This is a genomic window from Pseudomonas sp. efr-133-TYG-23 (assembly GCF_030209215.1).
GTDB lineage: Bacteria > Pseudomonadota > Gammaproteobacteria > Pseudomonadales > Pseudomonadaceae > Aquipseudomonas > Aquipseudomonas rhodesiae.
The window spans coordinates 115344-172469 of sequence record NZ_JARVSL010000008.1; the positions used below are offsets into that span (position 1 = coordinate 115344).

General features: G+C 60.2%; 54 protein-coding genes (2 of these 54 running past the window's edge). 29 read left to right on the forward strand and 25 right to left on the reverse strand.

The window, feature by feature from the left end:
* The 3 genes in view from QRN41_RS04805 to QRN41_RS04815 are tightly spaced (at most 21 nt apart) and all read right to left on the reverse strand, a layout consistent with a single transcriptional unit that may run on beyond the window.
* On the reverse strand, nucleotides 1-398 hold the beginning of the coding sequence (locus tag QRN41_RS04805; RefSeq protein WP_169867794.1) for an acetyl-CoA C-acyltransferase. It extends 787 nt beyond the left edge of the window; the window shows 398 of its 1185 coding nt (coding positions 1-398); it begins with the start codon at nucleotides 396-398; its stop codon lies off the left edge, out of view.
* 12 nt (nucleotides 399-410) lie between these two features.
* Entirely contained in the window at nucleotides 411-1178 is a 768-nt protein-coding gene (locus tag QRN41_RS04810; RefSeq protein ID WP_034097934.1) for an SDR family NAD(P)-dependent oxidoreductase, read from the reverse strand.
* 21 nt (nucleotides 1179-1199) lie between these two features.
* Nucleotides 1200-2849: an AMP-binding protein gene (locus tag QRN41_RS04815; protein ID WP_285421230.1), complete on the reverse strand. Its 1650-nt coding sequence runs from the start codon at nucleotides 2847-2849 to the stop codon at nucleotides 1200-1202.
* 238 nt (nucleotides 2850-3087) lie between these two features.
* Between QRN41_RS04815 and QRN41_RS04820 the strand changes: the two genes are divergently transcribed.
* The 4 genes from QRN41_RS04820 (at nucleotide 3088) to QRN41_RS04835 (ending at nucleotide 8457) form a co-directional block, all read left to right on the forward strand.
* Nucleotides 3088-3999 carry a bestrophin family protein gene (locus tag QRN41_RS04820; RefSeq protein ID WP_285421231.1) on the forward strand — a complete coding sequence of 304 codons (912 nt, stop codon included), beginning with the start codon at nucleotides 3088-3090 and terminating at the stop codon, nucleotides 3997-3999.
* Between the two features lie 76 nt (nucleotides 4000-4075).
* Nucleotides 4076-5134, forward strand: coding sequence for a tetratricopeptide repeat protein (locus QRN41_RS04825; protein WP_285421232.1), 1059 nt, complete (start codon nucleotides 4076-4078; stop codon nucleotides 5132-5134).
* 144 nt (nucleotides 5135-5278) lie between these two features.
* Complete coding sequence (locus tag QRN41_RS04830; RefSeq protein WP_034097943.1) at nucleotides 5279-6781, forward strand: ATPase domain-containing protein; 1503 nt, start codon at nucleotides 5279-5281, stop codon at nucleotides 6779-6781.
* Nucleotides 6778-8457, forward strand: a complete 1680-nt coding sequence (locus QRN41_RS04835; RefSeq protein WP_285421233.1) for a response regulator — start codon at nucleotides 6778-6780, stop codon at nucleotides 8455-8457. Before QRN41_RS04830 ends, QRN41_RS04835 begins: the two co-directional genes overlap by 4 nt.
* Nucleotides 8458-8738: 281 nt before the next feature.
* Here the strand turns inward: QRN41_RS04835 and QRN41_RS04840 are convergent, their stop codons facing one another.
* From QRN41_RS04840 to QRN41_RS04860, 5 genes are all read right to left on the reverse strand, one after another.
* Nucleotides 8739-9116 carry a response regulator gene (locus QRN41_RS04840; protein WP_034097949.1) on the reverse strand — a complete coding sequence of 126 codons (378 nt, stop codon included), beginning with the start codon at nucleotides 9114-9116 and terminating at the stop codon, nucleotides 8739-8741.
* 79 nt (nucleotides 9117-9195) lie between these two features.
* Complete coding sequence (locus QRN41_RS04845; RefSeq protein WP_034138069.1) at nucleotides 9196-10389, reverse strand: hybrid sensor histidine kinase/response regulator; 1194 nt, start codon at nucleotides 10387-10389, stop codon at nucleotides 9196-9198.
* Nucleotides 10383-10982, reverse strand: a complete 600-nt coding sequence (locus QRN41_RS04850; protein ID WP_034113756.1) for a chemotaxis protein CheB — start codon at nucleotides 10980-10982, stop codon at nucleotides 10383-10385. The genes QRN41_RS04845 and QRN41_RS04850 overlap by 7 nt, the downstream gene beginning before the upstream one ends.
* Complete coding sequence (locus tag QRN41_RS04855; protein ID WP_371263992.1) at nucleotides 10979-11809, reverse strand: CheR family methyltransferase; 831 nt, start codon at nucleotides 11807-11809, stop codon at nucleotides 10979-10981. The genes QRN41_RS04850 and QRN41_RS04855 overlap by 4 nt, the downstream gene beginning before the upstream one ends.
* Nucleotides 11810-15307, reverse strand: a complete 3498-nt coding sequence (locus tag QRN41_RS04860) for a response regulator (protein WP_285421234.1) — start codon at nucleotides 15305-15307, stop codon at nucleotides 11810-11812.
* A 282-nt stretch (nucleotides 15308-15589) separates the two neighbouring features.
* On the opposite strand from QRN41_RS04860, the gene QRN41_RS04865 reads away from it, so the two are divergent.
* The 5 genes from QRN41_RS04865 to QRN41_RS04885 all read left to right on the forward strand — a co-directional run bounded on the left by QRN41_RS04865 (nucleotide 15590) and on the right by QRN41_RS04885 (nucleotide 24126).
* Nucleotides 15590-19192, forward strand: a complete 3603-nt coding sequence (locus QRN41_RS04865; RefSeq protein ID WP_285421235.1) for an Mcf1 protease effector domain-containing protein — start codon at nucleotides 15590-15592, stop codon at nucleotides 19190-19192.
* A 199-nt stretch (nucleotides 19193-19391) separates the two neighbouring features.
* On the forward strand, nucleotides 19392-19751 hold the full coding sequence (locus QRN41_RS04870) for a response regulator (protein ID WP_285421236.1): 360 nt from the start codon (nucleotides 19392-19394) through the stop codon (nucleotides 19749-19751).
* A gap of 248 nt (nucleotides 19752-19999) precedes the next feature.
* Nucleotides 20000-21400, forward strand: a complete 1401-nt coding sequence (locus QRN41_RS04875) for a DUF1254 domain-containing protein (RefSeq protein WP_285421237.1) — start codon at nucleotides 20000-20002, stop codon at nucleotides 21398-21400.
* 144 nt (nucleotides 21401-21544) lie between these two features.
* Entirely contained in the window at nucleotides 21545-23113 is a 1569-nt protein-coding gene (locus QRN41_RS04880; RefSeq protein ID WP_285421238.1) for a J domain-containing protein, read from the forward strand.
* A complete protein-coding gene (locus tag QRN41_RS04885) occupies nucleotides 23113-24126 on the forward strand; it encodes a DUF3829 domain-containing protein (RefSeq protein ID WP_285421239.1) in 1014 nt (337 codons plus the stop codon). Before QRN41_RS04880 ends, QRN41_RS04885 begins: the two co-directional genes overlap by 1 nt.
* Here QRN41_RS04885 and QRN41_RS04890 read toward each other — a convergent pair.
* A complete protein-coding gene (locus QRN41_RS04890) occupies nucleotides 24123-24794 on the reverse strand; it encodes a DUF3313 domain-containing protein (RefSeq protein ID WP_285421240.1) in 672 nt (223 codons plus the stop codon). The genes QRN41_RS04885 and QRN41_RS04890 overlap by 4 nt on opposite strands.
* A 190-nt stretch (nucleotides 24795-24984) precedes the next feature.
* Here QRN41_RS04890 and QRN41_RS04895 point away from each other — a divergent pair, with 190 nt between their 5' ends.
* Nucleotides 24985-25677, forward strand: a complete 693-nt coding sequence (locus QRN41_RS04895; RefSeq protein WP_285421241.1) for an aspartate/glutamate racemase family protein — start codon at nucleotides 24985-24987, stop codon at nucleotides 25675-25677.
* Here QRN41_RS04895 and QRN41_RS04900 read toward each other — a convergent pair.
* The 4 genes from QRN41_RS04900 to QRN41_RS04915 form a co-directional block, all read right to left on the reverse strand.
* A complete protein-coding gene (locus tag QRN41_RS04900) occupies nucleotides 25674-26186 on the reverse strand; it encodes a GNAT family N-acetyltransferase (protein WP_034097965.1) in 513 nt (170 codons plus the stop codon). The two genes, QRN41_RS04895 and QRN41_RS04900, sit on opposite strands and share 4 nt — an antisense overlap.
* A 60-nt stretch (nucleotides 26187-26246) precedes the next feature.
* Complete coding sequence (locus tag QRN41_RS04905) at nucleotides 26247-27314, reverse strand: DUF1176 domain-containing protein (protein ID WP_285421242.1); 1068 nt, start codon at nucleotides 27312-27314, stop codon at nucleotides 26247-26249.
* Nucleotides 27315-27369: 55 nt separating this feature from the next.
* Nucleotides 27370-28509 carry a glycerate kinase gene (locus tag QRN41_RS04910; RefSeq protein WP_285421243.1) on the reverse strand — a complete coding sequence of 380 codons (1140 nt, stop codon included), beginning with the start codon at nucleotides 28507-28509 and terminating at the stop codon, nucleotides 27370-27372.
* 91 nt (nucleotides 28510-28600) lie between these two features.
* A complete protein-coding gene (locus tag QRN41_RS04915) occupies nucleotides 28601-29707 on the reverse strand; it encodes a sugar diacid recognition domain-containing protein (protein ID WP_034138059.1) in 1107 nt (368 codons plus the stop codon).
* 160 nt (nucleotides 29708-29867) lie between these two features.
* On the opposite strand from QRN41_RS04915, the gene QRN41_RS04920 reads away from it, so the two are divergent.
* Nucleotides 29868-31178: an MFS transporter gene (locus QRN41_RS04920; RefSeq protein WP_167417142.1), complete on the forward strand. Its 1311-nt coding sequence runs from the start codon at nucleotides 29868-29870 to the stop codon at nucleotides 31176-31178.
* A 154-nt stretch (nucleotides 31179-31332) separates the two neighbouring features.
* On the forward strand, nucleotides 31333-32181 hold the full coding sequence (locus QRN41_RS04925) for a hypothetical protein (protein WP_167417141.1): 849 nt from the start codon (nucleotides 31333-31335) through the stop codon (nucleotides 32179-32181).
* Nucleotides 32182-32233: 52 nt separating this feature from the next.
* On the opposite strand, the gene QRN41_RS04930 is transcribed toward QRN41_RS04925, so the two are convergent.
* The gene (locus tag QRN41_RS04930; RefSeq protein ID WP_167417140.1) at nucleotides 32234-33151 is read right to left on the reverse strand and encodes a LysR family transcriptional regulator; all 918 of its coding nucleotides are present in this window, start codon (nucleotides 33149-33151) and stop codon (nucleotides 32234-32236) included.
* 100 nt (nucleotides 33152-33251) lie between these two features.
* Between QRN41_RS04930 and QRN41_RS04935 the strand changes: the two genes are divergently transcribed.
* The 3 genes from QRN41_RS04935 (at nucleotide 33252) to rarD (ending at nucleotide 36071) form a co-directional block, all read left to right on the forward strand.
* Complete coding sequence (locus tag QRN41_RS04935; RefSeq protein WP_285421244.1) at nucleotides 33252-33956, forward strand: SDR family oxidoreductase; 705 nt, start codon at nucleotides 33252-33254, stop codon at nucleotides 33954-33956.
* Between the two features lie 101 nt (nucleotides 33957-34057).
* Entirely contained in the window at nucleotides 34058-35065 is a 1008-nt protein-coding gene (locus QRN41_RS04940; protein ID WP_167417138.1) for an aldo/keto reductase, read from the forward strand.
* A 124-nt stretch (nucleotides 35066-35189) separates the two neighbouring features.
* Entirely contained in the window at nucleotides 35190-36071 is an 882-nt protein-coding gene (gene rarD, locus QRN41_RS04945; protein WP_285421245.1) for an EamA family transporter RarD, read from the forward strand.
* A 63-nt stretch (nucleotides 36072-36134) separates the two neighbouring features.
* On the opposite strand, the gene hppD is transcribed toward rarD, so the two are convergent.
* Nucleotides 36135-37211, reverse strand: coding sequence for a 4-hydroxyphenylpyruvate dioxygenase (hppD, locus tag QRN41_RS04950; protein WP_034097982.1), 1077 nt, complete (start codon nucleotides 37209-37211; stop codon nucleotides 36135-36137).
* Nucleotides 37212-37671: 460 nt separating this feature from the next.
* Here hppD and QRN41_RS04955 point away from each other — a divergent pair, with 460 nt between their 5' ends.
* A complete protein-coding gene (locus tag QRN41_RS04955) occupies nucleotides 37672-39213 on the forward strand; it encodes an EAL domain-containing protein (RefSeq protein ID WP_167417136.1) in 1542 nt (513 codons plus the stop codon).
* Between the two features lie 196 nt (nucleotides 39214-39409).
* Complete coding sequence (locus QRN41_RS04960; protein ID WP_034097985.1) at nucleotides 39410-39772, forward strand: histone-like nucleoid-structuring protein, MvaT/MvaU family; 363 nt, start codon at nucleotides 39410-39412, stop codon at nucleotides 39770-39772.
* Nucleotides 39773-39884: 112 nt separating this feature from the next.
* Here QRN41_RS04960 and QRN41_RS04965 read toward each other — a convergent pair whose 3' ends face one another.
* On the reverse strand, nucleotides 39885-40421 hold the full coding sequence (locus tag QRN41_RS04965; RefSeq protein WP_167417135.1) for a DUF4946 domain-containing protein: 537 nt from the start codon (nucleotides 40419-40421) through the stop codon (nucleotides 39885-39887).
* 195 nt (nucleotides 40422-40616) lie between these two features.
* On the opposite strand from QRN41_RS04965, the gene gloA reads away from it, so the two are divergent.
* On the forward strand, nucleotides 40617-41138 hold the full coding sequence (gene gloA / locus QRN41_RS04970; RefSeq protein WP_034097989.1) for a lactoylglutathione lyase: 522 nt from the start codon (nucleotides 40617-40619) through the stop codon (nucleotides 41136-41138).
* A 53-nt stretch (nucleotides 41139-41191) separates the two neighbouring features.
* Here the strand turns inward: gloA and ahpF are convergent, their stop codons facing one another.
* The 3 genes from ahpF to QRN41_RS04985 all read right to left on the reverse strand — a co-directional run bounded on the left by ahpF (nucleotide 41192) and on the right by QRN41_RS04985 (nucleotide 44519).
* Nucleotides 41192-42757: an alkyl hydroperoxide reductase subunit F gene (gene ahpF, locus QRN41_RS04975; protein ID WP_040268398.1), complete on the reverse strand. Its 1566-nt coding sequence runs from the start codon at nucleotides 42755-42757 to the stop codon at nucleotides 41192-41194.
* A gap of 132 nt (nucleotides 42758-42889) precedes the next feature.
* Nucleotides 42890-43453 (reverse strand): alkyl hydroperoxide reductase subunit C, encoded by a 564-nt coding sequence (gene ahpC, locus QRN41_RS04980; RefSeq protein WP_003191303.1) that lies wholly within the window; start codon nucleotides 43451-43453, stop codon nucleotides 42890-42892.
* Nucleotides 43454-43586: 133 nt separating this feature from the next.
* Nucleotides 43587-44519, reverse strand: a complete 933-nt coding sequence (locus tag QRN41_RS04985; RefSeq protein ID WP_285421246.1) for a site-specific integrase — start codon at nucleotides 44517-44519, stop codon at nucleotides 43587-43589.
* 170 nt (nucleotides 44520-44689) lie between these two features.
* Between QRN41_RS04985 and QRN41_RS04990 the strand changes: the two genes are divergently transcribed.
* Nucleotides 44690-45697, forward strand: coding sequence for a DNA-binding protein (locus QRN41_RS04990; RefSeq protein WP_285421247.1), 1008 nt, complete (start codon nucleotides 44690-44692; stop codon nucleotides 45695-45697).
* Here QRN41_RS04990 and gorA read toward each other — a convergent pair whose 3' ends face one another.
* Both gorA and galU read right to left on the reverse strand, forming a co-directional pair.
* On the reverse strand, nucleotides 45698-47056 hold the full coding sequence (gorA, locus tag QRN41_RS04995) for a glutathione-disulfide reductase (RefSeq protein WP_094065758.1): 1359 nt from the start codon (nucleotides 47054-47056) through the stop codon (nucleotides 45698-45700).
* Between the two features lie 105 nt (nucleotides 47057-47161).
* Nucleotides 47162-48001: a UTP--glucose-1-phosphate uridylyltransferase GalU gene (gene galU, locus QRN41_RS05000; RefSeq protein WP_003173830.1), complete on the reverse strand. Its 840-nt coding sequence runs from the start codon at nucleotides 47999-48001 to the stop codon at nucleotides 47162-47164.
* A gap of 308 nt (nucleotides 48002-48309) precedes the next feature.
* On the opposite strand from galU, the gene QRN41_RS05005 reads away from it, so the two are divergent.
* Both QRN41_RS05005 and QRN41_RS05010 read left to right on the forward strand, forming a co-directional pair.
* On the forward strand, nucleotides 48310-48495 hold the full coding sequence (locus QRN41_RS05005) for a hypothetical protein (RefSeq protein ID WP_016969599.1): 186 nt from the start codon (nucleotides 48310-48312) through the stop codon (nucleotides 48493-48495).
* Between the two features lie 143 nt (nucleotides 48496-48638).
* The gene (locus QRN41_RS05010; RefSeq protein ID WP_034098001.1) at nucleotides 48639-48920 is read left to right on the forward strand and encodes a hypothetical protein; all 282 of its coding nucleotides are present in this window, start codon (nucleotides 48639-48641) and stop codon (nucleotides 48918-48920) included.
* Nucleotides 48921-48930: 10 nt separating this feature from the next.
* Here QRN41_RS05010 and QRN41_RS05015 read toward each other — a convergent pair whose 3' ends face one another.
* The 4 genes from QRN41_RS05015 to QRN41_RS05030 form a co-directional block, all read right to left on the reverse strand.
* A complete protein-coding gene (locus QRN41_RS05015; protein ID WP_034098003.1) occupies nucleotides 48931-49161 on the reverse strand; it encodes a hypothetical protein in 231 nt (76 codons plus the stop codon).
* A 75-nt stretch (nucleotides 49162-49236) separates the two neighbouring features.
* Complete coding sequence (locus QRN41_RS05020; protein WP_167417133.1) at nucleotides 49237-50160, reverse strand: c-type cytochrome; 924 nt, start codon at nucleotides 50158-50160, stop codon at nucleotides 49237-49239.
* Complete coding sequence (locus QRN41_RS05025) at nucleotides 50157-50804, reverse strand: c-type cytochrome (protein WP_167417132.1); 648 nt, start codon at nucleotides 50802-50804, stop codon at nucleotides 50157-50159. The genes QRN41_RS05020 and QRN41_RS05025 overlap by 4 nt, the downstream gene beginning before the upstream one ends.
* A gap of 174 nt (nucleotides 50805-50978) precedes the next feature.
* Nucleotides 50979-51329 carry a hypothetical protein gene (locus tag QRN41_RS05030; protein ID WP_034098008.1) on the reverse strand — a complete coding sequence of 117 codons (351 nt, stop codon included), beginning with the start codon at nucleotides 51327-51329 and terminating at the stop codon, nucleotides 50979-50981.
* A 213-nt stretch (nucleotides 51330-51542) separates the two neighbouring features.
* On the opposite strand from QRN41_RS05030, the gene QRN41_RS05035 reads away from it, so the two are divergent.
* The 8 genes from QRN41_RS05035 to modC all read left to right on the forward strand — a co-directional run.
* Nucleotides 51543-51845: a DUF1883 domain-containing protein gene (locus tag QRN41_RS05035; RefSeq protein WP_003191319.1), complete on the forward strand. Its 303-nt coding sequence runs from the start codon at nucleotides 51543-51545 to the stop codon at nucleotides 51843-51845.
* Between the two features lie 24 nt (nucleotides 51846-51869).
* Nucleotides 51870-52037: a hypothetical protein gene (locus QRN41_RS05040; protein WP_094065762.1), complete on the forward strand. Its 168-nt coding sequence runs from the start codon at nucleotides 51870-51872 to the stop codon at nucleotides 52035-52037.
* Between the two features lie 4 nt (nucleotides 52038-52041).
* On the forward strand, nucleotides 52042-52707 hold the full coding sequence (gene alkB / locus QRN41_RS05045) for a DNA oxidative demethylase AlkB (RefSeq protein ID WP_040268404.1): 666 nt from the start codon (nucleotides 52042-52044) through the stop codon (nucleotides 52705-52707).
* A gap of 75 nt (nucleotides 52708-52782) precedes the next feature.
* Nucleotides 52783-53835, forward strand: coding sequence for a bifunctional DNA-binding transcriptional regulator/O6-methylguanine-DNA methyltransferase Ada (gene ada, locus QRN41_RS05050; RefSeq protein ID WP_167417131.1), 1053 nt, complete (start codon nucleotides 52783-52785; stop codon nucleotides 53833-53835).
* Between the two features lie 109 nt (nucleotides 53836-53944).
* Nucleotides 53945-55003: an NAD(P)H-dependent flavin oxidoreductase gene (locus tag QRN41_RS05055; protein ID WP_167417130.1), complete on the forward strand. Its 1059-nt coding sequence runs from the start codon at nucleotides 53945-53947 to the stop codon at nucleotides 55001-55003.
* 98 nt (nucleotides 55004-55101) lie between these two features.
* A complete protein-coding gene (modA, locus tag QRN41_RS05060) occupies nucleotides 55102-55854 on the forward strand; it encodes a molybdate ABC transporter substrate-binding protein (protein ID WP_034138041.1) in 753 nt (250 codons plus the stop codon).
* Nucleotides 55855-56535, forward strand: coding sequence for a molybdate ABC transporter permease subunit (gene modB / locus QRN41_RS05065; protein WP_034138040.1), 681 nt, complete (start codon nucleotides 55855-55857; stop codon nucleotides 56533-56535).
* A gap of 5 nt (nucleotides 56536-56540) precedes the next feature.
* A protein-coding gene (gene modC / locus QRN41_RS05070) for a molybdenum ABC transporter ATP-binding protein (RefSeq protein WP_167417129.1) crosses the window boundary here: on the forward strand, nucleotides 56541-57126 show its 5' portion. Its footprint extends 494 nt past the window's final position; 586 of the gene's 1080 nt are visible here — the first part of the coding sequence; it begins with the start codon at nucleotides 56541-56543; its stop codon lies off the right edge, out of view.

Below are 57126 nucleotides of genomic sequence, written 5' to 3' on the forward strand. Positions count from 1 at the left end.
TAACCGCTACGGGCGCGGTCCAACAGGTACGGCGCGTTGGACATGCTTTCCATGCCGCCGGCGATCGCCACGTCGACGCTGCCAGCCACCAGCGCGTCGTGAGCCTGGATGGTGGCTTGCATGCCCGAGCCGCACATCTTGTTGAGGGTGGTGCAGCGGGTGCCTTTGTCCAGCCCGGCGCCCAGCGCCGCCTGACGGGCCGGGGCCTGGCCGAGACCGGCGGGCAGCACGCAGCCAAACATCACTTCATCCACCGCATCAGCAGCGATGCCGGCGCGTTCGACCACGGCGCGAATCGCCGCAGACCCCAGCTGGGGCGCAGTCAGGCCCTTGAGATCGCCCTGGAATCCGCCCATGGGTGTACGTGCAGCGCTGACAATCACAATCGGATCGTTCATCGGTGGTCCTCCTTACTTGGCCGCCATGCGCAAGGCGCCGTCGAGACGGATCACCTCACCGTTGAGCATGCTGTTTTCAATAATGTGCCGTACCAGCGCGGCGTATTCGGCGGGTTTGCCCAGACGCGGCGGAAATGGCACGCCGGCGGCCAGGGACTCGCGCACCTCGGGGGTCATGCCCGCCATCATGGGGGTTTCGAAGATGCCGGGAGCGATGGTCATCACGCGGATGCCGAACCGCGCCAGTTCACGGGCGGCAGGTAATGTGAGGCTGGCAATCGCGCCTTTGGACGCGGCGTACGCGGCCTGGCCGATCTGCCCGTCGAACGCGGCCACCGAAGCCGTGTTGATGATCACGCCGCGCTCGCCCTCGGCGTTGGCCTCGGTTTCGGCGATGGCCGCCGCCGCCAAACGCAACAGGTTGAAGCTGCCGATCAGATTGACGTTGATGACCTGGGCGAAACTGGCCAGCCCATGAGGGCCGTTCTTGCCGAGGATCTTCTCGCCACGCACCACACCGGCGCAGTTGACCAACCCGTGCAGCCCGCCAAATGCCGCGACAGTGGCCTGTACCGCCGCTTCGGCCGCCGCCTCCTGGCTGATATCGGCCACGGCACTGCGGGCGTTGTCGCCCAGTTGCTGGGCTTTGGCCGCCACAGCGTCGGCGTTCAAATCCACCAGCATCACCTTGGCACCGGCGGCGACCAGCATCTCAGCGGTGGCCGCACCGAGGCCAGAAGCACCACCGCTGACCAGGAATACCTTGTTTTCAATCTGCATCATTGTGTCCTTAGAAAGGGATCAAGCCACCGCTGCTTGAGCTTTGGCGATTTCCTGATTACGCAAGATAAAACGCTGCAACTTGCCGCTTGGAGTCTTGGGCAAGTCGCTGACGAATTCGATTTCCCGAGGGTAGGCATGGGCCGCCAGACGCTGACGCACATGCAGGCGCAGTTCTTCGGCCAGTTCGGGCGTGGCGCGGTATTGCTCGTTGATCACCACAAAGGCCTTGACCAGCTCGGTGCGCTCCGGGTCAGGCTTGCCGACCACCGCCGCTTCGATCACCGCCGGGTGTTCGACCAGGGCGCTTTCCACGTCGAAGGGGCCCACGCGATAGCCGGAAGTGGTGATCACATCGTCACTGCGCCCGACAAAACTGATGCTGCCGTCGGGGTTCAATTCCACGGTGTCGCCGCTGAGGTAGTACTTGCCGACGAAAGCCTTGGTTTTCACCCCTTCATAGCCGGCAAACCAGCACATCGGCGACTGCTCGCGGTCGATGGCCAGGATGCCGGGCTGGCCGGCGGGCAATTCCTGGAAGGCCTCATCCAGCACTACGATGCGGTGCCCCGGCGAAGCGAAGCCGGCCGCGCCGACATGCACCGGATGGTCCAGGCCATGGTGATTGCACAGCACCATGCCCAATTCGGTCTGGCCGTAATGGTCGTGAATGGTCACCCCCAGGTTGTCGGCGAACCAGCGGATCACTTCGGGGTTCAGCGGCTCGCCGGCGCTGCTGACAACGCGCAATTTGCCCTTGATCGACTGGGCGAACTGACTGCCGCCGGCAATCAGCAAACGGTAAGCGGTGGGTGAACCGGTCAGGTTGGTGATCCCGTACTTGTTGATCACCCGGCAGGTACTCTCCAGGGTGAACGGGCCGTCGTAGAAGGTAATCGGGTGGCCCATGGACAGCGGCCCGGTGACGCCGAAATAGATGCCATAGGCCCAGCCTGGGTCGGCGACGTTCCAGAACGCGTCTTCGGGGCGCAGGTCCACGGCGTCTCGGGTGTAGCTCTGGAACGCAACGATGGCCTTGAGCGGCACCGACAGCGCTTTGGAGGGGCCGGTGGTGCCCGAGGTGAACATCAGCAGGAACGGTTCCTCGCCGTCCAGTAGCACCGGTTCGCACAGGTTGGAATGCTTGGGCAGTTCGGCCCAGAAACTGAAGTCGCCGCGCACGATGCCTTCGCCCTTGGGGCCGGCGACCGTCACCACCGTGGGGCAATCCTGCACCTCGACAAGCTTGGGCCGATTCACGGCGTCAGTGACCACCAACGCCGCGCCTGAGCTGTTCAAGCGGTGTTCGATGGCTTTGGGCCCGAATGCCGTGAACAACGGTTGATACACCGCGCCGATGCGCCAGGTGGCCAGCACCACCACCAGCAATTCCGCCGTGCGCGGCAGCAGGCCGGCGACTTTGTCGCCACGCCCCACGCCCTGGGCCAGCAGGAAATTGGCGAAGCGGGCCGCCTGGTCCTGCAACTCGGTAAAGGTCACGGTGGCGCTGCGCCCGTCCTTGCCTTCCCAGAACAGCGCAATGCGCCCCGGCAGCGCATAGCGGTCGCAACATTCAACGCAGGCATTGAGGCCCAGCAAGCTGCCGGCCAGGGTGGCGTCGACGGTGTGTTGGTAATCGAATTCGGTAGTGGCGGCCAAGTAATCGCGCATCGCTTCAAATCCTTGCGTATTGTTATTTTCAGGACGTTTTTCAGGACAAGAACCTGCGAAATAGTCGCTCCAGAGCGTTGCGGCAGCAATGGTCAAAGCCTTCAACTTGGCTGACTGGTTTGGCCAAGCCTTTATTGATCATAGACCCCGCCGATCATCCGGTTGGCCCTGGCGATTGGACGCCGCGCCCGGCAGCTTCTAACCTGATGGCCTGCGCCACCGAAGAAGTTCCCGCCTGATGATCGTGCGTCCCAAGCCCAACCTGCTGGGCATCCTGTTTTCTCTCAAAGGCTCGATTGCCAAGCGTATTGCCTTGCGCAGCCTGCTGGTGACGCTGCTGGCGTCGGTGATCGTCTTGGTGGAAACGCTGCACCCGGCCTATTTCTCCAAGGTCAACGCCACGCCCTTCACCTTGCTTGGGCTGTCGCTGTCGATCTTTATGAGCTTTCGCAACAACGCCTGCTATGACCGCTGGTGGGAAGGCCGCAAGCAATTGGGGCAGTTGATCATTGAAGTGCGCTCGCTGATCCGACAGACCCAGGCGCTGACCGATACGTCCGAGCGCGCGAGCCTGTTGCGCGCCGTGTGTGGCTTCTCCCACGGCTTGATCGCGCGTCTGCGCCAGGAAGACGAAGCCCTTGCGATCCAGCCTTGGGCGAAAGTGCAGGCCGACCATCCGAACCTGCCCGACCATCCGAACCTGCCCGACCAGGTCCTGCAGCAATTGGGTGCGCGCTTCAGTGAGCTGGCCGGACAGGGTGCAATCAGCGAATGGCGCTACACCCAATGGGAGACCCGCCTGGTCAGCCTGAGCCAGGTGCAGGCCGCGTGCGAACGTATCAAGCACACCCCGCTGCCCTTCCCTTACACCTTACTGCTGCACCGCACCATCTACCTGTTCTGCATCCTGCTGCCGTTCGCCATGGCCGAACCCTTGGGCTGGCTGACCCCGGTGTTCACTGCCATCGTCAGCTATACGTTCTTCGGCCTGGATGAAATCGGCGACGACCTGGAAGACCCCTTCGGCTTCGACGAAAACGACCTGCCCTGCAACGCCATCCTGCGCACCCTGGAGCGTGAGGTGCTGGCCGCTCTGGGGGCGACGCAACTGCCGCCGGCGTTGGAGCCGGTGGAGTACGTACTCACCTGATGCGGGTTTGACACCTGCCGTGGTCTGGTCGAAGCTTGCGCCTCTCAACGAACTGCTTACGCTTTCGGACACCTGCATGCCAAAGTCACGCCGCTACGCCCTCGTTGGCCTGTGCGCCCTGCTGTTTATCGTACTGATCACCTGGTATTTCACTCGCAGCACGCCGGTGGCGGTGCCGCCCGCGATTGCCCATGGTTACTCCAAGGCATTGAAGCAGGCGCACAATGGCGAACCGGGCGCGGCGCGCGTGCTGTATCAGCAATTGGCGCGGCCGGACCTGTCGCCCGAACGCCGCGCCGCCCTGCACGCGGAATTGCCCAACTACCCCAGCCCTCAAGCCTTGAAGCTGGCGGATAAAGACTTGGCCGACCCGTCGCCCCTGGTGCGCGAGGCGGCGATCCATAGCGTCGTCGGCCTGGTGCCTAGCGGCCAGCGCACGCTGTTGCTCGGCCCGGTGCTCGACGACCCCGAGCAACCCGTGCGTTTTGCCGCGGCCAATGCCCTGCTGGGCTTGTCGCCGGATACCCTGGGCCTGTACTTCGGCCCGTTGCAACAGGTGCTGGACGAGTACGTCAAACACCTCAAGGCCCAACCCGAAACCGCCGAAGGCTGGATTCAATTGGCGCGCCTGTACATTCACAGTGCCCTGCTACCCGAGGCGCAGGCCGCCTTGGAACAGGCCACGCGCTTGCAACCGGATAACTTGCCGGCGGTGGTGGCGCAAATCGAGCTGCTGGACAAACAAGGTAAAACCGACGAATCGCGGCAATTGCTGGCCCGGCAATTGGCGGCGCATCCCGAGTCGGCTTACCTGCAACATGCCCTGGGCCTGTGGCTACTGCACCACGGTGAGCGGACGTACGCGTTGCTTGGTCTGTCCAAAGCAGTGGAGTTGGAACCGGACAATCAGGATTACCGCTACGACCTGGCCACCACCCTGCACGCCCAGAAGGAATTGGAAGCCGCCCAGCGTCAGTTGGAAGAAATCGTCCAGCGCCACCCGGCCAACCGCAAGGCGCGGGTGCTGTTGATCAACTACTGGAAAGAAAGCGGCCAATTGCAGAATGTGCAGGTGCTGCTCGCCCAGCTCGAACAACAGAACCCCGACGATCCCGCGCTGCAACAAGGGCTGTAGGCGTCTACAACAAATTGGAAAAAAGCCGACGCCGCGCACAAACCCGGCGAAAACGTTGAACCCCCGCAATAGCCAACGGTCAAGTGCATATGGCGCGCCCGAACGGGCGTGCACCTCTCCTCGCTTGTGACCTGAGGGCACTTCTTGTCTACATCTAAAGCGCTGTTAACCGAAAAAGCGGCCACTGGCATCGAAGGTCTTGATGACATTCTTTCCGGTGGTTTGTCCCGCAGCCATTTGTTCCTGCTCGAAGGTGAGCCGGGGACCGGCAAAACTACCGTAGCCCTGCATTTCCTGCAGGCCGGCGCGAAAAACGGTGAAACATCGTTGTACATCACCCTGTCCGAAACCGAGCGCGAACTGCGCCAGGGTGCCAAGTCCCATGGCTGGGACCTGGATGACAATATCCACATCTTCGAACTGACCCCGCCCGAAAGCCTGCTGAACGCTGAACACCAGCAGAGCCTGCTGTATTCCTCCGACCTGGAACTGGGCGAAGCCACCCGGCAGATTTTCGAAGTGGTCGAGCGCGTAAAGCCGACCCGTGTGGTGGTCGACAGCCTGTCCGAGATTCGTCTGCTCGCGCAAAGCTCATTGCGCTATCGCCGACAGATCCTTGCCATCAAGCATTACTTCGTGCGCTACGACGCCACCGTTTTGCTGCTGGACGACCTGACCACCGAATCCCTCGACAAAACCGTACACAGCGTGGCCCATGGCGTGATTCGTCTGGAAGAACTGACCCCCAACTACGGCGCTGAACGCCGACGCGTTCGGGTGGTGAAGTACCGTGGACAGAAATACCGCGGCGGTTTCCACGATTTCACCATCATGGGCGACGGCATCCATGTGTTCCCGCGCCTGGTGGCGGCCGAACATCGTGGCGGCTACATCCGCCAGACCCTGAGCAGCGGCATTCGCGAACTGGATGCGCTGATGGGCGGCGGCGTCGAGACCGGCTCCAGTAGCCTGATCCTCGGCCCGGCCGGTACCGGTAAGTCGCTGATCTCGATGATCTTCGCCGCCGCCGCCGTGGCCCGTGGGGAAAAAGCCGCGTTGTTCATTTTCGATGAAGAACTGGGCCTGCTGTTCGAACGTATGAAAAACATGGGCATCGACCTCGCCGCCCTGCAAGCCACCGGCAACCTGCTGATCGAGCAGGTAGACGCCGCGGAACTGTCCCCCGGCGAGTTCTCCCACCGCGTGCGCCGCTGCGTGGACGAACGCGGGATCAAAACCGTGGTGATCGACAGCATTAACGGCTATCAGGCCGCCATGCCAGAAGAGAACGCGCTGATCCTGCATATGCATGAGCTGCTGCTGTACCTCAACCGCCGTGGCGCGGCAACCTTCATGACGGTGGCCCAGCACGGTCTCGTGGGTGACATGCAGGCGCCGGTGGACATCACTTACCTGGCCGACACTGTGATTCTGCTGCGTTATTTCGAAGCGCTGGGCAAGGTCCGTCGCGCCATCTCCATCATCAAGAAGCGCACAGGCACCCATGAATCGACGATTCGCGAATACCGCATCAGCAACCAGGGCATGACCGTGGGCCAACCACTGGATAATTTCCAAGGCGTGCTGCGCGGCATCCCCACTTACATGGGCGCCGGATCGCCGTTATTGAAGGAAGAGGGAGAGTGACAGACCTGTCTGCCGTCTCCGAGCGTGCCATTGTGCTGGCGCCCATGGGCCGCGACGGCACCTTGGCGCTGATGATGCTCAATGAGGCCGGCTACAGCGGCATCATTGCCAGCAACCTCAAGGCCCTGTGCGAAGCCCTGGAACAGGGCGCAGGTCTGTTGATCATCGCTGCCGAGGCTTTGCGCGGCATCGACCTGGAGCCGTTACTGGAGCGTCTGCACCAGCAGCCCGCCTGGTCGGACCTGCCCATCGTGCTGCTGACCCACCACGGCGGCGGCGAGCAGAACGGCTCATCCCACCTCAGCGGCTTGTTGGGCAACGTGACGTTCCTTGAGCGGCCGTTTCACCCGGTGACTTTGATCAGCCTGGTCAGCGCCGCCCTGCGCGGGCGACGCCGCCAATATGAAGCGCGGGACCGCTTGATCGACCTCAGCGAAAGCGAGCTGCGTTTGCAACGCACCCTGGAAACCCTTGAACAACAGGTCGAAGAGCGTACCGCCCAACTGCGCAACAACGAAGAAGCGCTGCGACAATCCCAGAAAATGGAGGCGGTCGGTCAATTGACCGGCGGCATCGCCCATGACTTCAACAACATGCTCACCGGCATCATCGGTAGCCTGGAGCTGCTGCGAAGGCGTGTGGCCCGTGGCAAGCTGGACGATCTGGACAGCCTTATCGACCTGGGCGTCACCTCCGCCAACCGCGCCGCCGGCCTCACCCACCGTTTGCTGGCGTTTTCTCGCCGTCAGTCCCTCGACTCCAAACCGGTACAAATCAACCAGTTGGTCACGTCCATGGGTGAGCTGCTGCAACGCAGCATCAATGAAAGTATCGGTCTAGACATGCGTCTGAGCGAGCAATTGTGGACCGCCGAGGCCGACCCCAATCAGTTGGAAAGCGCCCTGCTCAACCTGGTGATCAATGCACGGGATGCCATGCCCAACGGCGGCAGGCTTATCGTGGAAACCACCAACCGCCATCTCGACAGCGTGTTCACTGCCGCTTATGGCTCCCTCACACCGGGCGACTACGTAGAGTTGAGTGTCAGCGACACCGGTTGCGGCATTCCCGAAAGCGTTATGGGGCGCGTGTTCGACCCGTTTTTCACCACCAAGCCGATTGGCCAGGGCACCGGGCTGGGTCTGTCGATGATCTATGGCTTTGCCCGTCAGTCCCGTGGCCATGTGATCATCCATAGCGAAGTCGGCAAAGGCACCACAGTCAGCCTGTTCCTGCCACGTTTTGTCGGCGAAGTGATCGCCCAGCAAACGCTGAATCCTACCCTGCTGCCCTACGCCACTGACGGCGAAACCGTGCTAATCGTCGAGGACGATGCGGCGGTGCGCTTGCTGGTCAGCGCAGTGCTCAAGGAGCTGGGCTACGCGTACGTCGAGGCCGGCGACGGCAACACCGCCGTGCCGATTATCCAGTCCGATCAGCGTATCGACCTACTGATCAGCGATGTCGGGCTGCCAGGCATGAACGGTCGCCAATTGGCGGAAATTGGCCGGCAGCTCAGGCCGGACCTCAAAGTGCTGTTCATCACCGGTTATGCCGAGCATGCCGCAGTGCGCGGCGGCTTCCTGGACCCGGGGATGCAGTTGATCACCAAGCCGTTCACCTTCGACTTGTTGACGGCCAAAGTACGGGAAATGATTTGCGCACCCTCAGACTGAAGGTATTAGCGCTCTGGTAAGGCTGGGAAAAGCTATCGTTTCGGCAGAAAGCAGGACCGCTCAGCGGGTACGAAGAGCATGGGGGGAGGTAATCCCTTCCTCTGCCAGTGACTCGATCGCTTTACAGTCAACGGAAAACGCAAAAGTTCTCGGGCCCCGGTCATAGCTGGGCAGACCTCACGGGGCCGATCATGCAAGCCGCAGAGGTGCTTAGCCCAGTTAAATTCACCCACGGGAATTCAGGCTCAGCAAGAGCCTGAATTACGCCCAAGCGACTTTGCTCATGCCAACAAACGCTGGATATGCTCTTGCAGCGTATCCAGATCAAACGGCTTGGCCAAGATCGGCGCATTGCGCGTGATCGGGCTGTCGCAGTCGAGAATTTCCTGCGGGTAACCGCTGATGAAAATGACCTTAAGTTCCGGGCGCAACTTGATTGCAGGCTCGGCGATCTGCACGCCAGAGATGCCACCCGGCAATCGATAGTCAGTCACCATCAGGTCCAGATGGGGTTTGGTGGCGAGGATTTCAAAAGCCTGTTCGCCGTTGATCGCCTTCAATACCCGGTAACCCAGGCCCGCCAGGTATTCACCCAACACAAACATAATGGACTCGTCGTCTTCGACGATCAGTACGACATCTTGTGCATCTTCACTCATGGGAAGCCTTTGTCCGGTCAATTGCTGCAACTACGACCATGGGGTCACGTAGAAGGTTGCGTCGAGGTGACGATTGAGTTCACGCCGCCGGTTCAAGGGGCAAGCACACGCGAAACAGAGCGCCCTCGCCTATCCGACTCTCGACTTCAATGGTGCCGCCGTGGGCCGCGACGATCTGCTCGGAAATAAACAGCCCCAAGCCCAATCCGGCTGCAACCTGACTGGCCGATACACGCTCGAACTGTTGGAAAATGCGTTTCTGGTTTTCCTCGCTGATGCCGATACCACGGTCGCGCACTTCGACCCGCGCCTCACCGTGTTCGCTGTACACCCGCACGTCCACCGGGCTCTTGGCGCCGTAGCGCAGTGCGTTGGTCAGCAGGTTGGTCACCACCTGCTCGATCCGGAACTCGTCCCAATGCCCCACTACCGGGCCTTCGGCCGACAACTGCATGGACGACTCAGCGGCGGCGACTTGCGGAGCGAAGTTCTCCACCAAGTTGCTAACCAGTTGCGCCAGGTCGAAGCGCGCCGGGCGAATCGATAGTTTGCCGGTACGGATGCGCGACACATCGAGCATGTCTTCGATCAGACGGATCAGGCTGCGGATCTGGCGCTCATCGCGATCGACCATGGCGTGCATTTTTTCCAAGGTGAACGCTGCGGCGTTGTCTCGGGCCAGATGCATCTTGCGCAGTTGGGTTTCCAGAATCAGGCCGTTGAGGGGGGTGCGCACTTCATGGGCGACGATCGACATAAAGTCATCGCGCATGCGCACCGCCTGCTCCAGCTCGGCCTGAGTGGCCTGCAAGCGGTTGAGCAGCAGTTCCTGTTCGCGGCGGCTGCGCTCCAGCTCTTCGACCTGCAATTTCATCGCCTTGCTCTGGCGATACAGGTCGACAAACACATTGACCTTGCTCTTGACCGCATGGATATCCAGCGGCTTGTGCAAGAAATCCACCGCGCCACTTTCATAGCCCTTGAACGCGTAGTTGAGTTCCCGGCCAGCGGCGCTGACAAATACGATGGGGATGTTCTTGGTCTTCTCGGTGCCGCGCATCAGCTCGGCCAACTCAAAACCATTCATGCCGGGCATCTGCACATCGAGAATCGCCATGGCGAACTCATGCTCCAGCAACAGGGACAACGCTTCGTCGGCGCTCAATGCCTTGAAAACCTGGCGGTCCTCACGCTTGATCAGCGCTTCGAGGGCCAGCAGGTTTTCCGGCAGATCGTCGACGATCAGCAGTTTGGCCTGGACAGTACTTAACATGGGGAAGATTCCAGCAAAACCAGCAATGAGCCTATCCGGCTCAGAGTCAGAATATGGTCAGGTGTCTGCAACGCCAGGGCTGCACGGGGCATAACGTCCACGCGTGCTTCCGCTGGGTCCTGTACAACAGTGGTGCCGTGTTGCTGTTTTACGTAGGCCAGTCCCCGTGCGCCGTCCTGGTTGGCGCCGGTCAGCAGGATCGCCAGCAGCCCGGGGCCGTAAGCATCCGCCGCCGAGGTGAACAGAAAATCGATGGACGGACGCGAGTGATGTACCCGCTCTTCCTGGCTCAGGGACAGGCTGCGATCCTGCTCCACCGACAAGTGATAGCCGGGGCCGGCGAAGTACAAGGTACCGGGCTCGATGGATTGCTTGTCCTGGGCTTCGCGCACCGGGATGCGCAGGCGCCGGGCGAACACTTCGGCCAATTGGCTGCGGCGCTCATCCGGTAAGTGCAGCACCGCGATGATGGGCAAGCCAAAGCCATTAGGTAGTTCGCTGAAAATACCCAACAACGCTTCGACGCCGCCGGCGGACGCGCCGACGACGATGGCTTCAATCCCGCGAATCGGGCTGGCTGCAGCGTCGTTCATGATTTGCGGTAGATCCGTTCCTGCTTGACCAAGGGTTCGAAGTGTTTGTTATAGCCGGAGAAATCCAGGGTTTCCTTGCTGCCCAGCACCAGGAAGCCGCGATGGCATAGCGACTCATGAAACAATCCGAACGCTCGGTCTTGCAACTTTTTATTGAAATAAATCAATACGTTACGACAAGAAATTAATTGAGTTTCTGAGAAGACACTGTCGGTGGCCAGGCTGTGGTCGGCGAACGTCACGTTTTCCCGCAGTGTCTTGTCGAAGATCGCGTAATCGTATGCCGCCGTGTAGTAGTCGGCAAACGAACGTTGCCCGCCGGCCTGCTGATAATTGGTGGTGTAGGCCCGCACGTTCTCCAGGGAAAAAATGCCCTGTTTGGCTTTGTCCAAGGACGCTGGGTTGATATCGGTGGCGTAAATGATCGTACGCTCCAGCAAGCCCTCTTCGCGCAGCAGGATGGCCATGGAGTAGACCTCCTCCCCCGTGCTGCAACCGGCGATCCAGATCTTGATCGACGGGTAGGTCTTGAGCAGCGGCACTACTTCCTGGCGGATCGCCAGAAAGTGCGACGGGTCGCGGAACATCTCGCTTACCGGGATCGTCAGGAACTGTAATAACTGCATGAACGCCGCCGGGTCATGCAGCACCCGCTCCTGCAGCGCGGAAATGGTGGCGCAGTCGAACTGGCGCATGGCATGGGCCACGCGACGTTTGACCGACGCCCCGGAATAGTCGCGAAAGTCATAGCTGTACTTGAGGTAAATCGCCTCGATCAGCAGGCGCAGCTCAATATCGCTGCTTTTTTCCAAAAAACTTCGCTCCACTTAAATGCGTTCCATCTTCGGCAGCCATACGCGAATCAACGAGAACAGACGATCCAGGTCGATCGGTTTGGCCAGGTAATCATTGGAGCCGGCCGCAAGGCAGCGCTCCTGGTCGTCTTTCATGGCCTTGGCAGTCACAGCGATGATCGGCAGCTTTTTCCAGCGCGGGTCCTGGCGGATCAGCGCCGTGGCCTCGTAGCCGTCCATCTCCGGCATCATCACGTCCATCAGCACCAAGTCGATGTCCTCGACCTCATTGAGGCGGTCGATGGCTTCACGGCCGTTACGCCCGATCACCACGACCGCGCCTTTATGCTCCAGGGCGCTGGTCAGGGCAAAGATGTTGCGTACATCGTCGTCTACCAGCAGAATTTTGCGCCCTTCGAACACCTTGTCGCGGCTGCGAGCGGTCTTGAGCATCTTCTGGCGTTCATGGGACAGCTGGGATTCGACTTTGTGCAGAAAGAGTGTGACTTCGTCCAGCAGCCGCTCCGGCGAGCGGGCGCCCTTGATGATGATCGAGCGCGAGTATTTGCGCAGTTCGGCTTCTTCATCGCGGGTCAGGTTGCGCCCGGTGTAGACGATGACCGGCGGGAACGAGCAGATGTCCTCGGTGGCCATGCGTTTGAGCAGCTCGTTGCCGAGCATGTCCGGGAGCTTGAGGTCGATGATCATGCAGTCATAGACGTTGCTGCGCAGCAGTTCGAGGGCTTCCTGGGCAAAGCCTACGGCGGTGATCTCGATGTCATCGTCGCCGATCAGGCGGGCAATGCTGTCGCGTTGCAGGTCATCGTCCTCCACCAGCAGCACGCGTTTGACCTTTTGCGTCAGCTTGGCTTCCAGGCGCGCGAACACGTCCTTGAGTTCTTCACGGGTGGTGGGCTTGACTGCGTAGCCGATGGCGCCCATGTGCATGGCGGCCTCGACCCGGTCTTCCACGGAAATCACATGCACCGGGATGTGCCGGGTGCTGGCGTGTTCCTTCAGGCGTTGCAGCACGGTCAACCCGGAATGGTCCGGCAGGCGCATGTCGAGCAGGATCGCGTCGGGGATGTACTGCTCGGCCAAGTTGTAGCCTTCGTCGGCGCCGTGGGCGACCAGACATTGGTAGCCCAGTTCATGGGCCAGGTCGAACAGGATGCGCGCAAAGTTCGGCTCGTCTTCCACAACCAGGATGCAGCGCGTGGTGAACGGGGCCTTGTCGCGGTCGTCGGCAAAGCGCGGGATCTGCTCGGCATCGGCCACCGGCAAGGGCGAGACCTTGACCGGGACCGGCGCAGGTGCTGCAACCACCGGGCGCGGGGGTTCGATTGGCTGGGGCTGTTCCTCGTGCTCGACGTACTGTTCCGGCAATGTCAGGGTAAACACACTGCCCTTGCCCGGTTCGCTGGTGACGTGGATCGAACCACCGAGCAAGGTGGCCAGGTCGCGGGAAATCGACAGGCCCAGGCCCGTGCCGCCGTAACGGCGGTTGGTGGTGCCGTCGGCCTGGCGGAAGGCTTCGAAGATGCTCTCTTGCTGGTCCGGGGCGATGCCGATCCCGGAATCGCGCACCGTGAACACAATCCCGCCTTCGGCCGCGCCGGACACCGACAGGCTCACCTGGCCCTGCTCGGTAAACTTGATCGCGTTGGACAGCAGATTCTTGAGGATCTGCTCCAGGCGCTGGCGGTCGGTGAACAGCATGGCCGGCGCCCCCTCTTGCACCTCCACCTGGAAACCCAGCTTGCGATCGGACGCCAGCGGTTCGAACATCCCCCGCAGACCGTCCACCAGACGCGCCACGCTGGAATTTTCCGGGCGTACTTCGAGCTTGCCGGCTTCGACCTTGGAAATATCCAGGATGTCGTTGATCAGGTTGAGCAGATCGTTGCCCGCCGAGTAGATCGACTCGGCAAACTTGACCTGCTCGGCACTGAGGTTTTCCTGGGGGTTTTCCGCCAGCAATTTGGCCAGGATCAGTGAGCTATTGAGCGGCGTACGCAGCTCGTGGGACATGTTGGCGAGGAATTCGGACTTGTATTTGCTTGAACGCTGCAGCTCTTCGGCGCGGTCTTCCAGCTCCAGCTGGGCCTGGTTCAGCTCGATATTCTTGCGATCCATGGCGTCGCGCTGCTCGGCCAGGGTCTGGGTCTGCTCGGCCAACTGCTCGTTGGTCTGCTCCAGCTCTGCTTGTTGGGTCTCCAGATGAACCTGGGATTCCTTGAGGATGCGCGACTGTTCTTCGAGCTCCTCGTTGGCGGTCTTGAGTTCTTCCTGCTGCACTTGCAGCTCTTCGTTGAGCTGCTGAGTTTCGGCCAGCACTTCCTGCAAGCGTTGGCGATAGCGCGCGGCCTCGATGGACGTGCCGATATTGCCGGCGATCAGCTCCATCAATTCCGTATCGCGCTCCTGCAGCGGGCGCAGGAAACCCAATTCGATCACGCCGTTGACGCGATCATCGTCGCTGGTGGGCATCACCAGCACGCTGCGGGTGGCGCCTTCGCCCAGGCCCGAGCTGACTTTGAAGTAGTCCACCGGCACATCGTCCAGGCGGATCAGGCGGTCCAACTGCGCGGCCTGGCCGACAATACCTTCGTCGCTGTAGATCGCTTGCTCCTGCTGCTCCTGCTCGCGGGAGAAACCGTAGGTGGCGATGCGCTTGAGGCCGCCATGCTCTTCGCGCACATACAGTGCGCCGACCACCGAGCCCATGTATTGGGCAAAAAACTGCAGGATATTGCGCCCCAGCATGTTCAGGGTCAGCTGGCCCAGCACCTGCTCGGCCAGCTCGGTCTGGCCATTACGCAGCCACGCTTGCTGCTCCAAACGCCGAGCAATCTTCTGCTGTGACGCGAGGTTTGCGCTGTAACTCTCTGAAAGAGCTACCAGATTTTTACGCCCTACATAGGCAAGAAAACCGCTCAACCCCAGTACGAATACCAGGTACAGGCCAACGCTGATCACTGTGGTACGGGTCACGTCGGCATTGCGGGTGATCCGGAACTGCTGCTCCATCGCCACCGCTTCGTCGTACTCCTTGCGGATCTCATCGGTCAGGCGCTTGCCACGCCCGGCCTTGACGGCGCTGCGGTAGTCACCGCTCTGGCGCTGCATATCAATCATTGTCTGGGCGTACTTGTTCCACTCCAGTTGCAGCGCTTCCAGACGCTTGAGGCGATCGACCTGCTGCGGGTTGTCGGCGACCAGTTCTTGCAAATTGCGCAGGTCGGACATGATCCGTGGTTTGGCCACCTCGTAGGGATCGAGGAAGTGCTCGTCGCCGGTGATCAGGAAGCCGCGCATGCCGGTTTCCAGATCGACTGTCAGCTTTGACGTCTCATTGAGGTTATTGATGACCCGATCGGTGTGCTCCACCCACTGGATCACCGACAGCAAATAGGTGATCAGGCACACGAAAAACACCGCGCTGAGCACGCCCACACCCAGGGGCAATGCCACGTTTCGGCTCAGGAGGGTACGAAAGCTCTTTTCATCGACGGACGAAGCGGGAGTCATGGGCATGCCTTGGCCAAATACGGAAAAACGGGGAGTTTGCCCCAAACGTGGCAGTGAGGGCTATGTTTCTGACGCAACGAGCGGAACAAAACCTGGCGGTTAGCCACCTTTAGCGCCCTCGCCGCGCGTTGTTTGCCCTTATTTGTCTACATATAGGCTGACAACTTGGGCATGTGGCTCTGCGGAACGCTCTTGTTTGCAACGGACACCTAATGACAAGCCTCGGGTACAGGGATGTTCGTCAACAAGGCACTTCCAACCATGACCAACAGGTAGCCCGCGATGAATGCAGTCAACACCCCACGTTTGCCCACTCCCTCTGCCCTGGTGAGTCCACCATTGGCATCGGTTTCCCGATTACCGTCAGGCGCGAGCACGCCTCAAGCTCTTGCAAAGCCTGAACAGTCCTCCTCTTCCGGCACGCAGAGCCTGCAACAGGCCCTGGCCGACCAGCGTAACTGGGGCGAATTGGCGCAGGCGCTCTTCAGCCTGGCCAAGGAGCTGCCGGCAGACGCCGATGAACAGGCCGTGGCTGACGCGTTAAAAGCGCGGTCGATGCCGCGCCACCTGGCCTCTGGCACCGCCACTACCGTGAACCTTGACGCGTTTATCAGCGAACAACGCCTGGCGCAGCCTACCCGCCGCCACTACGTTGTGTACTTGGCCGAGGCAGTGGCCCAGCGGGCACTGCAGTCGCCCCTGGGCAATTTCGGCGGTGGGCTGTCCTGGCCGATCCCCTTGAGCGTTGCCGACCAGAGCAAAATCGGCACGCTGGTGGACAAAAATACCGCAGGTCTGCCCGGTCTGCCGCTGGAGGATGCGCGCAAAGGTGCCCTAGGCTATCTGCTCGAACAGACGCCGTTGTCCGATGCAGAGCTGCGAGACCCGCCCAACGCCCTGGCAAAACTGGTGGCATCCCCTCGCGCCCAGGCGCTTGGCCAGGCGATCCAGACCGAATTGGGCGGCGCTGACACCCCTGGCAGCGTCAATGACTACGTGCTCGCGGCCATCAACATGGGCCTGGACCTGGACTCGATGTTCGTCCCCCATCGCAACCATGTGGCCGGATTCGATCTGGCCAGTGAGCAGCACTGGGGCAAGGCGCCGTCCGATATCGTCAACCGGCTCAGCCTGCACTTGGTCAAGGAAGGTCGCGCCACCCACGCAACAGCGAGGTTCGCCGCGCACTTGCTACTGGCGCGGGTGGCGCCGCAACTGCTCGTCAAAGAGATACCGGCCGCGCTCACCTATGGCAGCCAGGCCTGGGCCAGTTTCTGCATCGCCGCAGCAGCGGTGGAGGCGCAAGCCCCGGGGACGGTAGCCAATATGACGTTTGCGCAAGTCATGCAGGCAGCAAAAGGGTCCGGCGCGGTGGCCCCCGAAGGTGCGCAGAGAGGGGCTTTAGTGGATTGGGCGGTGGTCAACGGTATGTTGCCCAAGCGTGAGAACGACAGTTACACCGCTGATGAGCTGGACAACGCGAGAAGCGCCTATAACGCCCAGCAATCCGAGCGACTCAACGCCTCGGCCCAACTGAGTAGCGAGCTGCCCAGCCGCGAACAGATCGCGTTGCAAAAGCTGCGCGAGACCTTTGGCGATAACGTACCGTTCGAAGAAAAACTGTTGAGCATAGACGATACCAGCACGCCCTATGAGGGGCCGCTCTATGACCCGAATCGACGACCGGCCGGGCGGTATTCGCTGCTCGACATCGCCATGATGGAGCTGCGCGATTACACTTGGAAAACCACCGACCCGCGCATTCCTATCGCAGCGGTCAACGCGCCGCTCGCGCTGGGCGTGAACAAGGCGTTCAACGAGCAATTCAAACAGACCATCGATTCACACAAGCAGGGCTTGGGGACGCTGGTCAAACAGCTTGTCTCCCAGTTGCCGCCCGCCGACCGCCAGAATCTGGAGCACGGCAAGCTGGAGTTCTTCCAGAAGAAAACCTATGAACTGGGATTGGATTTTACCTCCCGCACCCTGCACCACACGGATCAAAAACTGTTGATCAAGGCCACCGGCGCGGACGGTGTGACGGTGTATGAAGTGGATAGTAAGCGCGGCACGATCAATAAGGTGCCCGAGAGCGAACTGACCCGACGCCGGGAGCGCAACGCCAATCAAGAAGAAAAAATTGAGGCGTTCGTGCCCAAGAGCGTCGCAGCCGGCAATTTTGCGCTCAAGCCCGCGGATGGCACGCTGGCACCGGCCACCTTTACCTCGTCGCGCACTCAGTCGATTGGCGATGCGTTTGTGGAACACCTCGATATCGACAATGCACAGGTGGTCAAGCAAGCCAAGGGGGTCACCCCTCTGGACAAGCAAAACGAGGTGGAATGGAAACTGGCGGATTTCTTCTTGAACCTGGTGCCGCTCAGGTCCGCTATCGTCAACTTTCAGAATGGCAACTATGCCGATGGCGCCACGGACCTGGCACTGGATATGTTCAGTTTCGTGACCGCTGGAGTGGGAACGGCGGGCAAAGTGGCCAAGGCCGTCAAGAGTTCGGCGTCGACGACGGTCAAAGCCCTCAACACGGCGAAGGTGATCGGTGCCGCCGCCATCGGTGCCTTCAACCCCGTAAGCGGGGCCGGCGACTTACTGGTCGGGGCTGCACGGGTTACGCAGGCGGTAGGGCGAACGATTGCCAAAGGCACACGCGCCGTGGCTAACACAGGGGTTTCCCTGGTCACCCAAGGGGTCAATGCTCTGCGCGGCGCAACGGGCGCGTATGACTTAGTCCGGGCCAACAAAGGCTATGCCACGCTATCGGCGGGTACGTTCACCCTCGCGGACCGAACCGTGGAGACTACCGCAGTGCTGCACAACAACCAATGGCATGCCTACGACGTTGCCCGGCAACAGCCGTACGGCCCCGCCTTGGCGGACTTCAAACCTGCGGTGCCGCCAACCCGAGATATGCCGCTCCACGGCTTTTTCGACCGCATTTACAACCTGCTCCAGCCTGAAAACGCTCAAGGCACTGTCACCCGCCTGACCAAGGAGGAGCATAAGAACTTTACCGCCAAATATAACCACGGCATGCGTAAGGAAAACCGTGCAGCCTTTGACCAAGGTTTCGACTACGGCAATCCAAGTGATATCCCCGGTTATTCACCTAACCTGAACATTCCCGATCTGCAGCGCCTGTTGCAGTATTGTTTCTCTCCCGAAGACATAGGCACATTGGCCAAAGCCATCAAGCAAAAAGCTATCGCGGAATCTTTCCACCGCCTGGCGTACTTTGAAAAAGATATCGCCGCAGCAGGCGGGCATTTGCATCGGATGCCCCAGGACTTCTACCTCAGCCTGGTCAATATGGGCTCCGAGGGCGAATGTGCGGGCATTTCCAATGCCATGGCCCTTGCCATCGGCACCGGTAAAGAACACACGCTGCTGAGCAATTTCTACACCGCCGCCGCTAACCCGAACGTGCCAAGCAATGCCGCTTTTATCAGCAATATAGAGACCCTACAAAAGGTCACCGGCACGGAAACCCTTTATCACATGGGCCAGACGCCCCGGCGTGTGCCCTATACCACCATTATCTCGGAGTTGGCCAATGCCACCGAATCAACCACCCTTAGGGTCGCATCGGAACACCACGCGCTGCTCGCGGGTGTAAAGGTCGACGGTGCGAGCAAGCAATGGTTCTATTTCGATCCCAACTATGGGTACGTCACGTTTGATTCGCTGGATTCGATGAAGAATGGTCTGGAGCGCACGTTGAACAGGGGTATATCGCCCTATCGACTTGACGCCTATAAGCGCGATTCCGCTGTTCCCGAGTATCAGATAAGTCAATTCTCCCCCACAGACCTGACCCCAGACCGTACGGGTAATGTCGACGTATCGAGCCTCTCCACTGCGGTCCTATAAGCCGTGCCTGCGGCCCCGACGTTGCTGCACCCAGCGCGCCGGGGCCGACTTGCTGCCGCGCATCATCCGGGCAAGACATTCGCGCAGACTCCCGTCACAATAAGCGCGCCAGGGGAACTTGCTGCGATCGACACGACTCACTAGAGGATGGTCTTTGCATTCACACGACCTGCACCTCCAATTTTCGGGAAACCTCACTATGTCCGCAGCCTCCTCCACCATCCTAGTAGTCGAAGACGACCACATCGTGCGCATGTTGATCGTCGATGTCCTCGAAGAGTTGGAGTTCACGGTCATTGAGGCGGCTGACGCAGAGGAGGCACTGGGCATGGTCAATGATGAAAGCCAGCTGATTCAGCTGATGATGACCGATGTGGGCCTGCCGGATATGGACGGCAAAGAACTGGCAGCCAAAGTACGCGCACTGCGGCCCGGCTTGCCGATCCTGTTTGCCAGCGGCTATGCCGAAAACATCGACGCGCCGGCGGACATGCATGTGATTGGCAAACCGTTTTCCATCGATCAACTGCGTGACAAGGTCAAGTCCATCATCGGCTGACTGCCTCCGTTTCCTCGCCTGCGCCGTACCTTCAACGCCTGCCATTAGCTCTTATCGCGCAGGGCGATAGACGCGTAGACGCTATCCCATCGATCAATCGGTCGTACAGGACAAAAGACTTCCAGCGAAACTGGGTGCAAACTCTGCCGGCCAGCGATTACCTGCCGTACGCCACCGCGCACGAGGCCTACTTTCGATAAAAGCTGGAAACTCATGACATCACCCAGTTCCCTAAGAGACGCAACAACATGATCAGAAAACCGACGCGCCTGCTGTTAGCGAGCCTCTCGATCCTCCTGAGCAGCGGCGCCTGGGCCGATTTCACCGCCACCCCGAGCGAAGCGCGGGCCATCGCCAAGGAAGCCTACCTGTATGGTTTTCCGGTAGTGGAAATGTACAAAACGCTCTACACCCAAGCCGTCGACAAGGGCGGCGCCAACTTCAAGGCGCCGTTCAACCGCATCGGCAATACCGCCCAGGTGTTAACGCCCAAGGACACCGCATTCGTAAGCCCCAACGCCGACACGCCCTACTCATTCGTGTGGATGGATCTGCGCCGCGAACCGCTGGTGCTGACCCTGCCCAAGATCGAAGACAACCGTTACTACTCGGTGCAGTTGATCGACCTCTACACGCAGAACTTCGCCTACCTGGGCACACGCAGCACGGGTAACAACGGCGGCCACTACATGATCGCCGGGCCGGACTGGAAAGGTCAGCAGCCGGTGGACATCGATCGCGTGGTCTATAGCGAGAGCAATATCGCTTACGCGCTGTACCGCACGCAGTTGTTCGACGAGAAAGACCTGGGCAAGGTCAAGCAGATTCAGAGCGGCTATAAAGTCCAGCCGCTGAGCAGCTACGTCAAGCAAGCCGCGCCAGCCAATGTGCCAAAGGTCCAGTGGCCAAAACCCACCGCCACTATGAGCGACAGCCCGCAACTGTTCCGCTACCTGAATTTCATGCTGGCGTTCGCCGCCCTCCAGGACAGCGAGAAAGACCTGCTGGCGCGCTTTGCCAAGATTGGCGTCGCCCCGGGTGCGCCCTTCAAGTTCAACCAGCTCAGCGCCGAACAACGCAAGGCCCTGGAAGACGGGATTGCCGACGGCAAGGCCGAGTTTGCCGCGTTCAAAAAAGACAAGCTCGACACCCACCAAGTGTCTAACGGTGACCTGTACGGTAGTCGCGATCACCTCAACAACAACTACTTGTACCGCTACGCTGGTGCCAACATGGGCATCTTCGGCACCTCCAGTGACGAAACCGCCTACCTGAGTTATGTCGTCGACAGCGAAGGTAAACCGGCCAACGGTGCACGTCATAGCTACACACTGCATTTCAACAAGGACCAACTGCCACCGGCGGACGCGTTCTGGTCGCTGACCATGTACAGCGCCAAGACCCAGCAATTGGTCCCTAACCACAAGAAGCGCTACTTGATCAATTCGCGCATGTTGCCCAGTCTCAAGCGCGATGCCGATGGTGGCCTGACCCTGGCCTTGCAACATCACGAACCGCCCAAAGCCGAACAGAGCAATTGGTTGCCCGCTCCTCCCGGTCCTTTCTACGCCGTACTGCGGATTTACCTGCCCAAGCCTGAGGTAGGTAGTGGTCAATGGAAACTGCCGCCGTTGACACCGCTCAAGTAACACCGCGAGCTCGGCACCGGCGAGTCCGGACCGAGCGCGTCACTTTCCGATATCAGGCCGACAGTGCCAACCTGCACTGCCGCTGGTTTATTGGCTGCTAAAACGGGTAAGGTGCGCGCGATTCCCCACGGAGCTGCACCGCACATGATTTGCTGGGATGTCCTTGATCTGCCCCCGGATGCCGATAGCCGCACCATCAAGCGCACCTACGCGGCGCTGCTCAAGAAAACCCGGCCGGATGATGATCCCGAGGGTTTCCAGCGCCTGCGCGAAGCGTATGAAGCGGCCCTGAACGGGCAAGAATCGGTCATGGACGACGCGTCTGCCGCCGTTGCGGTCGAAATGGCTGCACCAGAACCGGTCGACGGCACCCTGCCCCAGCGCTATCAGCAGGCCTTGGCCCAAGGTAACGGCCTGGCATTCGAAGTGGCGCTGCTCGAACGCTGTATCAGCGACGACACCGTGAGTGATGAGGAGCGTCGCTGGGCGTTTGACACCTTCCACTGGCTCAGTGCCTGGCAGCGCCTGGAGCTGCCAGCGCAATGGCTGGATGCCCTGGCCTCTCAATGCAGGCAGGCGTTGCACAGCCAATTGGCGCTGGCACTTGCACAACGTAATGAAGCGGACTTCCTCAATGCGTACGCCCGGCGTGACGATCACGCCTGGTTGCGCCAGCCGGCGCACGCTCAATGGTTCAACCAGACACTTGCCACGTTGCTATGCGACGGCTACTTCTGGTTGCCTGCGTTGTTCGAGGCCGTCCGCGCCGGGCAGGGCTGGCCTCACGGTGGCGAAAACCCCTGCCCCGAGGATGAATGGCAGCACCTGTTGCGGCGTGAGCAAGGGCCGGCGTTCATTGCCCACCAGCGTGCGCTGGCTGTCGCGCCGCCGCACACTGCGCAACAGCGCGCCGCTCGTTTGCTGTTGGCGCCGATGACACTGGGGCAGCGACGTGCATTCGCCCAGCGCTTGAGCGAGGCCGACTGGGAGGCGTGCCGAGCGCTGGCCGCGCGCATTAAAGCCGATCATCCCGACGTTGCGCTGTCCCTGCCCGACGGTACGGCTTATTTCTGGCAGGAGTGGGAAGCTGCTGTCGACGCTTGGCCGCTGGCGCTGGCGACAGTGCTGGGCTGTGTGACAGGTGCACTGTTCCAGGCGCCGTGGTTTTCAGGAGTCCTGGTCAGCACACTGGGGCACGCGTTGGTATGGTCGATGGCCTATGTCGTGGGCGGCGCCCTGGCCTGGCAAGTGTGGCGTCCACTGGTACATCGGGTTCGCGTCCTGGATGAAAGCCTCGCCGTCAGACTACCGACGCGACTCTGCCCTACCCGCCTGCCGTTATTGCCGCTGCGCGATCTGTTGCCGGGGGCGATCATGAGCGTGGCCATCAGTGTTCAATTCGGCGCGGTTGCGGGCCTGATGATGGTGGCGACCCTGGTCGTGATCGGTGCGGGTAAGCGTCAAGCCCGCACGGGCTACAAAGAATGGTCCACCCGCCATCCGCGCAAGACCATCGGTGTATGGGGCCTTGTCACTTTGCTCCTGACAATGATGTTTGCAGCGCTCAAAAGCTTTGACAGTCATTATCAGGTGGGCCGCAATCAAGGCCTGCAACAGTGGACAGAGCGCGTGTGCAGCCGCATGCCGAGAACAGCACAACCCTGCCAGGCCCCCGCGACCCAGGCACAGTGGTACGGTCAGGAGGCTGAGTGATGAAGCCAATCATGTTGTACCCCGTCGGGGTGGTATTGATCCTGTGCCTGTTCAGCCTGGCCGGCGCCAGCAAACAACTGCAGATTGTGCAGTGGTGGCTCAACCAATTGGACAGCCCCCAGACTGCAACGGCCGGCGCGCTTGCACCGATCATCGATTGCGTTAACCGCGTGGACCGCGATACTCGGCTGGCCTACTACTTGCTGACTCAGGTCGACGCCTCAGTCCGGACGGCTGAGCGCTCCGGCGCCGCGAACTTGCCTCGGGAAGAATTTGGCGACAGCGCCGAGCCGCAAGCCCGCCTGATCCAAAAGCAGGTATGCACCCCTGCTATTACCCTCCAGCTGGAGCGCCAAGCCCCCGGCAGCCCATTGATCACGGCCACGCAGCAGTACTTGCAGACCCTTCGCAGAATCAGCGACGTCGGTACGCTGCTCAGCCCCAATCAAACCCCCGGCGCGAAAACGCCGCAGCAGCAATTATTTGGCAACGTCATGCTAGACCAGTTGAAAGCAGAACTAAGCCGTAACGGTGGCGGCTACCTGTCGGCATCCGCGGCTCTGCGTGACGATCTGACGCGTGAGGAGCTGCGTTTGCGCCCCCTACAGCTGGATTTACTGGAAGCACGTCTGGGCCGAGACCTGCATTGGCACCTGCTCAATTACATGATTGCGTCGCGCCAGGCGGTCGATCGGATCGACCAAGGGGTACGCGCTGCCGACCTGACCCCCCAAGCCCTGGCTGCGTTGACCGCTTCGGTTCAGCGTGCCCAAGAAAGTGCCGCAGCCTTTGTCGATCAGATGCCGGATAAAGAACTCACTGAAGAAACGCTGCACCTTTGGTACACCCTAAGAACCCCCGCCGATACCTACCTTGCTGCCCTGCAAGGCATGCTTCAAAACTGGCTCAACCACGCCACCCCGCAACAGCTGAGTGACGACTATGACCTCGTCACCCGCCGCTACGACGTCCTGCTCAGCTATTACAACCGGCCGGCACGCAATGCGTTTTAGTGCTTTTTGAATTTCACATAGGACTGATGCAGGTCTGAAGCCCAGCCGTCGATCACGTTTTTCACGTCATCGGCTTTCATCACCTGAGCGTCGTTCTCCAAGGGCTTGCCGGTGCCTTTGCGCACCACTTGGGCCAGGACTTTCCCCGTGGCGCCGTCGAGGAACTGCGCCTCGGTGCCGAGGGTGGTTTCTTGATCGCGAATGCCGGTGCCGGTACTGACCGCCGCCGCCACCAGTGCTACCGGGATGAACTCATAAGGTTTAAGCCCTTCGGTCTTGCTGCTGACGGCGGTGATGGCCGCGCGCACCACGATTACGCCTGGGCCTGGGGCATTGGCCAAAGGCAAGGATTTGGCCAGCTCACGCTTGAGCGCCTGGTTGTAGTAGGTGTTAATGCCGTTGAGGGTGCTGTCAGGGATTTTCGCGGTGGCCTGGGGGTTGGGATAGAACTGAGTCGGTTCGATGTACACCGCGTTATAGCGACTCAGGTCCAGTTGGGGATCGACCCAGCGCATCACTTCGACGCCTGACGGTGACTTGGCTTGCTTGAGTTGGCTGTAGTTGGAAAGAAAGCCCGAATATTCATCCGGTTGCGTGACCTGGCTGGCGCAGCCTGCAATCCCAAGCGAAGCCACGCACAACGTACTGATCATTAGCCTTAGTTTCATCATTGAACTCCCTGGCAGTCATCATCGAACGGCGGAGCTGTAGGTATAGCCAATCCTGGCGAAATGGTGCGCCCACTCGACCGATCAAGCCGAGATGACAAAAACTGCACCGGTCATTTGGCGAACAACTGCGTATGACTAATCAACCGTCGGTAAGTAAGGTGGAGCTCCCCCCTATCAGGAGCGTCACATGCGCACCATCGGCCTTATCGGCGGCATGAGCTGGGAGTCCAGCGCCGAGTACTACCGCATCATCAACCAGCGCGTGCGTGATCAGCTCGGCTCGCTGCGCTCGGCGCAGGTGTTGATGTACAGCGTGGATTTCGGCCCGGTGGCGCAGGCGCAGCACGATGGGCGCTGGGACGACGCGGCGCAGATCCTCGAAGACGCGGCGCGGCGCCTGCAGGCCGGCGGTGCGGACTGCGTGGTGCTGTGTACCAACACCATGCACTTGGTGGCGCCGCGTGTCGAAGCGGCGATCTCGATTCCGTTTCTGCATATCGCCGACGCCGCCGGCCAGGCGGCCGTGGCGGCCGGCACGCTCAGCGTCGGCCTGCTGGGCACGGCGTTCACCATGGAGCAGGATTTCCTCAAGGCGCGCCTGGCCGAGCATGGCTTGAATGTGCTGGTGCCGGAGGCCGAAGAGCGCCAGAGCGTGCACCGCATCATCTATGAAGAGTTGTGTGTGGGGATCATCAGCGACACCTCGCGCGACGCCTATCTGCGCATCATTGCGTCGCTGGCTGCCCGTGGTGCCCAGGCGATCATCCTCGGATGCACGGAAATCGGCCTGTTGATCAAGCCGGAACACACCCACCTGCCGCTGCTGGACACCACCGCGTTGCATGCGCAGGCCGCGGTGGCGTTTGCCTTGCAGGATTAAGTCGAAGGACGCAAACGCGCCATGCTGACGGTGTCGACGTAGACGCCGTCACGCAGGGCGTAGTCGCGCAGCACCCCTTCCACCTCGAAACCGAACGAGCGGTACAGACGTTGCGCGGCCTGGTTATCGGCAAATACCGTCAACTCGACGCGGTGTAGGTTCATCCAGTTGTCGGCCACGTCGAGGGCTGCCTTCAACAGCCGCGAGCCGACGCCCTTGCCCTGCCAGGCAGTTGCCACGCCCATGCCAAAGGTGCCGACATGGGCCTGGCGCACGCGCAGATACTGTTGCAGCCCCAACTGGCCAATCACCTCGCCGCCATGCAATGCCACCAGTTGCAGGCGGCGTTCGTCGTCCATCACCAAACGCTTGCGCCACACTTCAATCGACTGGAACGGCATCTGCAGTACCTGACGGCACACCGCCGGCTCGTTGTAGAGCGCCGCGACGCCGTCAAGGTGGGCCTCGGTAAAGCGCTGGATGACGATATGGGGTTCAGGCGCGTGCATGGGTTTCATCCTTTGAAAGACATGTGGTCGGCCAGTGTAGAGGCGCCGACCGTCCGCTGCCTAGGGCGCTGGAGCGGTTGTCCACAACGAAGGCCAGTCGCCGTAGGCCACCCCGGTACAGCGCGACATCATGTGAAACTCGCTGAGCTGGAAAGCCTTGCCGTCAAACAACCACACCGCCCCGGCCCCGCAATCGCCGAGCCCGCGTTGCTTGTAGAAGTAACTCAGGGTGCCGGTGGCTGGGTCGTAGCCCACCGAACCTTGCAGCGCGGCGCCGTCCAGAGGCAGCGGTTCCAGTTGCAATGCGGTCTGGGCATAAGGTGCCTGGCGCGCGCGACGCACCACCTCGTATTCGCAGTTGTAGGCCGCGCAGTCGTAGCTCAACACGGTCATGGCCTGCGAGGCGGTCAACGCACCGGCACTGGCTTCGGGTGGCGGCGAGTCTTCTTGCGCCGTTTCACCTTTGAGGGCCTCGGCCACCAAAGCTTGCTGCTCCTCGGCGGTCAACGCCGGCGCACCGGGGAATGGGCGCAGCAGCGGCATCGGCAAACGCGCCGGCACGGCACTCGCCGCACCTTTGCCGGGGCGTGCCAGTGCGGTGACGTTATCCACCCGGCCTTGCACCGCATCCATCAACAGCAGCGATGCACTCAACCCACTCAGGGATACGTGGGCATCGACGTCGCCGGGCAGCTGCAAGCGCTGACCATCGCGCAAGCGTTGCAACCATCGGCGCGCGGCGTCGTCGTCAAGTACGCCAAAGGATTGCACATGGGGATCACCGCCCTGATCGTCCAACTCCACCTGCAATGCCTGGGTCAAGTCATTGCCCAGGGGCTGGCCGTCCAGTTGCAGGGACGACAGGTCCGCCGTCTCCCCCCGATGGTCGAAGCGCAGGCGCAAGTAGCCCTTAGGGCCGGCCTTGTGCCAGATATGCAAGGTCAGCGAGCTGTAATCTTCTTCATTGGCACCGCTCGGTGCGCTGAGGGCGTGGCAGTTGCGCAGGTTGTCGCAACCGACCACCCACTCCTTGATGTCCCGCAGCAACGGCACGCGTTCGCTAGCGGGTTGTGCAAAGGCTTGGGCAGAGGAACCGGCCAGCAGGGCCAGGAGTACGGGGCGCAACATGGGGGACTCTCCGTGTCTGAAAAGGCGCGGATTGTCCCATGTTCGGCCTGTGGCGTCAGCGCCCGGCGGCCACGCGCCACACCCGCGCAATATCCGCCGCCCGCTCGCGCAACAAGCGCGGTGCCTCGCTGCACGCCTGCTCGAGGCTGATGGGCCCGCTGGGCAAGGCGAAGGCGGCGTCGACGCCGTGTGAGTACATCTGCTCGTAGCCTTCACCGAGGGTGCCGGCGATGACGATCACCGGTACGCCGTGTTGCCGGGCGATGCGGGCCACGCCGAATGGGGTTTTACCGCGCAGGGTCTGGGCGTCGAAGCGGCCTTCGCCGGTGATGACCAGATCAGCACCGCGCACGGCGGCATCCAGGCCCACCAAGTCGGCAACCACCTCCACCCCCGCGCGGAACTGGGCGCCGAGAAACGCCTTGGCAGCGAAGCCCAGGCCGCCAGCGGCGCCGCTACCGGGTTCGTCGCGCACATCGGTGGGCAGCACCCTGGCGCAGTGGTCAGCAAAATGGCCCAAGGCGGCGTCGAGCCGTTGCACCTGCTGCGGGCTCGCACCTTTTTGCGGGCCGAAAATCGCCGAGGCGCCGTGGGGGCCGCAGAGGGGGTTATTGACGTCGGCGGCAATCTCGAAACGCACCTCGGCCACGCGGGGGTCGAGGCTGTCCAGGCTGATGCGCGCCAACTGCGCCAAGGCCAAGCCGCCAGGTGGAAGTGGCTGGTCGTCGGCATCGAACATTTGCACACCCAAGGCCTGCATTGCCCCCGCACCACCGTCGTTGGTGGCGCTGCCGCCGATGGCCAGGATGATGCGCCGAGCCCCCGTCTCCAGCGCTGCGCGGATCAGTTCACCGGTACCAAAGGTGGTGGTCCGGCACGCGTCGCGCTGGTCCGGCGGCAGCAGTTGCAAACCGCTGGCTTCGGCCATTTCGATGATCGCGGTGTGGCTGTCGGCCAACCAGCCCCAGCGCGCCTGCACCGGGGCACCGAGCGGGCCGCGCACGGTCTGGCGGCGCAACTCGCCGTGGCAGGCGGCGAGCACCGCGTCCACCGTGCCCTCGCCACCATCGGCCATCGGGCACTGGATCATCTGCGCGTCCGGCCAAACCTGGGCCAACCCCTCGACAATCGCCTGGGCAACGCCTGCGGCGCTCAGGCTGTCCTTGAACGAGTCGGGGGCGATGATGATCTTCATGGGCGTTCTCCGTTTTTTATAACGCCCATGCTGCCAGTTGGCTGCGGCAATAACGCCGGTCCGATGCACAAGTGCGGCGCAGGTTTGTTGTTCATTCCGACAAATCCTGGGGCAGCAACTGCACGCCCAGGTACAAGGCGAGCATGCCATCGAGGGTCAGCGGGTCGACACCGCTGAGTTCGGCGATGCGCTCCATGCGATAACGCAGGCTGTTGCGATGGATGCCCAAAGCGTCTGCACACGCCTGGCTTTGCCCGTCGTGCTCGCACCAACTGCGCAAAGTTGCCAGTAATTGGCCGTTGCCGTCCTTGGCCAGTACTTTGCGTAGCGGGTTGAGCAATTCATCGAGGGCGTCGTCGTTGCGATGACGCCACAGCATTACCGGCAGGCGATAGCGATTGAGGGTCAGCACTTGCGTGTGGGGCAGGATGTCCCGGCCATAGGCCAACAGGTCGCCGACCCGCCGATAGCAACGGCGCAGCCCGGCCAGCCCGTCGGCCTGGCCACCCACCGCCACACGCTGGATCTGCCAGCCGTGGCCGGCGAGTTTTTCCAGCAGCTTGGGATTGTCCACCGGGAGCCCGGCCGGTCGGCACCACAACAATGAAAACTGCGCCGAGCTGACGCACCAGCTGTCGGGATAACGCGCAGCCAGCCAGGCGCCCAGGTCCTGCGCGGAGGCGCCCGCGCCCAGCTCGAACAGGTATGGCGTACGCGACAGATGTGGCTTGAGCCCCAGTTGCTGGGCTTCGTCAACCAGGCGCGGCGAGTCGCCGGATTCGGCGAGTAACAACGCCAGCAGGTCATCGCACCGCTGGCGGCGCCATTGTTGTTCGGCTTGCTGATGACGATGGCTGACCAGCATCTCGGCGGTCATGCGCACCAGTTCGGCGTAGGTACGCAGCAACTGTGGTTCACCGGTGATGCCAAGCACACCGATCAGGCGTTGATCGTGCATCAGCGGCAGGTTGATGCCGGGCTGCACGCCTTTTAGGTGCTTTGCGGTCTGGCCGTCGATTTCGACCACGCGACCATTAGCCAAGACCAATTGCGCGCCCTCATGGCGAGTGTTGATGCGCTCGGGCTCGCCGCTGCCCAGGATCAAGCCCTGGCTGTCCATGACGTTGACGTTATAGGGCAGGATGGCCATGGTGCGATCGACAATCTCCTGCGCCAGGTCATGATCCAGCTCGAACATGGGGTTAACTTCCTGCAAGGCGTGGTTGGTCATCGGCACAGCGCAAAGGCACGTTCACTGTGCGCGAGCACAAAGACAGCCCCCTGCTACCTGGCCGAGACTCTTGGGGCGATCAACGTTACCCTCGCATCGCGAAAAATCATAATAAAGAGAGAACGCCATGTCACAGAGCGCCGCTGTCACCCAGGCCAACGATGACGATAAAAACGCTGTCTACAAGCGCGTGACCCTGCGCTTGATCCCCTTCATTTTTATCTGCTACCTGTTCAACTACCTCGACCGCGTCAACGTCGGCTTCGCCAAGCTGCAGATGCTCGACGCCCTCAAGTTCAGCGAAACCGTGTACGGCCTCGGGGCCGGAATCTTCTTTATCGGTTATGTACTATGCGGCGTACCGAGCAACCTGGCGCTGAGCAAATTCGGCCCACGGCGCTGGATCGCCCTGATGATGGTCGTGTGGGGCACGCTGTCCACCTGCCTGCTGTTCGTCAGCACGCCGACGCACTTCTACACCTTGCGCCTGTTTACCGGTGCGGCCGAAGCCGGCTTCTTCCCCGGCGTGGTGCTGTACCTCTCGCAGTGGTTCCCGACCTTCCGTCGCGGGCGGATTATGGCGTTGTTTATGTCGGCGATCCCCGTGTCGGGCCTATTGGGCAGCCCGTTTTCCGGCTGGATTCTCAACCACTTCGCCGCCGGCCAGGGTGGTCTGGCCGGTTGGCAGTGGATGTTCCTGCTCCAAGGCATACCCACCGTGGTGCTGGGCGCCCTCGCCTACTTCCTGCTCAGCGACAGTTTCGCCCACGCCAAATGGCTCACGCCTCAGGAACGCGCGGTGCTGGAAGCCGACCAGGCCACGGACTTGGCGAACAAGCCTAAGACCACCAGCGACTCCCTCGCCGAAGTGTTCAAGAACCCGGCGATCTGGGCATTTGGCCTGATCTACTTCTGCATCCAGAGCGGCGTGTACGCCATCAACTTCTGGCTGCCGTCGATCATCAAGAACCTCGGGTTCAGCGATAACCTGGTGATCGGTTGGCTCAGTGCAATCCCGTATTTGCTGGCGGCGGTGTTTATGCTGCTGGTGGGCCGCTCCGCCGACCTGCGCAAAGAGCGGCGCTGGCACTTGGTCGTGCCCATGCTGATGGGCGCGGTGGGCCTGGTGATCGCGGTGAATTTCGCCACCACGCCGGCCATTGCGATCCTCGGCCTGACCATCGCCACCATGGGCGCGCTTACCGGCCTGCCGATGTTCTGGCCGGTGCCGACGGCGATGCTCAGCGCGGGTGCCGCCGCCGGTGGGCTGGCGTTGATCAACTCCATGGGCCAGATGGCAGGCTTCCTCAGCCCATATATCGTCGGCTTTGTAAAAGATGCCACCGGCTCCACGGATATGGCCCTGTACCTGCTGGCGGCAGTGATTGTGGCGGGCAGTGTATTGGCACTGCGCATGACTCGCTCATTGCGCACATAAGCCATCACTCAGGATGCACCGCGGCTGGTGCATCCTGAGCCCGCATAACCGTTATAAGCTTTTTGCTTTTTAAACCTGTCAACCTTGACAGTACCCGCTGCTTTTATTTGTTCTCATACTCCAGGCGCCACCCCACTTGGATGAGGACTGCGTCATGGAGATTCTTCAACTGCCCAGAAATTCGCATCTGGCCGATGGCACGGCCAGCGCGAACATGTCCGGCGTGATCACGCGCGCATTCAAAGCGGACACGGTCAGGCTGGAAAAGACCCATGTCCAATGGGTTATTACCGCACGCCAGAGTGCAGTGGGTTCTCAACCCAGTGTCGAGCTCACCTGCTTGCTGCCCTTGAGCCTTCGCGACAATGGCAAGCCCCATACCTACAGCTTCGACGGCACACGCAAAGTGACTACGGCCTCCGCAGCAATATTTACCGCCAACACCAACTTTGTAGCCGTATCAGGTGAAATTACCGTCACCTTGAGGAAAAACCGTATCGTCGCAACGTTCAATTTTACCGCCCAGCCCTATAACCAACCGGAAGCTCAGTTGATGGTGTCCCGAGGCACCTGTGACGTACATAACGGCAACGGGAAATTCGAGGTTGAGCTCAGTGGCGGGATACTGCCTATGCCCTCATTCAAGGCTGAAAACCTGGCCGTCAATACGTTTGAGCACTTGGGTGTCGCCCCGTACTACAACATCCTAGGGTGGTCCCGTGTTTTCCCCGACACCGAGTATTTCTTCGCCGTGCAAATTGATACCAAAGTCAGAGAGGGCACATACAAAATCGTCCTGGACGATCCACGGATCGGGATTTTGACAAACCTGATTGGCTTTCAGCATCTGTATGCAACCAGCGGTCAACTCACCATCAAAAAAATGCCACATGCCGGACACGCGATCGCGGACTTCAAGGTTGAATTCAATCATCCCCCCTTGCCGGTTTATTCAGCCAAAGGCCAACTGAATATTCAGGACTACGGCCAAGCCCCAGGATGAGCGGTTCACCGACAGACGAGGATGTTTCAATAAGGATGTGGCCTGGACGTCCTTATTGATCATTTCGTACGTCGTTCAACAGCGCATGGCAGCGTTGCTGCAAAAATGCCTGGAACACTTTTACTCTTTCCGACACCTGCGCACGATGGGGACACATCAGGTTCAGCGGCGCAGGCTCACCTTGCCAGCCATAGAACAACGGCACCAAACGGCCGGCCCTTATGTCCCGTACTACATCCAGTCCAGCTTTATAGGTCACCCCATGCCCCGCCAGCGCCCACCGCCTCGCCACTTCACCGTCGTCGCACAAATAATCGCTATGCACGGGCACTTCCTGCACCACATCGCCTTTGCGAAAGCTCCATGTATTGTTAGGGCGCCCATGGCGCATGTAAATCAGCGCGCTGTGCTGCGCCAGATCGGCAGGCTCACGAGGGGTCCCGTGTCGGGCCAAGTACGCAGGGCTGGCGCAGGCCACGCGGTGGTGGTGCGCTACGATCGGTAAAGCCACCAGGCTGGAATCATTCGGCACGCCAAAGCGCAGGGCAATATCCACGGTCTCGCGGAACAGGTCGGCGTTCTTATCGTTAAGCAGTAACTGCAGGCGGATATGGGGGTGCTGTTGCTTGAAGTCATCCAACCATCCCAGCAAAACCGTGCGCCCAAAATCCGAGGGAGCGGCCAGTTGCAGTACACCGTTCAAGCCTTCGCCGTGCCGCTTCAGCCCTTGTTCTCCTTCAGACAAAGCCGCGAGCGCCAGACGCACGCTGTCCAGGTAGCAGCGACCCTCTTCAGTCAGGCGCATGCTGCGCGTAGAGCGAGCCAGCAGGCGAACGCCAAGACGTGTCTCCAGACGCTTGAGCGCAATGCTCGCGGCGGCGGGTGTCAAGCCAAGGGTGCGTGCGGCGGCGGAAAGGCTCCCGGTATCCGCCGTACGGGCAAAGACTTCAAGGTCGAGAATGGAGCTCACTGATAAAAATCCTTTAATGATCTTGTCGATTTACCGCTATTTTTTCGACATTGCCAAGCTGAGAGTATGAATATCCCTTTTTTAATGCGAGGCAGTACCCATGACATCTCCCCTCAATGGCAAAACCGTGGTGGTGATTGGCGGCAGCAGCGGCATCGGCGCGGCGGTCGCCGAGCAAGCCAAGTCACGAGGCGCGCAGGTGGTGCTGGCTGGACGACGCCTGTCTTCGGCGCTCCACAACGGCCTGCGCAGTGAACCTGTGGACGTGACGGATAATGCGTCATTGCAACGCCTGTTCGAGAGCGTGGGCCGCTTTGATCATTTGGTTTACACCGCCGGCCCTGCCGTACAGGCGAAAAATCTTCAGGACACCGACCTGCAACTGGCCCAGGACAATTTCAACGTCAAGCTCTGGGGCGCGTTGCGGGCTATCCAGCTGGCACTGCCATTGCTCGATGAGCATGGGAGCATCGTCCTTACGTCCGGGCAGTTGGGGCGCAAGTTAGTGCCTGGGCAATTCATCAAAATCGGCATTAACGCTGCGACCGAAGCGCTGGGCAAACAATTGGCCAAGGAGCTGGCTCCGCGTCGAGTTAACGTCGTCAGCCCCGGCGTGATCGACACGCCGGCGTATGCGGGGTTGTCGGAAGATCAACGCAAGGCCATGTATGCCAAGGTCGGCCAGGCCTTGCCGGTCGGACGTGTGGGGCAAGCTTACGAAGTGGCAGCCGGGTATGTACTGGCTATGGAAAATGCCTTCATGACCGGCAGCGTGATCGACATCGACGGCGGCGGTTTGCTGTAAGGCAATGGCATAAACCGCATTCATGTCCATAGCCGGCTTGTTCGAGGATGCCGCGATCTGGTATTGCATAGGCTCTATCCCGCGACATTGAGGTGTTCTCTATGCTTTATCGTTCTCTGGGCCACTCCGGTTTGAAGGTCAGCGCCCTCACCCTGGGCACCATGATGTTTGGCGAACAGACCAACACCGAGGACTCGTTGCGCATCATCGACAAGGCCTGGGACCAGGGCATCAACTTTATCGACACCGCGGATGTGTACACCGGCGGGCGCTCTGAAGAGTTGGTGGGTGAAGCCATCGCCCGGCAGCGCCAGGACTGGGTGGTGGCGTCCAAGGTCGGTTTCGGCCCGCCGGATGGGTTGCCCAACCGCAGTGGCCTGAGCCGCAAACGGATTTTCAATGCCCTCGACGCCAGCCTGACCCGCCTCGACACCGATTACCTGGACATCTACTACCTGCATCGTGAAGACCACCACACACCGCTGGAGGTGACGGTGTCGGCCATCGGCGACCTGATCCGTCAGGGCAAGATCCGTTACTGGGGCCTGTCCAACTACCGTGGCTGGCGCATTGCCGAGGTCATTCGCGTGGCAGAGCGCCTGGGGGTGGACAGACCGGTGATCAGCCAGCCGCTGTATAACATCGTCAACCGTCAGGCCGAGGTCGAGCAGATTACCGCTGCCGCCGCCTATGGCCTCGGTGTGGTGCCCTACAGCCCGCTGGCGCGCGGTGTGCTCAGCGGCAAGTACGCGCCGGACGTTACCCCTGAGGCCGGCAGCCGTGCCGCGCGCCAGGACAAGCGCATCCTGGAAACCGAATGGCGCGTGGAGTCGCTGCGTATCGCCCAGCAGATCCAGCAGTACACCCAAGGGCGCGGCGTGGGCATGGTGGAATTTGCCATCGCCTGGGTGCTCAACAATGCTGCGGTGAGTTCAGCTATCGTTGGGCCGCGCACGGAGGCGCAATGGGACGCCTACACCGGCGCGCTGGAGGTGAAGATTACGGCGGAAGATGAGGCGTTCATCGATTCGCTGGTGACGCCGGGGCATTCGTCTACGCCGGGATTCAACGATGTGGGCCATTTCGTGTCGGGACGGACGCCGCTGTAAGCGCTCTGAAAGTGCAGCGCAGCAAACTTTTGTGCGATTTGCCCCAAAACAGAGCACCCGCAGCACGCCGAAAGCACCATAATCTGCTCTTCTTTTGATTGAATCGGTTTTGGGCGAGGACAGCGTGTCTAAAGGTGTGGCGTTATCGGTTTCGGCCTCGGTGTTGTTTGCCGTGATGTATTACTTCACGTCATTGCTCACGCCATTGAGCGGCCTGGAAATTTTCGGCTGGCGCATGTTGTTGACCGTGCCGTGCATGACAGTGTTCATGGTGGTCAGCGGCGAATGGCGGCAAGTCCAAGAACTGCTGCGCAGGTTGGCGGCCGAGCCGCGTTTGATCGCTGGCGTGGTGGTGTCGTCGGCCCTGTTGGGGGTGCAATTGTGGCTATTCATGTGGGCGCCTCTCAATGGCCGCAGCCTGGATGTGTCGGTGGGTTATTTCCTGCTGCCGCTGACCATGGTGCTGACCGGGCGCCTGGTATGGGGCGAACAATTGTCCTATCTGCAAAAGATCGCGGTGTTTTTTGCAGCGCTCGGCGTGCTGAACGAGCTGTACCAGGCCGGTGGTTTCTCCTGGGCGACGTTGGTAGTGATCATCGGTTACCCGCTGTACTTCATCGCGCGCAAATACCTCAAGACCGATCATTTGGGCGGCCTGTGGCTGGACATGGCACTGATGCTGCCCGTGGCCTGGTGGTTTGTGCAGAGCGGCGAACAGGGCTTTGCAGTGATGGACGCGCAACCGAAACTCTATGCGCTGATTCCGATCCTCGGCCTGATCAGCGCCTCGGCACTGGTGAGCTACATCATCGCCAGTCGCTTGCTGGCTTTCAGTCTGTTCGGCCTGCTCAGCTATGTGGAACCGGTGTTGTTGCTGGTGGTGGCACTGCTGCTGGGCGAAGGTATCAAGGCGGGGCAATGGCTGACCTACATTCCGATCTGGATCGCGGTCATGGTGCTGGTGTTTGAAGGGTTCAAGCATTTGGTACGCCAGCGCCAGGCGTAACACGCAGGCGTTAAAAAGCCCGACCAGGGTCAACTCTGGTCGGGCTTTTTTCTACGCGTGGGTTCAGTCGGTGGTCAACACACCGCGCCGAACCTGATCACGCTCGATGGATTCGAACAAGGCTTTGAAGTTGCCTTCGCCGAAGCCGTCGTCGCCCTTGCGTTGAATAAACTCGAAGAACACCGGGCCCATCAGGGTTTCCGAGAAGATCTGCAACAGCAGACGCTTGTCGCCCTCGATCGAAGAACCGTCCAACAGGATTCCACGGGCCTGCAACTGGTCCACCGGCTCGCCGTGGTTCGGCAAGCGACCTTCGAGCATTTCGTAGTAGGTGTCCGGTGGCGCGGTCATAAAGCGCATACCGATTTTCTTCAACGCATCCCACGTCTTGACCAGGTCATCAGTGAGGAACGCCACATGTTGGATGCCCTCGCCGTTGAACTGCATGAGGAACTCTTCGATCTGCCCGGCGCCCTTGGACGATTCTTCGTTCAGCGGGATGCGGATCATACCGTCCGGAGCGCTCATGGCCTTGGAGGTCAGGCCGGTGTATTCGCCTTTGATGTCGAAATAACGCGCCTCACGGAAGTTGAACAGCTTCTCGTAGAAGTTGGCCCAGTACACCATGCGCCCGCGGTAGACGTTGTGGGTCAGGTGGTCGATAACCTTGAGACCGGCGCCTTGCGGGTTGCGGTCCACGCCGTCGAGAAAGACGAAATCGATGTCGTAGATCGAACTGCCTTCGCCGAAACGATCGATCAGGTACAGCGGCGCGCCACCGATGCCTTTGATCGCCGGCAGGTTAAGCTCCATCGGGCCGGTTTCGATATGAATCGGCTGCGCGCCCAGTTCCAGTGCGCGGTTGTAGGCTTTTTGGGAGTCCTTAACGCGGAACGCCATGCCGCACACCGACGGGCCGTGCTCTGCGGCAAAGTAGGAGGCGATACTGTTGGGCTCGTTGTTGAGGATCAGATTGATCTCGCCCTGGCGATACAAGTGCACATTCTTGGAGCGGTGGGTGGCGACTTTGCTGAACCCCATGATCTCGAAGATCGGCTCCAGGGTGCCGGGCGTCGGCGATGCGAATTCGATGAACTCAAAGCCCATCAGGCCCATTGGGTTTGCGTGTTGGTCGGTCATGTTCGGTGCCTCATCCTGCTCTTTGAAATAAAGAGTCTGATTAAAGAAAAATCAATTGCCAGCAAGGATGAGGTGCAGGGGTGGCGCGCAGGACAGGCCTCGCACGCTGCGGGCGAGGAAGTCACCAAAGATGAGGGGGGAGCCGAGTCGCTTCATGGTTACATCAGTCTCTGACGGCTTTAGGCTTGCGTGAGCGCAAGTCATATTCTTGTATGCGTAAACCGATTCTACACAGCGTAACCTGGTTTGTCCGTACTCTTATCAAATCCCCATTGCCCTGGCGCGTGCAAGGAGTTTGTTGCACAGGCGGAACCCCAACAGAATCACCACGCCGCCCCGCTCTGGTCGCGTACGCACAAAACCCGGATCACGCGAGCATATTCGAACCGAGCCATCTATCATCGGAGCATCCCTGACCGCTACGCCGGTCACGCTCTCTGCGCAATAGGTTTCAGACCCCATGCCCCTCAGTGTCCAAGGCCCTTCAAAGCCGATCACCCGCTATGCCATCAGCCTGTTGTGCACGCTGCTGCCGATACTGCTGGGCGTGCTTATTCTGCATTGGCAGGCCGAACGCACCCTGGAGCAGAGTACCGCGCAGACCGCCCAAGAAGCCGTGCGCCAGTTCGACCTGATGCTCGACAACACCGCCCTCGCCGCCCAGGCGCTCCTGCCGTTGGCCGGACAACCGTGCGACAGCGCTACCCAACTGGCGTTGCGCGAGCAAGTGACACGCCGGCCGTTCGTGCGGGCGACCACCCTGTCCTGGCAAAAGAACATCTATTGCACTTCGCTGTTCGGCGGCGATTACGCCTCGCCCGTCAACCCGGACGATTACGTGGACGGGCGCCTGTGGTTGATGAATGGCAACCCGGTCACACCGGATACGGCGCTGCTGGTCTACCGCCTGGTTGACGGCGACAAGGCCGCGTTCGCCTCCATAGACGGGTACCACCTGACCAACGCGCTGCGCCTGATCAGTCGGTATGCGCAGTTGATCCTGCAGGTCGGGCCGCGCTGGCTCGACGATCAAGGCCGGGTCCACGAGACACTGCCACCGGTATTTGCGGTGGCTCATCACCACCTGGCGTCGGAACGCTATCGCTACAGCGTAGAAGCAGGCGTGCCGGCCGGCGAGGTGTGGCGATATATGCAGGCTCGCTATCCTGCGCTATTGAGCCTGGTGGTGTTTTTTGGCGTGCTGGCAGGCCTGCTCGCCCATTGGCTGCAAAAGCGCTCGTCGGCGCCGACCCGTGAGCTGCAACGGGCGTTGGGCGCCAATGAGTTCATTGCTTTTTTTCAACCCGTGGTGCGCGGCGACACCCGTGAATGGGCCGGCTGTGAAGTGCTGATGCGCTGGCAGCACCCCAAGGAGGGCTTGGTTCGGCCGGACCTATTCATTCCGCTGGCCGAGGATAGCGGCCTGATCGTGCCCATGACCCGCGCCCTGCTCCGTCAGGCCGCCGCTCAATTGGCGCCCCATGCCTCACGCTTTGCGCCGGGTTTTCATATCGGTGTGAACATCACCGCGCGCCACTGTCAGGACTTGCAACTGGTGGACGACTGTCGCGAATTCCTCGCCGCGTTTGCACCTGGCCAGGTGATTCTGGTGCTGGAGCTCACCGAACGCGAATTGATCGAACCCACCGACGTCACGCGACGTCTGTTCGATGCCTTGCATGCGCTTGGGGTGATGATCGCCATCGATGACTTCGGCACCGGCCACTCCAGCCTGGGTTATTTGCGCAATTTCAATGTGGACTACTTGAAGATCGATCAGAGTTTTGTCGCCATGATCGGCGTGGATGCACTCTCCAGCCATATTCTGGACAGCATCATAGAGTTATCTGGCAAGCTCGATTTGGGCATTGTCGCCGAGGGGGTAGAAACAGCGCAGCAGTGTGAATACCTGGCCGCTCGCGGGGTGGACTATCTTCAAGGCTACCTGTTCGGCAGACCTTTACCCTGTGATGAATTCATTAAGTCCCTGGCCAGCCATTGAATAGCCATGCACTAGCAATGCGCAAATTATGTTAATGGGACAAAAGACATGATTTACTCGTGACGAATTAACTACTACAATTTTTCTTGCCTGTGCAGAACTCGCAGGAGGCTTCTTCTTAGAGTCGCCTTAAAGCGCTTGGCTTGCAGCTTTTTTACAGTTGATATCAGCCAACTACACTATTGGAGTACCTATTTTGTCCAAACTCGCCGAATTTCGCGCAGCAGAAAGAGCCCTTCAAGAGCAGCTGGCCCAGCTGGAGTCCTTGAAGAACGACGCCAGCTTGAAGAAAGAAATCGAATTCGAAGAAAAACTCCAAGGGCTGATGAAGACCTATGGCAAGAGCCTGCGCGATATCATCGCGATCCTGGATCCTAGCCTGAGCAAGGCCAGCGCGGTCGCCTCCGCGCCTAAGCAGCGCCGCGCACGCGTGGTCAAGGTTTACCAGAACCCGCATACCGGCGAACTGATCGAAACCAAAGGTGGCAACCACCGTGGCCTCAAAGCCTGGAAAGAAGAGCACGGCGCGGAAACCGTTGAATCCTGGCTGCGCAAGTGATCCACACGCACTAATAAAAAGCCCCGCACATGCGGGGCTTTTGTTATTCAACGGTTCGCAAGTGAACTTAAATAAAAGTTCATTTCGTTCAAAATCGATCGTCGCGATTGCTCTAAAGTTTCAGGCTGTCACGCACCGAACTGACTTCATTCTTGCTGGCGTCATAGGCTTGTGCCTGACCGGCGTATGAAAATACATACGCCTTATCAGTATCGACCGCACCCACCAATGTTTGTGATAGCACATGCCGCCCGTTCTCGGTGATCACGCAAGTAGTTTCCAGTGCGTCGAGGCGGCTCAATGTCGAAGGGTGCATCTTGGTGCACACGCTTTGATAGCCGCCTTGGGCAAAGTCTTTTTGAATAGACTTACGCATTTCCAGCAGAACGCCTTGAAGATTAACTTTATGCCCCGCCTCAATCGGCGTAGCGGTCAGTTCCATGACCATCAAAGTCTGGCCATTCTCGTCATTCTTGATCGCTCGCTGTCGGGATACGGCCTGAGTGCTGACGGAAGCATCGCCCTCGGGCGCCAGCTCTTCGATTTGCCAGCCGCTGGGCCAATGAACTTCCGGCTCGCCAGCCAACACCCACTGACTGGTCAACAGCACACATACAGTACTCAACAGCGGTTTACGACACTCAATCATTGCGAAAACACCCCAGGGACCAGCGGCAAAGTGTGAGGCCCGCCACCTGCCAGTCGCAAGGCCTACGCGGGCTTTTTCATTTGGCGCGGCGGACGGGCCTTGCGTATCATGGCCCGGCTGCATAAATGCTTGCCGCAAGCCAAGGGAGCACTCCACGCTGGAGTCGCGCTTGCCCTATTTTTTTCTGGAGGGCCCATGAGCCTGCACGAACTGAACACCTTCCCGGGCGTCACCGCCCAGCCTGATACCGCCACCACGAACTTCGTGTTCAACCACACCATGCTGCGGGTCAAGGACATCACCCGCTCGCTGGATTTCTACACCCGCGTCCTGGGGTTCTCCCTGGTTGAAAAGCGCGACTTCCCGGAAGCTGAATTCAGCCTGTACTTCCTGGCGCTGGTGGATAAATCCCAGATCCCGGCCGACGCGGCCGAGCGTACTCAGTGGATGAAGTCGATTCCCGGCATCCTGGAACTGACCCACAACCACGGCACCGAAAACGATGCGGACTTTGCCTACCATAACGGCAACACTGATCCGCGTGGTTTTGGCCATATCTGCATCTCGGTACCGGATATCGTTGCCGCCTGCGAGCGTTTCGAAGCCCTGGGCTGTGACTTCCAGAAACGTCTGACCGATGGCCGCATGAAAAGCCTGGCATTTATCAAAGACCCGGACGGTTACTGGGTCGAGATTATTCAACCCGCACCGATGTAAACGAAAAAAAACCCCATGATCGCTCATGGGGTTTTGCATTTCCGGGCCTGTATTTATGCTGGCGCGGAGGTGCGGATCAGGTGGTCGAATGCGCTCAAGGAAGCCTTGGCGCCCTCGCCCACGGCGATCACGATCTGCTTATACGGCACAGTAGTGACGTCGCCGGCGGCAAACACGCCAGGCAGTGAGGTCTCGCCACGGGCATCGACGATGATCTCGCCACGCGGCGTCAGCTCCACCGTGCCTTTGAGCCAATCGGTGTTGGGCAGCAGGCCGATCTGTACGAAGATACCTTCCAGGTCGAGGGTCTTGAACTCGCCGCTGTCGCGATCTTTGTACGCCAGGCCGGTGACTTTCTGCCCATCGCCTTTCACTTCGCTGGTCAACGCACTGGTGATCACGTCCACATTCGGCAGGCTGTACAGCTTGCGCTGCAGGACTGCATCGGCGCGCAACTTGCTGTCGAATTCCAGCAGCGTAACGTGGCTGACAATACCCGCCAGATCAATGGCCGCTTCGACGCCGGAGTTGCCGCCGCCGATCACTGCCACACGCTTGCCCTTGAACAGCGGGCCGTCGCAGTGCGGGCAGAAACACACGCCCTTGGCCTTGTATTCCTGCTCGCCCGGCACACCCATTTCGCGCCAACGTGCACCGGTGGCCAGAATCACGGTCTTGGACTTGAGGGTCGCGCCGCTTTCGAAGCGGATCTCGTGCAGTTCGCCGGCACTTTTTGCCGGGATCAGACTGCTGGCACGCTGCAGGTTCATGATGTCCACGTCGTACTGGCGCACATGGGCTTCCAGAGCACTGGCCAATTTCGGCCCTTCGGTTTCCTGTACCGAGATAAAGTTTTCGATGGACATGGTGTCCAGCACCTGACCACCGAAACGCTCGGCGGCAACACCGGTGCGAATGCCTTTACGCGCAGCATAGATAGCCGCAGAGGAGCCCGCCGGGCCTCCGCCGACCACCAGCACATCAAAGGCGTCTTTAGCGCTGATTTTCTCGGCAGCTTTTTCGGCGCCGCTGGTGTCGAGCTTGGCGAGGATTTCCTCCAGCCCCATACGGCCCTGGCCAAAGTTGACCCCGTTGAGGTAAACACTAGGCACCGCCATGATCTGACGCTCATCAACTTCAGCCTGAAACAGCGCACCGTCGATAGCAACGTGGCGGATATTCGGGTTGAGCACTGCCATCAGGTTCAGCGCCTGGACCACATCCGGGCAGTTCTGGCAGGACAGCGAGAAGTACGTCTCGAAGCTGAACTCGCCTTTGAGGGCGCGGATCTGTTCAATCACTTCGACACTGGCCTTCGACGGGTGGCCACCGACTTGCAGCAGGGCCAGCACCAACGAAGTGAATTCATGGCCCATGGGGATACCGGCAAAACGCAGGCTGATCTCGGCACCCGGGCGGTTGATGGAGAACGACGGCTTACGCCCATCGTCACCATCGGTTTTCAGCGTAATCAGCGTAGTAAGGCTGGTTACGTCTTGTAAAAGAGCCAGCATTTCCTGGGATTTCGCACCGTCGTCGAGGGAGGCGACGATCTCGATCGGCTGGGTGACCCGTTCCAGGTATGACTTCAACTGAGCTTTAAGATTGGCGTCCAACATACGGGCGATTTCCTGTTCATTCGGTTTATTACAGTCGAAAAAAAACGCCCGAGCGAATCTCGCCCGGGCGTTTTGAGGGCGGTTGCAGCTTACTTCACAGGTGCGGAAACCCGCCCTAGAGACTTCACAGACTTAGATCTTGCCGACCAGGTCCAGGGACGGAGCCAAGGTGGCCTCGCCTTCTTTCCACTTGGCTGGGCACACTTCACCCGGGTGAGCGGCAACGTACTGAGCGGCCTTGATTTTGCGCAGCAGCTCGGAAGCGTCACGGCCAACACCGCCGTCGTTGAGTTCAACGATTTTGATCTGGCCTTCCGGGTTGATCACGAAAGTGCCACGGTCTGCCAGGCCAGCTTCTTCGATCAGCACGTCGAAGTTGCGGGAGATGGTCAGGGTCGGGTCGCCGATCATGGTGTACTGGATTTTGCCGATGGCTGGCGAAGTGTTGTGCCAGGCTGCGTGGGCAAAGTGGGTGTCGGTGGACACGCTGTAGATCTCGACGCCCAGTTTCTGGAATTCGGCGTAGTTGTCGGCCAGGTCTTCCAGCTCGGTTGGGCAAACGAAGGTAAAGTCGGCTGGGTAGAAGAACACCACAGACCATTTGCCTTTCAGGTCAGCGTCGGTCACATCTACGAAGCTGCCGTTTTTGAACGCAGTGGCTTTAAACGGTTTTACTTGGCTGTTGATGATAGGCATCGTTGACTCTCCGTCAGGGGTTAAGAAGTTGATGAGGTGAATCCTACCCAGTCTCTCGATAGATGGCTCATTGGCAAACCTGATGCTGATGATTGGTTTTCCCTATCAGGTCACCCTATTAATAGAAGAAAACTCAAATCAATGGCTGGTTAGCCAGCGTCATACCAAGAAAGGGCGTCGCTTCAACATAGCGCATGGCGGATTTCATGTCGTTCCAGCCGACATAACTCATCAATGACTTCATATCCCAGCCATTGCGATGGGCCCACGTAGCGAACCCACGCCGCAGCGAATGGCTGGTGTAGTGCTCGGCCGCGATGCCGGCGCGCTCAAGTGCCTGGCGCAGCAGCGGGATGACGCTGTTGGAATGCAAGCCCTTCTCCCCTACATTGCCCCAGCGGTCGATACCACGAAACACCGGCCCGCGCACCAATGCCGCCGTACTTAGCCAATCGCCATAGGCCTGCACTGGGCACAGGCGCAGCAGAGCCGGGGTGTGGTAGGTCTTGCCCAGGTTGTCGCGATCACTTTTGCTGCGCGGCACATACAAGCTGATTCCGGCCCCCGGTGTGACCTGCACATGCTCCACTTGCAAGCGGCATAGCTCGTCACTGCGAAAGCCACGCCAGAAGCCCAGCAGGATCAACGCCCTGTCGCGCGTGGCCCGCAGCAGCCGTGCCGTGTCCTGGGACTCGTTCGCTTGCTGCGCCTCCTGCTCAAGAAAAGCCACCACCTGCTCCAACTGCTGGAGTTGCAGCGGCTCGGCTTGCTTTTCCCGCGCGGGGTGCACCGCACGGATGCCCTTGAGCACCTTACGCACCACCGGCGCCTTGGTGGGATCAGGAAAGCCTTGGCTGGTATGCCACTGCGCCAGCGCCGAGAGCCGCAACTTCAAGGTATTGACCGCCAGCACACCCGCGTGCGCGACCAAGTAGCGCGCCACGCTGTCGCTGGTCGCCGGCAGAAAGCCGCCCCAGCTCACTTCGAAATGTTCAATGGCCGCGCGGTAGCTACGGCGCGTGTTATCGCGAGTGGCGGCGTTGAGGTATCGATCCAGATCGCTCATGGAGGGCCTATTCGTACTGGAAACGGGGACAGTTGCGCTGAAGACACGCATGACGCGGGATAATACGCCAATATCCCATCTGTTAACTTCATAATTTGAACATGAAATAATCCATGTTAGAGTACGTAACTACATACTACGTACCACAGTACTAAATCGACGGAGACCTCATGGCGCGCGGCGGCATCAATAAAGCAGTGGTTCAAACGGCACGCTTGGCGATCATCGCCAGAGGCGAACACCCCAGCATCGATGCAGTACGCATCGAGATGGGCAATACCGGCTCCAAGACCACCATTCATCGCTACTTGAAGGAGTTGGATGAGAGCGAATCACGCGTCACCATCACCGAGGCGCCCATCGACGAAGAACTGAGCGAGCTGGTCGCGCGGCTGGCCCAGCGTCTCAAAGACAAGGCTCAGGAGCCGATCGACCTGGCCTTGGCGCAATTCGAACAAGAGAAAACTGCCCTGCACGCCCAGCTGCAAACCCTGCAGGACGCCCATCAGCAGCTTCAGCAGCAATTCGATATTCAAGCCGCTGCCCTGGCGGAAGAAAGCGCAGCCTTGCAAACCGCCAGCACCAGCCTGCAAACCGAGCAGACCCGCAATGCCGGGCTCAGCCAGGCGTGCAGCGATTACGAGTTGCGCCTCAACGATAAAGATGAGCAGATCCGCTCGCTGGAAGACAAACACACCCACGCGCGGGATGCCCTGGAGCACTACCGCAGCGCCATCAAGGAACAGCGCGAGCAGGAACAGCGGCGTCACGAAAGCCAATTGCAGCAAGTTCAGGCAGAGCTACGCCAGGCCCAGCAAAGCGCCATGGTGCGTCAGGATGAGATCACTCAATTGCATCGGGATAATGAGCGGCTGCTGATCGAACACCGGGTCACAGCGAAAGAGCTGGCGGCATTGCAGGAAAAATTCCAGAAAGATCAGACCGAGCACCGCCAGCTCAGCGAACAGCTCAACCGTATCGACGGCGAGCGCACCTTGCTTCAAGAGCGTCTGCGCGTGGCGCTGCTGGACAGCCAGTCGCGACAGGCAGCACTGACTGAATACCAGCAAGCCAACAAAACCCTGGAACTGGACCTGCTCAAGGCCCAGGCCAGTATCGAAGCCTTGCGTCTGGCCGCCGTCGTTGCAACGGCGCCAGAGACCAAGCCAACCGACTGATCAGTCGGCCACTGGCGTGCGCATGGTGACGAATTCTTCCGCCGCCGTAGGATGCACGCCTATGGTTTCGTCAAAATGCCGCTTGGTTGCGCCCGCCTTGAGCGCGATCGCCAGGCCCTGGACGATTTCGCCCGCGTCCGGACCGACCATATGGCAGCCCAACACCTTGTCGGTATCGGCATCCACCACGAGCTTCATCAGGGTCTTTTCCTGGCAGTCGGTCAGGGTCAGCTTCATCGGGCGGAAGCGACTTTCGAAAACCTGGACGTTATGGCCGTTCTTCTTCGCCTCCTCCTCTGTCAAACCTACAGTGCCGATATTCGGCAGGCTGAACACCGCTGTCGGAATCATCGCGTAATCCACTGGGCGATACTGCTCGGGCTTGAATAGGCGACGCGCCACGGCCATGCCTTCAGCCAGGGCAACCGGAGTGAGCTGCACGCGACCGATCACATCGCCGATGGCCAGGATTGAAGGTTCGGTCGTTTCGTACTGATCATTGACCTGCACGAAGCCACGCTCGTCGAGAGCGACCCCGGTGTTTTCCAGGCCCAGGTTGTCCAGCATCGGACGCCGGCCGGTCGCATAAAACACGCAGTCCGCCTCCAGCACACGGCCATCCTTGAGCGTGGCCTTCAGGCTGCCATCGGCTTGTTTGTCGATGCGTTCGATATCGGCGTTGAATTGCAGGTCCAGGCCGCGCTTGGTCAACTCTTCCTGCAGATGCTTGCGCACCGAGCCGTCAAAGCCGCGCAAGAACAAATCACCGCGATACAGCAGGCTAGTCTGAGCGCCCAGGCCATGGAAAATCCCGGCAAACTCAACGGCGATATAACCGCCGCCCACCACCAGCACGCGCTTGGGCAACTCCTTGAGGAAAAACGCTTCATTGGAGCCAATGGCATGTTCGCGCCCTGGAATCTCCGGAATCTGCGGCCAGCCACCCGTGGCGATCAGGATGTGCTTGGCGGTAAAGCGCTCACCATTGATTTCCACCTGATGCGGATCCACCAATCGCGCGTGTCCTTCGTGCAGGGTCACGCCGCTGTTGACCAGCAGGTTGCGATAGATGCCATTGAGGCGATTGATCTCGCGATCCTTATTGGCGATCAACGTCGCCCAATCGAAATTCGCCTCGCCCAAGGACCAGCCAAAGCCGCTGGCCTGTTCGAAGTCTTCGGCAAAATGCGCGCCGTACACCAAGAGCTTTTTCGGCACGCAGCCCACGTTCACACAGGTGCCGCCCAGATAGCGGCTTTCCGCTACGGCAACCTTGGCGCCAAACCCTGCGGCAAAACGCGCCGCGCGAACACCGCCGGAACCGGCGCCAATTACATACAGATCAAAATCGTAGGCCATTTCACTCTCCTCGGCAGGACACCAGCATACCGACTTACATGGGGCTGAAAAACGAAAAAGCCACCCGAAGGTGGCTTTCTCTTAAAACCGGCGAACAGGCGTGAATCAGTATGCCTTGCCAGTCTTGTAGAAGTGCTCGTAGCAGAAGTTGGTGGCTTCGATGTAGCCTTCCGCGCCGCCGCAGTCGAAACGCTGGCCCTTGAACTTGTAGGCAATCACGCAGCCGTCTTTGGCTTGCTTCAACAGAGCGTCGGTGATTTGGATCTCACCACCCTTGCCTGGCTCGGTTTCTTCGATCAACTTGAAGATGTCCGGGGTCAGGATGTAGCGACCGATGATCGCCAGGTTCGATGGAGCATCTTCCGGTGCAGGTTTCTCGACCATGTCGCGTACGCGGATCAGGCCATCACCAATGTCATCACCGGCGATCACGCCGTACTTATTGGTTTCGGTCGGGTTCACTTCCATCACAGCAACGATGGTGCAGCGGTATTTCTGGTACAGCTTGACCATCTGGGTCAGTACGCCGTCGCCTTCCAGGTTTACGCACAGGTCGTCCGCCAGTACCACGGCGAACGGTTCGTCACCGATCAGCGGACGGCCGGTCAGAATCGCGTGGCCGAGGCCTTTCATTTGCGTCTGGCGGGTGTAGGAGAACGAGCACTCGTCCAGCAGCTTACGGATGCCGACCAGGTATTTTTCCTTGTCGGTGCCCTTGATCTGATTTTCCAGCTCGTAGCTGATGTCGAAGTGGTCTTCCAGGGCGCGCTTACCGCGACCGGTCACAATGGAGATTTCATTCAGACCGGCATCCAGAGCTTCTTCCACACCGTACTGAATCAGTGGCTTGTTCACCACCGGCAGCATCTCTTTGGGCATGGCCTTGGTCGCTGGCAAGAAGCGAGTGCCGTAACCGGCTGCTGGGAACAAGCATTTCTTGATCATATGGGTCCTTACAAAGGGCTATGCGTACGGAATTCGGCGCAGTCTAATCAGGCCGCAGCCACCTTACAATGGGTCCTGCTGGCGTTGCGATGTCATCATAGAGAAAAAATCTCAGCGTAAGTTCCACTTATCTTACAAACAGCACTGCCGTTACTTCGGCAAAAATACCCACTGCTTATTGTTTCAATCTGCTGAAGCCTTTTTATCACGCTGGCGCGCTGGAACATTGACCTGGATTAACTTGCCCTGAACCCTGACATTTGGCGCTATCATTGCGGCCTTGAACCAGACCACGAGATTGTTAATAGATGTCAGAACCCAAAGGTGTGAACGGCTACCTGATTACCCAGCGCGCGGACGGCTGGCATTTGATCAACTTCCACGGCGACAGCGTCGCTGGCACCTTCGCCACCGAACGTGAGGCGATCGCAGTGGCCGAAGTGTTCGTGGATGAGGCCGGCCACGCTTCGAGCAAGCGCCCGAAAGGCAAGTAAGCGTCAGCCTTCACCTATGAAGCCCCTGAGAATGGGGCTTTTTTGTGTTTGTCTGTACGCAGATGGCAGTTCGCTATAATCTTCGCCAAACGCCCCACGACAGTGTCAGCGCTCCCCTCCTACACCCTTAATGACGAACACTTATGAACAAGATTCTGGCACTTACTGCGGCACTGGCACTCGCCGGCTGCACCACCACCTCGGACGTCTACCTGAAAAACGGCGAACAAGGCCTGACCATTGATTGTTCCGGCGAAGCCAATTCCTGGGCCAGCTGTTACGAAAAGGCCGACGCTTCATGTGCAGGCACCGGCTACCGTATTGTCGGCACCGAAGGCACGCCGTCACTCAAGGAAAGCGAGAAAACCCTGGGCCAGGACGTTGGCAACTACAAAAGCCGCAGCGTCGTCGTGGTGTGCAAATAAGCGTCGGCGCTTACAGCTGAATGTCGGCGAACTTGATGCCCAGGCCGCGAATGGTCTCGATCAGATCGTCCAGGCGCTGGAACGACTCCACTTCGTCCTGATCGTCCACCAGGAAAAAACTGCGTCCACCGCTTTTTTTGAAGAAAACGATCCACTCGCCGAGGTCGGCAGGATTCTGGATGACATGGGTGGCCGAGATCTGACCCTCGGCATGGCGGGCTCTGACATCTTCACGTTTCATAACTGGCTTCCAGAAAAGACAAATACCGCGCGAACCCGGGCTCGCACGGCATTTTTGCATTGAATAGTCGACAGTCTAACGGATGCCCTGCCCGATCAGCACGCCCTCTACGGTTTGGCCATACAAATTGACGCCGTCGTTGGCGTGGAACTTCAGTCGGGTCTTTTCCACCGAGCCGTCCACCAGGCGCGGATCCTGCGGCCGTTCGTGGCTGTTGACGTAGGCCGCCACATCCCAGGCCTGCTGGTCGCTCAAACTGCCGCCTTTACCCAGTGGCATATTGTGTTTGATAAACGACGCGGCCGTATTGATGCGGTGCATGCCCGCGCCCCAGTTGTAGGAATCCTTACCCCATAGCGGTGGCATCGCATAGTCGTCACCTACCTTTTGCCCTTGGCCTTGCGGCCCATGACACACCGCACACTGCTCTCCATAGACCTGTGCGCCCCGAGCCAAGCTGTAACCGTCTGCCGGTTGCGCTACCTCTGGGTACCCGCGCCCCGGCAGCTCGACGCCCAGCGGCGCTTTACTGGCCAGCCAATAGGAATATACCGATAAAGCGGTGATTTCCGGGCTGTCGGCGGCCGGCGGGGTGCCGCCGTTCATGCTGAATTGGAAACAGCCCTGCAACCGCTCGGCGTAGGTGTTGACCTTGTCGTTCTTCTTTCTATACGCCGGATACATAGGATACGCCGCCCACAACGGCGCCGAGTTGGCCAGGCGGCCCTGGTTGAGATGGCAATTGCTGCAATTGAGGCCGTTGCCGACAAACTGCGGGGCCAGACGTTTGGTGTCGACGAACAAGGCATATCCCTGCCTGACCGACTTGCCATAGGCATTGTCGGGCAAGTCTTTCTCCGCCGGAGGCTGGAACACGCTGGCTGACGATTCGACCGAATGGGGCACTAACTGGGATTGGTCTTCCATGGCGATGGTTGCGGCATGGCTTGGCAGGACCATCAACAGCCCGACAGCGGGAGTGATCAGATGCGCCTTCATGGCTTAGCCTCCACGTTCAATGACGCGAAGTACTGAGCCACACCCTGGACTTCCTCGGCGGTCAGTGACTTGGCGATGTGCCCCATCAGATCATTGGCATCGTTGCGGCGAGTGCCGTTCTGCCAGGCGCTCAACTGCGCAGCCAGATAAGCCGCAGGCTGGCCGGCCAGTGGCGGGAACGCGTCACCGATGCCGCTGCCGGCCGGACCGTGACAACTGACGCACGCAGGAATCTGTCGCTCCCACGCGCCTTGCCAGGCAAGTTGCTGCGCGGCTGTGGTCGGCATTTCGCTGCGGTGCAGCGCAGCCGGTGCTGGCGCTGGCATCGCGGCGATGGCTTGGCTCAGTGCGTCCACCTCCGCCGGTGTCAGGGCAATTGCCAGCGGGCGCATCACCGGGTTGCTGCGGCTACCGCTTTTGAAATCTTCCAGCTGCTTGCGTACATAGGCCGCCGGCAGCCCCGCCAACCGCGGGAAACCAGCCGCCGCCATGCCTGAACCATCCGCACCATGGCAAGCCACACAGGGCATGGCGCCCGGCTGCGCACCGCCTTCCATAAAAATTTTCTTACCATCCAGCGCCTGGGCGTTATCCATCAGCAAAAGCAGCGCGCTACTCATCAGCACTCGTTGCAGAGCTTTCATCACGACTCCGTTTTTATTGTTAATGAGTTGATGCAATTACGGCATAAACCTTACAAAGCGTAGGGCAATGACCCTGCTTCCACAACATTAACGCCGAGAATAAAAAAGCCTGACACTGCAGCGGCAGGGCCAGGCTTTTATCGGATTCGAAGTCTGATGATGAGACTCAAAGGATCAGCCGGAGATGCAGTCCTCACCGGCTTTTTTCACATCGCCCGGACGAATCGGCACATTCGACATGCTCTCGTAGAGCTTGATGCTGCTGCCGCTGGAGCGTTCCTCAATTTCAAAAATCGCCGATGGGTCGGCCGAGAACTTCTGCGGCACGATCACCCTGACACCTTCCTTGTGCGGCTCGATCTGCGGTGGCCGACGGGTAGTGGAGAGTTTCTGCACAACACATGCGGCGTATTCCTGCGGCTTCTTACCGGAAATCACTGCCAACGTTGGCGGGGTCTGCTTGATGTCTGCAACCGAAGCACATCCACCCAACGCCAAGGCCAGAACCAACACACTCCACTTCATATAAAAACCTCCGATAAAGACCCTACGACAGCGGGGATGGTAAATTTCTCCCGGACACGTAGGATTTATCCCTGATCACACGGTAAATAACTGTTTTAAATTGTCGACGCCGTTGAAGACGGGCCGATAATAAACGCGCTGGGGCTGATAAACTCCATCTTAACCTACGTATCATTCTGATTTTTCAGAAAAAGCCCTTCTGGAGACACTCCCATGAAATTTATCCACCAGCGCGAGCACCTCAACGAGGGAGATATTGTCGTCATCGAATGCTCGCAAACCTGCAATATCCGTCTGATGAGCGACGCGAACTTTCGCAGCTTCAAAAACGGCGGCCGCCACACTTACCATGGCGGTGCGTTCGACAAATTCCCTGCGAAGATCACCGCGCCGAGCACCGGTTTCTGGAACATCACCCTGGATGTGGTCACCCGCCGCGCCATCAGCGTGACCCGCAAACCTGCGCTGTCCCACAAGATTCGTATCGTGCGTCGTACCAGCTCCAAGCTGAGCTGATCCGCCCTTCCACAGGAAATAACCGTGACTGCCACCACCAAATACGTGATCAAGTACAAGCTCAACGGCGAGCGCCGCTTCGAGTTTGCCCACCTGCACAGCAACGACTTGGAAGAAGCCAAGCAAGCTTTGGCGAAAATTCACGGGGCCAGTGATGAAATTACCGACATCACTGTGAGCAAGGCGCTCTAAGCCCATGCCCGGCCCCACTGCGGACCTGTTCGCCGACCACGCCTTGCAGCAACCCGCAGGGCGTGAGCAGATCGGCGAACAGTCCTACGTGCTAAGGGGTTATGCCCTGCCTTGGATTGATCGTCTTCTGCCAGAACTGCGCCGCGTGTTGGCGCAAGCACCGTTTCGCCAAATGGTTACCCCCGGTGGCTTTACCATGTCGGCAGCGTTGAGCAGTTGCGGTGACCTGGGCTGGACCACCGACACCACCGGCTATCGCTACACCCCCTTCGACCCGCGCACCCAACAGCCTTGGCCCGCCTTGCCCGAAGCCTTGCGGGCATTGGCTGTAGAGGCGGCGGCCGAGGCCGGTTTCGCCGCCTTCGCCCCCGACGCCTGCCTGATCAACCGCTATGTGGCCGGGGCCAAGATGTCGCTGCACCAGGACAAAAACGAGCGCGATTACGCAGCGCCCGTGGTGTCAATATCCCTGGGCCTGCCGGCGATCTTCCTGTTCGGTGGCCATGCCCGTGCAGACAAACCGCAGAAAGTCTCGCTGTTCCATGGTGATGTGGTGGTCTGGGGCGGGGTGGACCGCCTGCGCTTTCATGGGGTGATGCCGATCAAAGACGGGGTGCATCCGGTGATGGGCCCGCAACGCATCAATCTGACGCTACGCACCGCCGGTTGATTTGACCGCAAGCTTCGGAGTGTCAGGCGGTCTCGGCGCGGTTAATCTGACCGGGATCCGTCAAGAGTGCCAAGCATGACTATCGAACAAGATCCCCGCTGGGCTGCCATTGTGGCCCGTGACAGCAACGCCGATGGGTCGTTTGTGTATGGCGTTAAGACCACCGGTGTCTATTGCCGCCCCAGCAGCGCCTCGCGGCTGCCGCGCCCGGAGAATATTGAGTTTTTCGACACCCCGGCGCAGGCCGAAGCCGCCGGCTATCGCCCCAGCAAACGCGCGAGCGGCGACCGGACACAACTGGCCGCCCACCATTCACAATTGGTGGCCGATGCGTGCCGGCATATCGAGCAGGCCGCCACTGCGCCGAGCCTCAATACCCTCGCTGACCGAGCCGGTCTGAGCCCGTTCCATTTCCATCGCGTTTTCAGGGCCGTGACGGGCCTGACGCCCAAGGGCTACGCCAATGCCCATCGGTCCCGCAAAGTGCGCGACGGGCTTAAGGGCCAGCATTCCGTGACGGCTGCGCTGTACGACGCCGGTTTTAATTCCAACAGTCGTTTTTATGAAGCGGCCGATCAGGTGCTTGGCATGAAACCCAGCGACTACAAGGCCGGCGGCGCTCACAACGCTATTTGGTTCGCCGTCGGGCAGTGCTCGCTGGGGGCGATTTTGGTGGCGCAGAGCAGTCGAGGCGTCTGTGCGATCCTGCTGGGTGACGACCCCGAACAACTGCTGCGCGACCTGCAAGACCAATTCCCCAAGGCCGAACTGGTGGGCGCCGATGGCCCATTCGAAAGGTTGGTGGCCCAGGTCGTCGGCTTTGTCGAGGCGCCCGCGCTGGGCCTGGATTTGCCGTTGGACCTGCGTGGCACCGCGTTTCAGGAGCGTGTGTGGCAAGCCTTGCGGGATATCCCAGTGGGCAGCACCGCCAGTTATGCGCAGATCGCCCAGCGCATCGGCGCCCCCAAGTCGTTTCGTGCCGTGGCCCAGGCGTGCGGCGCTAACAGCCTTGCGGTGGCAATCCCTTGCCATCGGGTGGTGCGCAGCGACGGCGAGCTGTCCGGCTACCGCTGGGGCGTTGCGCGCAAGCAGGCATTGCTTGAGCGCGAACGTAACGGCAAAAGCTGATAGCCCTGCACGAAACGTCCACAGCGTCCAGTGAATAAAACAGACTGGCCGCGTGGCATACGCCCTGCTAAAAACAGCGAAACCACTGACCTTCGCTGGAGACCCATCCATGAGCACCTGGCCTGACACACGGATTCTCGACTTGCTCGGCATCGAGGTACCCATCATCCAGGCGCCCATGGCCGTCGGCACCACGCCCGCCATGGTGATTGCCGCCAACCAGGCAGGCGCGTTGGGCTCGTTGCCCGCGGCCGCGCTGAGTATCGAGCAGCTGCGTGAAAGCCTCAGCGTCATCCGTGCAGCCAGCAACCGGCCAATTAACGTGAACTTCTTCTGCCATCAGCCGCCAGCGCCGGACGACGCTCGCGACCAACGCTGGAAAGCCCTGCTGCAACCGTTCTACCGCGAACTGGGCGCCGATTTCGAGGCGCCGACGCCGGTGTCCAACCGTGCGCCGTTCAACGACGAGGCGTGTCAGGTGGTAGAAGCGTTCCGTCCCGAGGTCGTCAGTTTCCACTTCGGGCTGCCGGAAAAAGCCCTGTTGGATCGGGTCAAAGCCACGGGAGCCAAGGTGCTGTCGTCGGCCACCACGGTGGAAGAAGCCCTATGGCTAGAGGCCCACGGGTGCGATGCGATCATCGCCATGGGCATCGAGGCTGGAGGTCACCGGGGCATGTTCCTTAGCGATGACCTCAACACTCAGATCGGCCTGATGGCGCTGGTGCCGCAGATCGTCGACGCCGTCAGCGTGCCGGTGATCGCCGCGGGCGGTATCGGCGACGCGCGGGGCATCGTCGCGGCGTTCGCCCTGGGCGCCTCGGCGGTGCAGGTCGGCACGGCGTACCTGTTTACCCCCGAAGCCAATGTGAGCGCGGCCCATCACTATGCGTTGCGCCACGCCCAGGCCAGTGAAACCGCCTTGACCAACCTGTTCACCGGCCGCCCGGCGCGAGGCATCGTCAATCGAGTCATGCGCGAATTGGGCGCGATGAATCCAGCCGCGCCGGCATTTCCCCGCGCCGGCGGCGCCTTGATGCCGCTCAAAGCCAAGGATGAAGGCGGCTTCAGCAACCTGTGGTCAGGCCAGGCCTTGCGTCTGGGCCGTGACATCGGCACCTATGGACTGACGCGTCAATTGGCCGAGCAGGCGCTGGCCAAACTCACGTAATCCGTTGCGGCAACGTTGCACTGTACCGGCAGTGGCCAACCGCTATATAGTCCCGTACATAGCGATTACTCACGCCGTGCATTCCAAGGAGCTGCTTCATGCTGATTCATGCCTCACGCCTGGCCGTCCTGGCTACCGCCCTCGTGTTCGGCTCGGCCCACGCCGATGAAGTCCAAGTGGCGGTGGCGGCCAATTTCACCGCACCGATCCAGGCGCTGGCCGCCAGCTTCGAACAGGACACCGGCCATAAACTGGTCGCGTCCTACGGTGCCACCGGCCAGTTCTACACCCAGATCAAGAACGGCGCGCCCTTTGAAGTGTTCCTCAGCGCCGACGACAGCACCCCACAGAAACTCGAAAACGAAGGCGATACAGTCAAAGGCTCGCGCTTCACCTACGCCGTGGGTACCTTGGCGCTGTGGTCGCCTCAAGCTGGCTATGTCGATGCCAACGGTGAGGTGTTAAAACGCAATCAGTTCAAGCACTTGTCCATCGCCAACCCCAAAGCCGCGCCCTATGGCCTGGCCGCCACCCAGGTATTGGCCAAACAGGGCCTGAGCGACCAGGTCAAGGACAAGCTCGTCGAAGGCCAGAACATCACCCAGGCCTATCAGTTCGTTTCCACTGGCAACGCCGAGCTGGGCTTTGTGGCCTTGTCGCAGATCTATAAAGACGGCAAAGTCACCCGCGGTTCGGCGTGGATCGTCCCCGCGGCCTTGCATGACCCGATCAAACAGGACGCGGTGATCCTCAACAAAGGCAAAGACAGCGCCGCTGCCAAAGCGCTGGTCGAATACCTCAAAGGGCCGAAAGCCGCTGCCGTTATCAAATCCTACGGTTACGAGCTGTAAATGCCCCTATCGAGTGCCGACTTTTCCGCGATCTGGTTGACCATCAAACTGGCATCACTGACCACCGTGATCCTGCTGGTCATCGGCACTCCGATTGCCCTGTGGCTGTCACGTACGCGCTCCTGGTGGCGCGGGCCGGTGGGGGCGATCGTCGCCCTGCCCCTGGTGCTGCCACCGACGGTGATCGGCTTTTACCTGCTGCTGAGCATGGGGCCCAACGGTTACTTCGGCCAGTTCACCCAGTGGCTGGGGCTGGGCACCCTGACATTCAGCTTCGCCGGGCTCGTGATTGGTTCGGTGATCTATTCCCTGCCGTTTGTGGTGCAGCCGTTGCAGAACGCTTTTTCGGCCATCGGCACGCGGCCTTTGGAAGTCGCTGCAACACTGCGCGCCGGGCCGTGGGACACGTTCTTCAGCGTCATCCTGCCCCTGGCGCGGCCAGGGTTTGTCACCGCTTCCATTCTGGGTTTTGCCCACACCGTGGGTGAATTCGGTGTGGTGCTGATGATCGGCGGCAATATTCCGGACAAGACGCGCGTGGTGTCGGTGCAGATCTATGACCATGTCGAAGCCATGGAATACGCCCAGGCCCATTGGCTGGCCGGCGCCATGGTGGTGTTCGCCTTCTTTGTGTTGCTGGCGCTCTACTCCAGCCGTAAAACCAACATGGGCTGGAACTGATATCGATGATGGAAATACGCCTGCAACTGTCGTACTCCGGCTTTGCCCTCGATGTGGACCTGCACCTGCCCGGGCGCGGCGTCACTGCGCTGTACGGGCATTCCGGCTCGGGCAAGACCACTTGCCTGCGCTGCATCGCCGGGTTGGAGCGGGCCCGCGACGGCTTTGTGCGGATCAACGATGAGGTCTGGCAAGACAGCCGCAGCGGCCTATTCGTACCACCGCACCAGCGTCCTTTGGGGTATGTGTTCCAGGAAGCGAGCCTGTTTGCGCATTTGTCGGTGCGCGCCAACCTGGCATTCGGCCTCAAGCGCACACCGCGCGCGCGACGGCGGGTGGACATGGCTCAGGCCACCGAACTGCTGGGCATCGGCCACTTGCTCGAACGTCACCCGCAGCACCTGTCCGGCGGCGAGCGCCAGCGCATCGGCATCGCCCGCGCTCTGCTTACCAGCCCGCGCTTACTGCTGATGGATGAGCCCCTGGCGGCCCTCGACAGCCAGCGCAAAAGCGAAATCCTGCCGTACCTGGAACGCCTGCACGACGAGTTGGACATCCCGGTGCTGTACGTCAGCCATGCCCAGGATGAGG

Bases quoted from the DNA above. Each gene is read 5' to 3' on its own strand.
- QRN41_RS04810 (WP_034097934.1), bottom strand. From the start codon at position 1,178: ATGCAGATTGAAAACAAGGTATTCCTGGTCAGCGGTGGTGCTTCTGGC.
- QRN41_RS04815 (WP_285421230.1), bottom strand. From the start codon at position 2,849: ATGCGCGATTACTTGGCCGCCACTACCGAATTCGATTACCAACACACC.
- QRN41_RS04820 (WP_285421231.1), top strand. From the start codon at position 3,088: ATGATCGTGCGTCCCAAGCCCAACCTGCTGGGCATCCTGTTTTCTCTC.
- QRN41_RS04825 (WP_285421232.1), top strand. From the start codon at position 4,076: ATGCCAAAGTCACGCCGCTACGCCCTCGTTGGCCTGTGCGCCCTGCTG.
- QRN41_RS04840 (WP_034097949.1), bottom strand. From the start codon at position 9,116: ATGAGTGAAGATGCACAAGATGTCGTACTGATCGTCGAAGACGACGAG.
- QRN41_RS04845 (WP_034138069.1), bottom strand. From the start codon at position 10,389: ATGTTAAGTACTGTCCAGGCCAAACTGCTGATCGTCGACGATCTGCCG.
- QRN41_RS04850 (WP_034113756.1), bottom strand. From the start codon at position 10,982: ATGAACGACGCTGCAGCCAGCCCGATTCGCGGGATTGAAGCCATCGTC.
- QRN41_RS04860 (WP_285421234.1), bottom strand. From the start codon at position 15,307: ATGACTCCCGCTTCGTCCGTCGATGAAAAGAGCTTTCGTACCCTCCTG.
- QRN41_RS04865 (WP_285421235.1), top strand. From the start codon at position 15,590: ATGAATGCAGTCAACACCCCACGTTTGCCCACTCCCTCTGCCCTGGTG.
- QRN41_RS04870 (WP_285421236.1), top strand. From the start codon at position 19,392: ATGTCCGCAGCCTCCTCCACCATCCTAGTAGTCGAAGACGACCACATC.
- QRN41_RS04875 (WP_285421237.1), top strand. From the start codon at position 20,000: ATGATCAGAAAACCGACGCGCCTGCTGTTAGCGAGCCTCTCGATCCTC.
- QRN41_RS04880 (WP_285421238.1), top strand. From the start codon at position 21,545: ATGATTTGCTGGGATGTCCTTGATCTGCCCCCGGATGCCGATAGCCGC.
- QRN41_RS04885 (WP_285421239.1), top strand. From the start codon at position 23,113: ATGAAGCCAATCATGTTGTACCCCGTCGGGGTGGTATTGATCCTGTGC.
- QRN41_RS04890 (WP_285421240.1), bottom strand. From the start codon at position 24,794: ATGAAACTAAGGCTAATGATCAGTACGTTGTGCGTGGCTTCGCTTGGG.
- QRN41_RS04895 (WP_285421241.1), top strand. From the start codon at position 24,985: ATGCGCACCATCGGCCTTATCGGCGGCATGAGCTGGGAGTCCAGCGCC.
- QRN41_RS04900 (WP_034097965.1), bottom strand. From the start codon at position 26,186: ATGCACGCGCCTGAACCCCATATCGTCATCCAGCGCTTTACCGAGGCC.
- QRN41_RS04905 (WP_285421242.1), bottom strand. From the start codon at position 27,314: ATGTTGCGCCCCGTACTCCTGGCCCTGCTGGCCGGTTCCTCTGCCCAA.
- QRN41_RS04910 (WP_285421243.1), bottom strand. From the start codon at position 28,509: ATGAAGATCATCATCGCCCCCGACTCGTTCAAGGACAGCCTGAGCGCC.
- QRN41_RS04915 (WP_034138059.1), bottom strand. From the start codon at position 29,707: ATGTTCGAGCTGGATCATGACCTGGCGCAGGAGATTGTCGATCGCACC.
- QRN41_RS04920 (WP_167417142.1), top strand. From the start codon at position 29,868: ATGTCACAGAGCGCCGCTGTCACCCAGGCCAACGATGACGATAAAAAC.
- QRN41_RS04925 (WP_167417141.1), top strand. From the start codon at position 31,333: ATGGAGATTCTTCAACTGCCCAGAAATTCGCATCTGGCCGATGGCACG.
- QRN41_RS04935 (WP_285421244.1), top strand. From the start codon at position 33,252: ATGACATCTCCCCTCAATGGCAAAACCGTGGTGGTGATTGGCGGCAGC.
- QRN41_RS04940 (WP_167417138.1), top strand. From the start codon at position 34,058: ATGCTTTATCGTTCTCTGGGCCACTCCGGTTTGAAGGTCAGCGCCCTC.
- hppD (WP_034097982.1), bottom strand. From the start codon at position 37,211: ATGACCGACCAACACGCAAACCCAATGGGCCTGATGGGCTTTGAGTTC.
- QRN41_RS04955 (WP_167417136.1), top strand. From the start codon at position 37,672: ATGCCCCTCAGTGTCCAAGGCCCTTCAAAGCCGATCACCCGCTATGCC.
- QRN41_RS04965 (WP_167417135.1), bottom strand. From the start codon at position 40,421: ATGATTGAGTGTCGTAAACCGCTGTTGAGTACTGTATGTGTGCTGTTG.
- gloA (WP_034097989.1), top strand. From the start codon at position 40,617: ATGAGCCTGCACGAACTGAACACCTTCCCGGGCGTCACCGCCCAGCCT.
- ahpF (WP_040268398.1), bottom strand. From the start codon at position 42,757: ATGTTGGACGCCAATCTTAAAGCTCAGTTGAAGTCATACCTGGAACGG.
- ahpC (WP_003191303.1), bottom strand. From the start codon at position 43,453: ATGCCTATCATCAACAGCCAAGTAAAACCGTTTAAAGCCACTGCGTTC.
- QRN41_RS04985 (WP_285421246.1), bottom strand. From the start codon at position 44,519: ATGAGCGATCTGGATCGATACCTCAACGCCGCCACTCGCGATAACACG.
- QRN41_RS04990 (WP_285421247.1), top strand. From the start codon at position 44,690: ATGGCGCGCGGCGGCATCAATAAAGCAGTGGTTCAAACGGCACGCTTG.
- gorA (WP_094065758.1), bottom strand. From the start codon at position 47,056: ATGGCCTACGATTTTGATCTGTATGTAATTGGCGCCGGTTCCGGCGGT.
- galU (WP_003173830.1), bottom strand. From the start codon at position 48,001: ATGATCAAGAAATGCTTGTTCCCAGCAGCCGGTTACGGCACTCGCTTC.
- QRN41_RS05005 (WP_016969599.1), top strand. From the start codon at position 48,310: ATGTCAGAACCCAAAGGTGTGAACGGCTACCTGATTACCCAGCGCGCG.
- QRN41_RS05010 (WP_034098001.1), top strand. From the start codon at position 48,639: ATGAACAAGATTCTGGCACTTACTGCGGCACTGGCACTCGCCGGCTGC.
- QRN41_RS05015 (WP_034098003.1), bottom strand. From the start codon at position 49,161: ATGAAACGTGAAGATGTCAGAGCCCGCCATGCCGAGGGTCAGATCTCG.
- QRN41_RS05020 (WP_167417133.1), bottom strand. From the start codon at position 50,160: ATGAAGGCGCATCTGATCACTCCCGCTGTCGGGCTGTTGATGGTCCTG.
- QRN41_RS05025 (WP_167417132.1), bottom strand. From the start codon at position 50,804: ATGAAAGCTCTGCAACGAGTGCTGATGAGTAGCGCGCTGCTTTTGCTG.
- QRN41_RS05030 (WP_034098008.1), bottom strand. From the start codon at position 51,329: ATGAAGTGGAGTGTGTTGGTTCTGGCCTTGGCGTTGGGTGGATGTGCT.
- QRN41_RS05035 (WP_003191319.1), top strand. From the start codon at position 51,543: ATGAAATTTATCCACCAGCGCGAGCACCTCAACGAGGGAGATATTGTC.
- alkB (WP_040268404.1), top strand. From the start codon at position 52,042: ATGCCCGGCCCCACTGCGGACCTGTTCGCCGACCACGCCTTGCAGCAA.
- ada (WP_167417131.1), top strand. From the start codon at position 52,783: ATGACTATCGAACAAGATCCCCGCTGGGCTGCCATTGTGGCCCGTGAC.
- QRN41_RS05055 (WP_167417130.1), top strand. From the start codon at position 53,945: ATGAGCACCTGGCCTGACACACGGATTCTCGACTTGCTCGGCATCGAG.
- modA (WP_034138041.1), top strand. From the start codon at position 55,102: ATGCTGATTCATGCCTCACGCCTGGCCGTCCTGGCTACCGCCCTCGTG.
- modB (WP_034138040.1), top strand. From the start codon at position 55,855: ATGCCCCTATCGAGTGCCGACTTTTCCGCGATCTGGTTGACCATCAAA.